Here is a 57,671-nt window from a genome sequence, read left to right as displayed (position 1 = left end):
AGCGTGCAGTGGACAGCGGCTATTGGGCGATGTACCGGTATAACCCAGGGATAAAAGAAGCAGGCAGCAATCCGTTCACCCTGGACTCCAAAGAACCGACCATGGACTTTAAAGAATTCCTCATGGGTGAAGTGCGTTATTCGGCCTTGAAACAGCAATACCCCGATTTGGCCGAGGAGCTGTTTGCCAAAACCGAACGGGATGCCAAAGAAAAATTGGCGAAATATAAAACGTTAGCCAAGCAATAAGGCGCAGTAATCCGCAAACCAAGCGGAAAATAGGAGGAATTACTCTATGAAAAGTGTTGTTAATACCGATCAGGCTCCAGCGGCGATAGGACCTTACTCACAGGCAATAAAAGCAGGCGGCTTCCTGTTTGTTTCCGGTCAGATACCTGTTGATCCTGCCACGGGAGCAGTAGTGTCCGGTGGCGTGGCAGCCCAGACCAAACAGGTTTTAGAGAATATCACAGCAATTTTAAAGAGCCAAAACCTGACTCTTGAGAATGTTGTTAAGACAAGCGTATTCCTTGCCGACATGAATGATTTTCAAACTGTAAATCAAGTATATGGGGAATACTTCTCGCAGGCTGCTCCAGCCAGGGGCTGTGTCCAGGTAGCCCGGCTGCCTAAAGACGTATCAGTTGAAATTGAAGCTATCGCTTATCTATAATTTTAGACTTTAAAGTCCGTCCCCTCGTATCCTTCCAAAATAAAAAGCCCGCAGGAATAGTTCGGCGTATATTAAGTACGCCAAGCTACCCTTGCAGGGCTTTTTATGTTTCCGGGTAGATACCCCTGCTAATCCAGGCGGAACCCTAGCTGCCGGTTTAACGCTTAAGCTGTTTAAATGAGTTTCCTAAATTCCATCTAAATAACTGAAATTCTGTTAACGCCGCCTCCAGCCGCCGGAAAGCTTCGGTTGTATCCATACCTACTTTGCTCAGCCGGGCAAATTCCTCAGAGGCCTCTCGAATTCTATCGTATATCTCATCTTCCCGCTCATGGTACTCTGCTGATGTTTTCCGTATTAGCATGGAAAATCCGCCGGCGCAATAACTAAGTTTTTTTGCGTCTTTGCCTTATATAAGGCCCGGCCGGCTGTTATAAGCAGGTCTTGTACCGCATGGGCTAATTCTAACGAAATAACTCCTGCACGAATGGCAATGCCATCGATAGAACTAAATCGTACCTCAACCTTGTGGCGAATTCGTTCCATAATCTCATAAGCCTCCTTAAAGACCTGAAAAGATGATGGCAAATTCATACCACCCCACCGCGTAACGAAAATCAGCGATGCTTAAGAGCACTTGGTGAAAAGATCAACTATAGCAAGAGCTATATAAGCAAAATTGAGGCTTAGTCCCATGGATTTCGGATTAAGGCTGCTTAAGCTATATTATTGTGCTGCCTGATTGATAAGGGAGAGCTTTGTTATTGCTCCCCGTTATACCAGAAGGGGCGCAATAAACGCAGACAACAGGCATCGCCCACTTCGGGGCCGGGGGCGCGGCGTCCTTTTTGGACGCGAACTTCCTGCCCGCCGATTTTCACCTGATAATCAATGATTTCGCCCAGGAAGGCTTTGCGGCTGACGACGCCGCGCAGTCCGCCCTCGTCACCATCGCTCACAAAGTCGATCTCGGAGGGACGGCTCGCCAGGGAAAGTGCGCCTTTGCCATGCATGGTTTCAGGCGGGGTCAGACTCTCCGGCAGCGCTGCATTCTCGCCGCGCACAAACGCCCTGCCGTCCGCCCGGACAATATCCAGAAAATTGGAGAGACCAATAAAGCTGAAAACGAACTTATTGGCCGGCTGATTGTAGACATTAAGCGGCGTATCGATCTGCTGCACAACGCCTGACTTCATTACCAGGATGCGGTCCGAAAGGGCCATGGCTTCGGACTGGTCATGCGTCACATAGATGATGGAAAAGCCGTACTTTCTCTGTAAGTCTTTAATCTCAAAACGCATCTCCTCGCGCAAATGAGGGTCCAAGCTTGAGAGAGGTTCATCCAAGAGCATGACATCCGGGTTAATGGCCAGCGCCCGTGCCAGTGCAACCCGTTGTTTGCCGCCGCCCGAGAGGTCTGCCGGGCTGCCTTCAGCCACCTTTAACAAATTTGTGGAGCGCAGGGCATCTTTCGTGCGTTTCTCAATCTCAGCGGCGGGAAGTTTGCGGATGCTCAGAGGAAAAGCGACATTCTCATACACCGACAGATGCGGCCAAACGGCAAAAGCCTGGAAAACCATGCCGAAGTTACGCTTCTCCGGCGGCAGGTAATAATTGCGCTGGGGTGAGGAGATCAGACGATCCCCGACATAAATCTCTCCGTCGCTTAAATCCTCAAAACCCGCCACCATACGGAGTGTCGTGGTTTTGCCGCAGCCGGACGGCCCCAGCATGGAGAAACACTCTCCCTTGCCAATCTCTAGGTTCAGCGAATTAACGGCAGTAACGTCGCCGAATTTTTTTGTGACATTCAATAAGCGCACATGAGACATGATCCTACGCACCTGCCTTTCTTGTGAAACGGTTGATCAGCGTCTGCCCCACAATGATTATGATCAGGGCAATGCCGGCCAGGGCCGCCGAAGCTACAGTTTCCCCGTCCTCATTCAGGGTGTATATCGCAACCCCGATGGTACGGGTGGTTGGCGAGTACAGCATGATGGATACGGTCAGTTCCCGCAGCGAGGGGAGAAAGATCAGGAAGAAGGCCGCCAGCATTCCGGGGCGCACGAGAGGCAGCACGATATCCTTGAGTGATTGCCACATGGTAGCCCCGCAAGCCCGGGATGCCTCTACCAGCGAATCATGCACCTGCTCCAGGGCCGCCGAGTTGGCTTTGAGGGAAAAGGCCATGTAGCGCGCAATATAGGCGACTAAGATGATCCAGACCGTGTTATAGAGGTTTATGCCAAACTGGCCGCTCCAGGCAAGGATCACACCCAGGGCGATTACCGAGCCTGGAACCGAGAAGGGCAGCATCCCCAGAAACTCTAAAATACGTTTGCCCCGCACCTTCATCTTGACAATTACGTAGGAAATCATAACGCCGGCGAACATGGTAATAAGCGCCGCGCCCAAGCCCAGCGTAACGCTGTTCCAGATGGCATCCTTGGTCACCTTGTAGTCAAAGAGGATGAATTTATAGTTGTCAATTGAGAGATTCGCCCAGGTGAAAGGCAGGCCGTAAGTCTTCAACCCTCCTACCAGGAAAATGACCGCCGTAGGCAGGACAATGGTAACAGCAATATATACCAGGCAAAGGATCAGAAGCGGCATACGCAAAGCACGCAGCTTGAGTTCCATCGGCCGGAAACTCTTGCCGCCGATAATCTGATAATGCCCCTTACTCAGGATCTTACCCTGCAGCCAGATGATTAAAGCCGCTGTTATAACCAGCACAGTGGCCAGCACCGTACCTGTCCGTATCGCGTCGAAACTGCCGCCGCTCTGGTGTATGCGCTGGTAGATGAGTGTCGGGATATTGAATATCCCATTTTCAATACCAAGCACAGCGACCGTGCCGAAGTGCGCCATGGAGTAAAGCATGATAAGCAGCGAGCCGGAAAGGATACTTGGCATTACCAGCGGAATTGTAATTTTTCTTGTAATAGTGAACAGTCCCGCTCCTGATATGCGGGCCGATTCCTCCAGAGTCGGGTCCATGCGTTCCAACGCGCCGCACACCTGGATGAAGACAAAGGGAAACAGATACATGATCTCTACCAGGCAAATGCCGAGATAACTGTAGATATTAAATATCGGGCCATCAAAACCAAAATTATTCATAAAAAATTTATTAATGAACCCGGCATTGGGGGAAAGCAGCATCTTCCAGGCCAGAGCACCGATAAAGGACGGGAGCATGAAAGGTACTAAGAACATGGCCTTCATAAAACCCTTGTAGGGAAGGTCGGTACGTGTCACTAACCAGGCAAAGAAAGTACCGACGATAGTACTGCCAAGCGTAGTGCCTGCCGCGATAATGAGTGAGTTTTTCAGTGCCTGATAGGTCTCCGGCTGGGCAAGGATCTTGGCGACATCACTGATATTGAACTTGCCGTCCACCCAGAACGCGTTGAAGAAAATCAACAGAACCGGAACAGCCACCACAATAATTAAAATGGCAATAGAGAGAAATAAGATAACCTGCGCTACGCCAAAGCTGTTCTTTTGGTTGATTGCACTCATTGTTTCACTACCTCCTTCAGGCTGTCCGCGTTAAACCACAGGAGGTCCCGGAAACTTATCACGCAATCCTCTCCCTCTTTGAACATCAGACCCCTGGCGATGGCCTCGTGGGTCTCCAGGCTGGTACGCAGCTGCGCACCGTCTACCTCAATGAGATAATCCATCATAGCGCCAAGGAAGTTAGCGCGCTTTACCAGGCCGCTAAGGCCGGTTCCCTGCCGGGCAATCTGTACGTCGGAGGGGCGGAAGCCCGCGACCCAGTTGAGTGCGTCACCTTTGGGGGCCTCCCACGGAATGGGCTGTTCACCGTCGCCCACCAGGTAGGCTTCCCCGTTTCGCCGCACCGGGATGAAGTTGGCTATACCCATGAAGCTGAAGACAAACGAATCGGCCGGGCGCTCAAAAATCTCCCAGGGGTTGCCGGTCTGACGTATCCTGCCTTCTTCGTCCATGATGGCCAGGCGGTCCGAGATAGCCAGAGCTATCTCCTGATCATGCGTAACATAGAGGACTGTGATATTCAGCTTGCGCTGCAGCTCTTTGATCTCAAACCGCATTTCCTCGCGCAGATTGGCGTCAAGGTTGGTCAGCGGCTCATCCAACAGCATTACGGACGGATTGGCGACAAGAGCACGGGCCAGCGCCACGCGCTGCTGCTGACCGCCGGAAAGCTCCGACGGCAGACGGCGCTCAAGGCCGCTCATCCCGACCATTTCTATGGAAGCCATAACACGATCCTTTAGTTCGTTTTTCGGCACTTTGGCGATTTTCAAAGGATACCCGACATTGTCAAATACCGTCATGTGCGGCCATACCGCATAATCCTGAAAAACCACGCCAAGCCCTCTGCGGTCGGGGGATATTGTTATCCCCCCCGCCGGGTCGGACACTACCGTATTATCAATGAATATCTTCCCGGCGTCGGGAGTCTCAAAACCGGCGATAAGCCGCAGCAGCACAGTCTTACCACAACCCGATGGCCCCAGCAGGGTAAAGCACTCGCCCTGCTTAATGGAGAGTGTGAGGTCGTTGTGTACCTGATGTTTGCCGTAACTTTTCGCTATACCTTCTACCCGGATTATTTCCATACTCTACCTCCCCTATATAGAACAACTTAGTCATCGGATAAAGAAAACACGGCTTGCGCCGAGCCTTTGGCGAAAGTTATACTTTCTACCAGGATAAAAAAAACGGCGGAACGGAACTATCCGCCCCGCTGCAATAAGCAGGATGCTGTCAATTTACTTCTTTACCTGTAACGTGTCAGTAAACTTCTTGATGGTTGCTTCCTTGGTAGCCAAACTGGCGGCGTAGTCTATCTTGATGGAGCGTTTCAAAGCGTCTTCCGCTTCGGGGAGCTTGAATTTCTCCGGGCTCTTCACGTCTTTGCGCACAGAAATCGTACCTTCCTTGGCAATTAATGTCTGCGCTTCCTGGCTCAAAAGATAATCCACGAATTTCTTCGCCGCGTCAATGTTGGAACTGCCCTTGAATATAGCTACAGGGCTTGGAACAACCAAGAGTTCCGGCGGATAGTAAAGTGCAATATGGGCACCTTTATTCACTTTGTCGTTAGTTATGTAGTCAACGGCAAGGCTGGCAGACAGTTCGCCCGAGGCGGTGTCGTCAATTACCTGGCCGGAGCCCTTGCCTATTCTGGCCTGATTGTCGCGCAGTTTTTCAAAGAACTCCCAGCCGAATTGCTTTTCTAATAATGCAACACTCATATAGGACGTTCCGGAAAGAGCAGGATCCGCTATGGCGAAGGCTCCTTTGTATTCCGGTTTCAAAAGGTCGGCCCACTGGGCAGGCGGAGTCTTAATTTTGTCAGTATTAATAGCTATACCGAGTGTTCCTAACCGGGCTGCGGTAAAGGATCCGTCATAATCGGCAAAAGGATTTAAGATTTCGTTGATCAGCGGGGTCTTGTATTGCTCTAAGATGCCCTCTTTCTTCATGCTGTAGAAATCAGGAACCTCGCTTGTCCAGATTACATCTGCCAGAATATGGCCGCTTTGCCGCTCTGCCGCAATTTTGGCCATCAGCTTACCGGCGCCGGCGGACTGATAATCGACCTCAATACCGGGGTTTTTCTTCTTGAAACCCTCAACAATCTGACTGATGAGAGATTCCTTCATCGATGTATAAATGACGAGTTTTTTGCCTGCAGCAGGTGCTTCTGTTTTCTTATCGCTGCCGCCGCAGCCTGCGAGCAGCGTACTGCACAACATGACAATTACTAACAGAAGAATGCCTTTTTTATTCATTTCCCGGGAAATCCTCCTTGTTTTTTAAATTTTTTAGGTTCTTGTGCATGAAAAAGCAGCCTTTTATTGTGCTTTTCTAAATTATCACACAATAAAAGGCTGCCATGTATCATAAAAATCACGCAACCTGCTGTCGGAAAAATCACGCAAATTATTGTCGTAAAAATTACGGACAAACGCTATTCAGCCGACAATAGACCGTACTTCAGGGCATAACTCACCAATTCACTCTTTTTGGTTGTTTTCAGTTTATCCATCAGCCGTACTTTATACGTATCCACGGTTCTAATACTGAGCGATAGTTTGTCCGCGACCTCGGCCAGCGAATAGCCGTGGGCAACAAGACGCAAGACCTCCCGCTCCCGGGGACTGAGCAGAACGTAAGGAGCTTTTTTGTCAACGGTTTCCTGTTCCCGGTGCAATAAAACATGCAGCAACAGGTTGGAGTCCTGTTGGCTGAGATAAATACCTCCCGCCTGCACAGCCTCAATCGCTTTAAACAGATCAGTGTCTGCCGCGCTTTTAGGTACATACGCAGAGGCGCCTGCTTCCATTGCCCGCTTGATATAATTTTCATCCTCATGCATCGTTAATACAATCACCTTAGACTCGGGGTAACGGCTTTTGATCTCCTTAAGGCATTCCATTCCATCCATAGCAGGCATAGACAGGTCAAGCAACAAAATATCCGGTTGAAGCTGCTCATACAGTTTTAGCGTCTGCTCGCCATCCGCCGCCTCGCCAACCACCTGCATGCCCGGATTCCGCTGCAGCAGCAGTTTCAGTCCGGAACGAAGCAGTTTATGGTCATCCGCCAATAACACCTTAAGCTTTTGTTTCACGATAATTCTCCTTTCCCGGGTGGAATTGAGGAATGGCAATGAAGAGCTCAGTACCGCCCTGGGCGGACTGCCTAATCTCCAACCTGCCTTGAAGAAGCTCTACCCGTTCACCCATCCCATACAGGCCAAGCCGATGCTCTTTCTGGGCACGAATTAGATCAGAATCAGAAATTCCCCGGCCATTGTCGGCTATAGTGACCATAATCTGCTCAGGCTGAAAGGCTATATCAATTGACACCGTGGTGGCGCCGGAGTGCTGAACAACATTATTCAAGCTTTCCTGGACAATCCGGTACAGAGCGACAGCAATTTGGTCTTCAACTGAAGTTTGCCGGCCTGCTGTACTTAGGTCAATGTCTAACCCATGGCGGCTGGCGAATTTCTCGCTATAGCGTTCGATCGCAGCTACTAAACCGAGATCATCCAACGCCGGCGGTCTCAACTCAATCGCCAGGTCGCGAACCTCCCGTAAAATATTGGCGGCGACGTCACGCCCCAGCAGCAACGCATCTTTTTGTTCCTGATTCGGCGCATCCTCCGCCAAAACCCGCATTGTCAGCATCAGCGAGGTTAGTGCCTGACTTGTTTCATCATGCAACTCGCGGGAAATCCGCTTGCGCTCATCCTCCTGAGCTGTCATTAGCTTGGTAATCAACGTATCACGCAATTGCTCCTTAGCGCGCAGTTCATCGAGCAGCACTTCCTTATCGTCACTGGCCTTAATTAGACTGGCGGCCATTTCGTTAAACGCGGTGGCCAGCCTGCCAACCTCGCCTGTATCGCGAATATCGGCTCGAATCGTAAGATTCCCCCGGGTTATTGATTCGGCAACTTCCGCCAGCTTGCGAATCGGGTTGGTAATTAACACCGATATTCTGCTGGATAAGAATACAGCCAGTGCGCAGATAATGAGGACAGTAAGCAATACGTCTTTTATATACTCATTAATGGAGTTTCGCGTATACTCCTCGGTCATGCCGACCCGAACATAACCAACCGCCCCATTTTCAACGGGAACAGCAATATCATGTATAGCCCCTTCGTCAGAGTTAAATACAGATATTTTTTGCTGAGTCAAATCAGACATATCATCCAGCAACCCCTTAGGAATACCGCCGTGAAAAGTATGCGCCAGCAAACGCTTGTTACTGTCGATGATTAGAATATACCGCACATCTTCACTGCTTGCTGCTGTCTGCTCCGCCAACTCATATAGATTGTAGAGATCTTCCATCAAAACATAATTTCCACCGGCCAGGGCTACGTGATTTGCAATCTCCACGCCACGCTTTTGCAGCTGCCTGGAAACAATATCATCAAGAGAATTCCAAACAATTAAGCCGGTGGCCAAACTAAGTAACGCAATGATCAATAGCGCCATTGCCAGTATCCGGTAATAAATTGAGAGCCGTGACATCATCATAGCTGTTCTCTCTTTTCTCGCAGCATCCGCCGAATGGGTTCATACTGCTCCGGCTGAGGCGGCACGAACCGGTCAATTGACAAGCCTTGCATTGCCGGCGTCATATCCGGGTTTTCATGCATGGTGAGCAGCGCTTTTCGCAGGATTTCCCGCTGTCCCGGATTTACACTTTTACCTGCTACTACCGGGCCAATCCCGGCAGGCGGCGAAACAGCAATAATTTTGACGGCCTCCGCCAGCTCCGGCTGCCTTTGTTTAGCCCGGTAGTACACTATACTGGTAACAGGCGCAGCATCTACAACTCGGTTGGCAACTGCACGAAAGGATTTATCATGACTATACGTGTAAATATAGCGTCCAAAGAATGTTTCCGGGGTCTCGTTTTTTTGTCGAAGCATTTGTTCTAAAAATGTGTAGCCGGAGTAGCTTAACGGGTCGGTAAAGGCGACAGTCTTACCTTTTAGATCAGCTATATCGTTTATCTCGCTATCCTTCGCTACAACGAGGTACCCCTGATAATAGGGGATACCCAGCCGCTGTTGCGATGCCAGCATCTCAATCTCGGCAAAGCCACTGTAGTTCGCATATTCCCCGGATGAGAAAAACGCGATGTCCGCGCCGCCATTTAAAAGCAGCAGTGCAATCTCAGCATAACTTTTTCGTTGAATCAAAATCACCGGCCTGTTTACATGCTGGCCAAGAAAGTTAGCAATGGAGCGGTAATGCATTACTGTCTCCTGCGGCAACAACACCGAGGAAGTCGCCACCCGCAGAGCATGCGAATCTGCGTCGACGGCAGAAATATCCGGCGGCGCTTCCACTTGCTTAAAATCGATGTATTTGCCGTTATTCAGGAAAGAGCCACATCCGGTGCAGATAGCCAGCACAATCGCACCTAAACAAACAAACCGCAAAACGTTTCGCTCCATAATCCGCCCGCCCAACAGATAAGTGTGTATTCCCTTCAATTAATATTATGTCATTCTCTCTTGGAAACGGTAAATCCTCCCGAATTTACAGAATTGCCCGCAAACAGATATTATCCGACTCATCCCCCGCTCATTTCCTGGCGCAAAAACAGGGATAGTGTCAAAACACTATCCCTGTTGCGCATTTCGTTTTACTTGCCTTTTTCCATTCGCGCCACGACTCTGTGCCATAGGTGTTTCTCTAAGAAACTGCCTTCTACGCTTTCTTCCATATCCTGAAACATTTTATACGGAACAGTAAATGACAGCATGTCAGCTTCGATCATGGGCCGCACTGTAATATCAGTCAAACCCACGACCGCTCTGGGGTTTTCCTTCTGGGCCTCGGCGTAGGGAACAAGGAAAATGGACTGACACCCTGCACCAAAAGGTATCATAACATTTTCATTGCCGGGCCTGTAATAGTTTGCCAGTACGGTAAGGGCCGATAGCTGATCATTATTAACATAGAAGACAATTAACTCCGGTAGTTCCCTGGCAGTATCAAGCTGTGACAAAGGTTTAAAAATTACGTACTGATAGGGAATATCAGTGATTGGCAAACACTCAACAAACTCTGCTCCCAGCTCAGGATTTTTTAGATATCCTTCGCCTTCAAGCTGGCCGCTTTTACCAACTGACAAAAAATATTCAATCCCGCCCGGATAATTCGGATAATGGCCAAAGCCTAAGCCTACTTTACCGCCAGGACAGCCGGTGGTTTTACGTTCAAAAACTGAGGTTTTTCCTTTTGCCGCCGCAATAAATAACGGAATTGCACAGCTCCACTGTCCTTCTTTACCCTGAAGCGCCCCTGCCGGTTTTTCGTTGCTAAGCAAAACAGCCACCGGTTCATAACGCAGGCTCAATTCTTTAACTAAACGGCTTTCCATCTTGTTTACCTCCCTTATTTTTAATTCTATACTGTTATGAAACTGCTTACTTGTTGGCTATCTGTATCAGTGTTTTCAAACGTAGATAGAGTTATTATTTAGTTGTCACGACAACTACAACTTCAAAAAAAATCAGTTACTTGATGTTATCATAAATTTGATTTAGCATTTTCTTCATTTCCGCCACTTTATGCTGTTCTAGGCCTGCTGTTGCTTTATCTAATAGCTGCTGAGCCTTAGGAATCAGTTGTTCACGCAATGCGCACCCGTCGTCAGTCAAAAATATTTGAAAAGCTCGCTTATCCACCGGATGAGGTTTGCGAATAACTAACCCCTTTATTATTAGCTTTTCCAAAATGCGATTGGTGTTTGGTTTGTCTTTAAAAGTCAAATCCGATAACTCTTTGGGAGTAACACCTTCTTTTTCCCACAAACAGTTTAATATAGCCCATTGCTCCGGCGTTACATCATGGTCTTTTAATTGGTGAAACAGCTCATTCTTTAGTTTTGTATTTACTTTGTTTAGGATAAATCCTAATGAATCATCTAATTTAAAATTCATGTAAACCACCATCTAGTTGTCCTGACAACTACATTATAATCTTATCACAATAATCAGTCAATATGTTTTCAATAAAATATCCGATAAACAGTGTAATTTATTCTTTCATATACGCCAGCGCTTTATCGCGCACTTGGGGCAGCTCAATATACAAATTTTTACCCGGACAAAGCGTTGTGTTTAAATCGCGATGTCCAACCACGTTGTTATAATCCGGGGTAATATTATATATGTGGCTCAGAGCCGCCACCAGTCTGGCTGTTTTTTCAAGCTGAACAGCAGTGGGTATTGCGTCTTCAAAGTTGCCATCCAGCACAATGCCGACAGAAGATCCATTGTGGTTGTATGTATGGGCGCCTACGGTATCTCTTGGCCGCCCCCGTTCAATCATACCGTTTTTGTGAATTACATAGTGATAGCCAATACCTGACCACCCGTTTCGCAAATGCAAGCGATGGATTTCCGCCGCCGCTTCCTCAGCAGCGCCCATTCCAACATGATGAATAACGATTAAATCAGTAAAAGCCCGTGTTGCCAGGGGGCCAAACGCCAGGTTGCTTTCCTGAATTTCCAGATCGCTCTCTTTAATGGCCGTCGGACTGCTAAAGCTGCCCGCGTCAATCCGCAGGCGATACATGCCGGCACGCAGTACAGACGGAACAAGTGCATACCGCATTTCCGGCATTACATTCTGGTTCTTAACAACAAGCCGCACTGAACAATCCTGCTGATTGACAGCTTTCACCTCAGCCCGCTTAATGTACGGATTGTCATAATTCATTTGTCCGGTTAAATCACCAGGCCGGCACTTTTTTATCAAAAACAGAAATTCATCTGGGACCGAACTTGGAATAATCTCAGCAACACCCGAAACCATCAATTCCAGCCAGAAATAACTTTGATCAGAACCGGTTGGGTTTTCTAAACCACTGCGAATGTAAACAAGCTTCGTCGCTTGTTCCTTAGGTTGCTCCTGGGCCAGTGCCTTACATACATCGAAAAAGTTTTGTCCGAGCCAAATAGTTGAACATGCACCAAAGGTGTTTCGTAAAAAATCTCTCCGCTTCATGCAATAACCACCAAATCTATTTAACTTTATACATTTTATTTCGATCCGGCTGCCAAAATACCTGTCCTGTTGCATTAGGTAAATTGAGGCAATACAAGAAATCTCGGGACAATATTTTTAGCACTTACTCTGTGAGTCCCCTTAGACTCACGGGGACGGTTCTCTTGATGCATTACAAGCAAGGGGACGTATATTTTGCTTCGCAAAATACAATAAAATAAAGAAGCAAAAAGAAATATCCCCTTGTTTCTTACTGGGGATATTGTCTCATATCTTATTGATTTGACCGTGCACTTCTATCGTAAGCGCTTACTATAAAACACCTCTATATAGAAAATCCTTTAATCTACTTTGACACCCAATAAAAATCCTTCTTTTATTGGATCATCCGGATCTAAGACAAACTGGTGAATTCCAGTGACATAGGCCGAACCAGTTACTTCCGGCACAATCGCAGGCAATGTTCCTACGGCAGCCTCTTCTATGACTCTTGCCTTGAAAATTGTCCCGATTATGCTTTCGTGAATGAAGTCTTCACCAATTTTCAGCTGTCCTTTGGCATACAGTGTTGCTACTTTAGCCGATGTACCGGTGCCACAGGGAGACCGGTCGATAGATCCAGGCGGGATTACAACGGCATTCTTAACGTGAGCCTCCGGATGAGTCGGAGGACCATAAAATTCCACATGCGTAACCTTGTCGATAAAAGGCTTTTCCGGATGGATTACTTTAATTTGAGCATTTACAGCGTCTTTAATCAAGTTCCCGATCCGAATTATCTCCATTTCGTTTTCCGGTAAAATCGTAAGACCCACAGCAGCTGCAGCAACGATTGCATAGAAGTTTCCTCCGTATGCAATATCCAGTTTAATGGCGCCAAAGCCTGGCAAGTCAATTACTTCATCGGCAGCATACAAAAAAGAAGGTATATTTTTGAATGTTACACTCTTGGCAACAGTATCTTCTACAGCCACTTGAACTTTCACAAGCCCGGCCGGCGTATCAATAGAAAATTCTGTTGTAGGTTCGTGCACAGGAACCATTCCGTTCTCTACCATTGCTGTGGCAAAACCAATCGTATCATGCCCACACATGGGAAGATATCCGCCAACTTCAATATAAATTACACCTAAAGTTGCATCCGGATTACACGGCGGCGTAAGGACAGCTCCTGACATTACGTTATTACCCCGCGGTTCAAACATCAGCATTTTTCTGATCCAGTCCATGTTATCCCGCATATATAGCATTTTTTCACTCATGGTTTTCCCTGGTATGACTGGTATTCCGCCGATAATATTTCTTGTTGGCTCACCAGCAGTGTGCGTGTCGATTGTGGAAAATAGCCTGCTAAAACGCATATTTCTTGTATCCCCTTTAGTTTTAATACGGCGATAATGCTTTTTTATACCGCAGACTCCATTGCCGCTTTTCTTAAACTACTGCTTATGCGATAAAACGTGATAGAAAAGCCTGCGCTCTCTGTGTATTGGGATTGGTGAAAAAGACATCAGGGCTTGCATCTTCCACAACATTGCCGTCAGCCATAAACAGGATCCGGTCAGCTACCTCCTTGGCAAAACCCATCTCATGGGTAACGACAATCATCGTCATACCCTCGTTAGCCAACTTACGCATTACGGCTAGAACATCACCAACCAGCTCAGGATCCAGCGCCGATGTCGGCTCATCAAAAAGAAGCATTTTAGGTTCCATGGCCAGCGCCCTGGCTATCGCAACGCGCTGCTGCTGTCCGCCGGACAAGGTATGCGGCATCACGTCAGCTTTGTCGGATAAGCCAACTTTATCAAGCATTGCCAGAGCTTTCTCGCGCGCCATTTTTTTAGACATTTTTTTTACAAGCACCAGCGCCAGCATAACATTCTCGACTACGGATTTTAGCGGAAACAAATTAAAATGCTGAAATACCATGCCGACATCTTCCCGCAATTGCCTAACATCAAATTTTTCGTCGAGCGTATTTTTTCCGTTGTAGAGAATTTTCCCGGCTGTCGGTTCTTCCAATAGATTCAAGCATCGCAAAAAGGTACTTTTCCCCGCTCCGGAAGGACCAAGAATACAGGTTACTTCTTTTGTATTAAAGTCAATATTCACATCATCCAAGACCATAATATTATTGAATTGTTTCTTTAAATTACATACCTGCATCATCTTCTATCTACTCCCATCTTCTTCTCTAAGGCACTCAATAGAATGGTAAGTATTGAAATTAAAACCAGATAAAATAAAGCTAAAAGCGTATAACTTTCAACGAGGTTAAACGATGTGGCCGCATATTGACCGGCTTGATAAGTCATTTCAGCAACACCGATTACCGTCAAAATGGCTGTGTCTTTAATGGTGATAATAAATTGATTTCCAAGGGCGGGCAGCATGCTTTTAAAGGCCGGCGGAAAAATTAAGTGAAACAAAATCTGAAATTTGTTCATACCGAGTGAGTACCCTGCTTCCCACTGGCCTTTGGGCACCTCGTTCAGTGCCCCCCGGACAATTTCCGAAATATAAGCGCTGGCATTAATGGAAATGCAGAGAATCCCTGCTATCTCCCGGTTAAAACTAATATCCAGCATACGCGGTATAACAAAATAAATGTAAAGCGCTTGCACGATAATTGGCGTGCTGCGAATGATCCAAACATAGAAAGCGGCTATTGAGCTTAATACTTTAGACTTTGTCGTCCTGATATAACCCGCACAAACACCAATGATAAAACCGGCTAAAATACCAAGTACGGCTATGAGAATGGTCATTTGCAGCCCATCAACAATTTTGGGGAATACTATAGGAATACTACTCCAGTTAAACATTTAAGCCCTCCGTCTGCTTCATACCCTGTGTTGCCTCTGAGTCTATAGGAATCAAGGAGTTTTTGCACCGCCGGACACATCAAGATTAATCCATTTTTTCTGCAGAGCATCAATTGTGCCATCGTCTTGCAATTCCTTGAGTGCTTTATCGATCTCGGCAACATATTTACTGTCCTTAGGGAATGCAAAACCGCAAGGCACTTTTTCTACTTCAGTGCCAACTACTTTAATTTGGCTGTCCGGATGTGTCTTTAAATAGTAAGCCACGTTAGGAGTATCATAAATTGTAGCATTTGCCGTTCCCTTTTCTACCTCCATATACGCTGCCGATTGCTGTGGAAAAGCGATAATTTCAGAATCAGGATAAGTCTTGCTTGTGTAAGCGTGCGCAGCTGCTCCTTTTTCCACCGCGATTTTTTTGCCATGTAATTCATCCTGACTGGTTATAGTGGAATCTTTTCTGACAACTGCCCGCAGCCCGGCATAGTAATACGGAGCAGTAAAACTCATTTTCTTCTTTCTTTCTTCTGTAATACAAACTTGTCCGGCAGCGATATTGACTTGTCCGCCCTGTACAGAAATAAATAGAGGATCAAATTCCATAACTTTTAATTCATACGTAAATCCCACTTTTTTACTAATCGCATCAATTAAATCTAGATCAAAGCCAATATTCTTGCCGTTAGCATCCTGATAAAAAAAAGGAGCATATGTCCCTATACCTACTAGTACTTTTTTCCCTTTTAACGAAGTATCCTGGGTTGATGCGGTATTGCTTGCGCTACTACCGCATCCTGTTGCAAGAATGGAAAGAGTAACTATAGAAACCAACATAAGAAACCATTTTTTAATCGTTTTATTCATCGAACTCATCCTCCTCTTATTTGGGAAATAAATGAAAAGCGGCAATGAGGCCCTTATAATTAGAGGCCCCATTGCCGCCTTTCTTTAAATACTGCTTTATTAGAATTCATGACCGTTTTTTTAGGCATACAATTGTTCAGGCATCGCCATTAAGGGAAATAATTGGCCCACACCCGGCGTCATTCCAGATCTTAATATGTCGTTTAAGCTCGCCAACCTATTTTTACCAAACCTTCACCCGAATAAAAAACCCGTAATACTCTCATAAACCACCTCCTCAATGAACTGCAGCTTGTCCTGTATATAATACATAAAAACTAGCAAGAGAAATTTACCAATTTTTATTGTCACCAAATTACTAAATTCGATTATAGAAGGTAAAAGTAATAGAATCAAAGCCATATAGCGCTATTGTTTACCCCAACAAAACAAAAGATTAAAATGTTCACGAAAATGAATATTTTTTTCATTTACTTCATTAATTTTGATATATTTTTCATTTTTATAGCAAAATCATGTATATAATTTCATTTTATAAACAATATAGCATCGGTGGATTATATTGTCAATAAGTTTTTTTACCACTTGCTGTTCCTATATATCTCTTAAATCCTTCCTTGTGAAATTTATCACTGTCGCTACATAATAGTCTCACCATGCGGACTCACAGGGACGGTTCTTTTGATGCAGTTACTACTTTTCTTTATGCCTGGTAATTACACTCTGGTTTATCCCCGTAAGTCTAGCTATTTGACGTGTTGTAATACTAGTATTGCATCTCTTTCCGGTTTTTTTACTGCTTGTAATTCCTGTGGGATATTCACTCTCACTCATAAAAAGATTGGACATGGTTATCCATAAGGCAATATCCGTAAACCCTATAGGCGCAAACATTTCTATAATACTGCACACATTCTAAAAATCTTGATTATCCTCATCGTCTTCAAAAATCACCTGTCTATTTATGCCTATATGGTATATTCCACTTTTACTTTTTTGAAGCGCTTTCTGGCCATGTTTGTCACCTCAGATATTTTAAACATCCACACATATCTGACTCAAGAGAACCGTCCCCTTGAGTCTACAAAGAAAGCTGCCTCGTTGAAGGCAGCTTTCTTGCGAAATTTTGATGTTAGGGACTCACAGGGACGGTTCTTCTGATGCATTCAGCTATTTGACAGTTGATTTTTTCATTGCTGGTAATTCCTACGGGTACTCACGTTTGCATATTTTTTAATGAGCATCCTTATTTCTTCATCTTTTTGCGTTATTTGTTCTTTATTCTCAAGGCTCTCGTAAAACATATCCGGTTAGCTTGCACTGTGATCTCTGGGCAGCACCGGCAGCGCAATATAAAAGATACTGCCGTGTCCCAGTTTGCTTTCCACCCAGATACGCCCCCCATGCATATCTACAATTTCTTTAGCTATAGACAGCCCCAGACCGCTGCTGCTGCCAACATTGCGAATAATCGCGCCCTGTCCGGCATAAAAACGGTCAAATATTTTTTCTAATTCTTCTACAGAAATACCGCTCCCGGTATCCTGAACCGAAAAAAACACTTCATCACCGGGTATGCTGATTTCTGCGGCAACGGTTATACTTCCGCCGGCAGGTGTGTACTTCACCGCATTATAAATTAAGTTGGCAAAGACCTGCTCCAACCGGAATCGATCTATCCTTATGATCTCATCCTGCACCTCTGCAGGTGCCTGCATAAGTAACGTTACATTCATATTAGCCGCATCCAGTTGGTACGATTTCATCAAAGATTTCAGGAAATTTCCTATTAAAATTTCCTGCCAGTCTACCGTCAGCATTCGCGCTTCCAGCTTGCAGAGCGTAAAGAAATCTTCAATCAGGTGATTCAGCAATAAAGTTTTACTATGTATAACCTGCAATGCCTTTTCTTTTTCTTCCGGCTTCTGCGCAACCCCGTCTAAAATAGCTTCTACATAACCACGGATCATCATGATCGGTGTGCGCAGATCATGGGCAATATTGCTAACCAGATTCTGGCGGGCCTTTTCCACACAAGCCAAATTTTTATTTTGCTGTTGCAAAAGAAGTGTAGTTTCCCGAAGCTCACTGGTCCGTTCCAGTACTTGCCGTTCCAGATTCTCGTTAATGGTATTAATCTGTGCATTAAGCTGATTCAATTCATCATTGTTACGAAGAATCTGCAGGGTAGCTTCTTCTTTTTGCTGATATACCCGCCGAACCCGCTGAATAAGAATAAAAGCCTGACAGCTCAGGTCAATCAACTGTCCGGAAACGCCGATTGCAATAGGGAGAGCAAATAAGCCAAGAGATCGCAGGGCATCTGCCGCCATAGAGACTGCCCAGGCTCCAATTCCCGCGGCATAGATACGGGCTTCTTCATTTGTACGCAGTTGCCCCCAGAATACATAAAACAGCAGCACAATATTCAAAACCAACATGCATAACGCCATTTTTACTAGAAACACACTGTTGCTGGTATCATACCTGAGCAACAGCATACCGCCTATAGCCAACAGAAAAAGTAGATAACGGATGGTTCGGACTGCCTTCACATGCCGTTCCTGCACAATAGACTCCAAAAACCAAATTAAAAAGCCCTGTCCAAATAGAGCGCCTGCCATAGTTGTGAATAACAAAACCTGCGAGGACGGTATCAGCATCTGAATATTAAAAATGCCGCTCATACCCACCAGGCTGTTACAAGCTGCTCCCCCGGCAAACGCATAATAACTCTTCAGACCTTTATTGCGCAAGGCCATGATAAAAGCAACGCCGCAGCCAAAAAAGCCCAGGAAAACTGCCCCTGTACGAAAAAAGTCCAGCCTCGTCCGACTGGAAACAATCTCGGCAAGAGCGCCAATCCGAGGCATGGCTCCCAGACCGATAATTGGGCCATTGGAATGGATTCGTAGATAAATATCCTTTCCGGCCGACCCGGCAGGCAATTCAATTAAATGCATAGGAAACCAGGGATTGTACTCAGTACCGATGGGAACGGGAATTTCACCGTTTTGATAAACTCGCTGCCCGTCAATCCAGCATTCGATATGATGATTGACTGTCGCCAAAAATAAAATAGGCTTGACATACTCCGTGGCCGGCAAATTACCGTGCAGCCACAGTACACTTTTACCATCCCAGCCGGGCGGTTGTCCGGGAAATTTTGCGTCCTGCCATGCTCCCGGCTCAATCGCTGTCAGCGTCCATTCCGGCCGGCCGTCAGCAGTTGTCGGTGAATCTCCCCAACGGTACTGCCAGCCCTCCCGGATATACAGTTCCGACTTATTACCATTGATCCAGACGATTCCTATAATTGTAACAATTACGATTATCAGTATGATAGCAATAAAAAGACTATACAAGCCCTTCACATTATTTCTCTGCAAAATGGTCCCGCTTTCCCGCTAAAGGTGTCCCTGGCACCCGTTGCGCCCAAACACTGTTAAATTGATATCCGGTCCCCCAAGCTGTCAAAATATAGGCAGGCTGAGCTGAGTTCTTCTCAATTTTCTTACGTAAGTTGCTGACGTGAACGATAACTGTCCGTACATCCTCGTTTACATTTACGGACCAGACATTACGAAATATATCTTCGGCACTGAAAACAACGCCAGGATTTTGCGCGAGCAGCAGCAAAATATCAAATTCCGTCCCGGATAACTTAATCAGCCGCTGGTCAATCCAGGCACTGCGGCTGCTCACGTCGATACGCAAACTGCCGAACTGAAGCACGTCCTGGCCCAATTTCCTTGCTTCCCGCCGGCGTAAGTGAGCTTCTATACGAGCTACCAGTTCACGCAGGCCAAATGGTTTGACAATATAGTCGTCGCCGCCAATGCCCAGTGCAATAACTTTATCACTTTCTTCCCCTTTACAGCTCATGAAGAAAATGGGGATATCGACGTGCCGGCGCAACTGGGTACAAACTTCTACACCACTGAGATCCGGCAACACGTTGTCCAGCAATATTAAATCCGGCTGGTGCAGGATTGCCGCCTGAATCGCGCCGATCCCACTGTGCACGCACAAAGTACGATATCCTTCCTTTGTCAGATACATACTCACTAATTCACATAATTCAAGTTCATCATCCACGATTAAGATAACAACTTCCTTGGCCGTACTGACTCCTCCCTCAAATTCAAAGGAATTGCAAATGCAACTCTTACAGATAGTTTAATAAATACAACCATTGCTGCCTGTGTGGAAAAGCGGAAGCATTCCGCTTTTTTGGTAACAGACCTTCAGGCAAGATCTCCTAGTCTAGTGTAAATGGGAGCGACCAGTTGTCGTAGACTCCGTATATTGCATAATCGAATTAAGTTTTTCAGATTTTCACACACTTGATTTTACAACAAAAAGCGGTTTCCGGCTACTGCCTGTTGAACCGCTTTTTTGTTGTTTAGACAGACCTCCAAGACACTCGAGTCCTACACTTTTTCGACAAATTACAAAATACAAAGAAATATTAATAAATGATAAATTTTTTCTTTATATTTCTTTGTATTTCTTTACTTGAAGTGGACAATTAGTCCTATTATGATAAAAAATACAATAATTCATAAACAAATTGTTCGGCGGAATGCTCAAAGTATCAGTTTCGTAGTACAATGCGGCGGAATAACCGCAATCTTTACAGAGAAGCCGTATAGCCCAAATGGGCTGCTACAAGTAAAAGATTAAGGAATTCTGTCAAATGCAGCAGTCATCATGTCGAATCCCGAAGAGGAGGGGTTATCCAAAACAGAATTACGCATGATTTACAGTTAGTTATGAAAAGGAGGAGTGAACTTGTTTCCAATATCCAAGCAATTCACGAAGCTAATAGCAATATGCCTGGCCGTATTACTGCTGGCGGGCAATCCGGCTGTTGTTGCCCCGGCAAGTGCTGCAACAGATTCAGCAAGTAATACACAAACCAATGAATTACCCGTATTGACCATAGAAAAGCCTGCTGTTAATGAAACGCCATTAACTCAAGCTGTTTTTAATGCGGACTCCAGCAGGCTAAGCAACGACCAAAAGACAGCACAGTTCCTTAATCAACTCATTCCTTACTATCTGCAAAACGGTAAGCACCAAGGGCCAGATTGGCTGAGAACAACCGATATTAACTTTTCTTTTACAGAAAACTATAAGCCGGTATTTTCTCTGGAAACCATTCAGCCTTTTTCTCAAACCACAAGAAACAGTGAACTCTTGTTTTGGCAAGGCCGTTATTCCTATCAGAGCGATGCCGATACAACTGCCAACCTAGGGATCGGCTGGCGAAAGCTATCGGAAGACAAAACGAGTATTATTGGTTTTAATGCGTTCTATGATTATGGATTTAAACATGATCTTGCCCGTGTTGGCGTAGGTGCAGAATACTTTAACAAATTAGCCGAATATCGGGCGAATTTTTACTTCCCCACCTCGGGCGATCGCCAAATAGACGAAACTGTTTCAAGCGATGGCATCTTATATACCTATATAAGAGCGGTACAAGGCTTTGACTATGAGGTCGGCTCGACATTGGCAAACGCTCCGTGGCTTGGCTTCTATGCATCTGGGTTTTACTACGATAACAAACATAACGACGATGAAAAAGGGTATAAACTGCGCAGTACACTGCAGCTTTCTCCCCGAATTTCTCTGGAAATGGGCTATACCAGATCCAATCTTTCGAGTGGAGACTTATACGGTAAGATCCAATATCAACTGGCAGACAAACTAGGACCGTCCCTTTTCGGCGACAGTGCCAAAGATAAGAAATTCAGTGATATCAGCTACAAGCTTTTACAAAAAGTGCAACGGGAAAGTCAGATCAAATCCGAGACCTTTACTAAATTTGTATCCTATGTAGGCAGTATCAGTACGACTGTTACCAATGGCAGTGGACAACCTATTCAGGGAGCTAGCCTGCAGGCCTACAAAAACGGGAATCCGGTCGGTAGCGCCGTCATCACGAATGCAGCCGGAACCGGAGTTATCAATGGACTGGATGTCGGAGCCTATACAATTAAGGCCACCTATTTCAGCTACTCCAATAGCAGTACAGTAACGGTACAAAAAGATCAGGAGGCCAGTACGGCGATCAGCCTGCCGATAGTCGGCGGCACTATTGTAGTGAATGTTTTTGACGCGCAAGGCGGCTCTGTAAGCGGTGCAACTGTTACCGCCAACGTAGTCAGTGGGGAACACTCACGGGCTGAGAGAAATCTCTTTGACCGCATCCTAGGTGTAAAAACAGCATTTGCTGCTGAGGCAGCATTCACACTTAGCCTGACTACAGGCGCTGATGGAACTGCCCATTTTGCTAATTTGCCGCCGGGCAATTACCGGTTCACCGTGCAATCAAACGGACAAAGCATGAACAGTATCGCTGCTAACGTTCCGGCAAACGGCGGTACAAGCAATGTCAATGTTGTGCTGCCCTCGTCCAATATCACTACCGGCAGTGCAGCAATTACAGTTACCGACGGAAGTTCCCCGCTAAGTGGCGCAACTGCCAGCGTCACTGTTAACGGCACAACACAAACGGTTACCACCAATAGTACTGGCTTAGCAACCTTCAGTGATCTGCCCGCAGGCAGCTACAGCTTCTCAGTCAGTAAGGAAAGCTATATTAGCAATACTGTCACTGTAGCCGTTAACAATGGTGTAACAGCCGCCAGGACAATAGCACTGGCACTACAGACCGGTAATGCAACGATTATCATCCATGATGGAACAAATCCAATTAGCGGTGCAACCGTCAGCGTAACAGCAAACGGTGCAGTACGGACGGCGACAACCGATGCCTCCGGTCAGGCGACATTCACCAATGTACCGATTGGTACGTATACCTTCACTGCGGCAAAGAGCGGTTATGACAGTAGTACCACAAGTGTAATGGTGACGAACGGAACTACCGTCTCCGGGACAATTGCACTGGTAAGACAACTCGGCACTATAACCATCACCATCACTGATAGAACCAATACGGTCAGCGGCGCAACTGTCACGTTGAATGAAACGACCTCCGGAACAACGGATGAAATGGGTCAGGTTATATTTTATTCCCAACCGGTTGGTATGACTGGCTATACTGTAACTAAGTCCGGTTATGACACTAAAAGCGGCAGTATAACGATCGTGAATGGAACCGCCGCATCGGAAACAATTGCCATAATTAGACAAACCGGTACTGCAACCATCACCATCACGAATGGAATTGATCCGATTAGTGGCGCTACCGTCACCATACCGGCTTTCGCGTGGACGGTGACAACGAACGAACTCGGCCAAGCAACATTCACTGATGTACCGACCGGTACGTATAACTTTACGGCAACAAAAACCGATTACAGGAGCAACAATACTACTGTACCGGTAAGTCATGGAACGACCACGAACGGAACCATCATCATAGTAAGGCAAACCGGCTCTGCAGTGATCACAGTCAGCGAAGGGAGCACTCCCATTCAGGGCGCCACCGTCAGCGTAACGGTAGATGGCACTGAGCGCACAATAGCAACGGATTCATCGGGACGGGCGCAATTTAGCAATCTCCCAACCGGCAGCTATACCTTCACAGTAACCAAGACCGATTATAACACTAATACCTGCAGCGCTATGGTAGTAAATTCGGGTAATACACCTGCCGTCGTTTCGCTGACCCGGCAAACCGGCAATGCAGCGATTACAGTTAATGACGGAACCAATCCAATTAGTGGCGCAATCGTCAGCATAACGGTAGACGGTACAACGCGGGCAGCGACAACTAACGAACTCGGCCAGGCAACCTTCACTAGTATACCTACCGGTACGTATACCTTCACGGCGACAAAGAACGATTATGACAGCGCTACCACAAATGTAACAGTGACGAACGGATCAACGGCCACCGGAAGCATTTCCATGTCGGAACAATTGGTCGGAACCGTAGTTGTTAAGGTTTTAGGTCCCATCCAAATGCCTAAAGTCGGTGCGAGCGTATCCGTGGTTGTCAACGGCACTGCACGAACACAGATAACTGGCTCAGATGGTACTGTGACATTTTATAACGTACCGGCGGGCACCCACCAGTTTTTATCGGGAATGTGGGGTACAAGTGTAACTGTGATATCTGGTCAAACTGTAAATGCAGTAATCAATGCGCCACTCTAACGCTGAAAGAATTCTAATGAATTTTATATCAGGTAAAACTCCCATGCTCTTGAATATCCTGTAGAAGTGCTGAAACCCTTGGTCACTGCGGAGCTGCCTAACTCTGCAGTGACCCTTTCTGTTCGTTTATCTGCTTTAATACAATGCCTATGAAGTTTTAGTAAAAACACGGGGACAGGGACACTGTTTTATGGGAAGACACAGGGACTGGTAGTATTGTTCTGCTTGTTTTTAATGAAACATTAACCACTGCCCCTGTGTCTTTAATGTTGTTTATAGCATCAAGGGGACGGTTCTTTTGATGCATTTCCTATTTGTCTTTTATGCCCTGGTAATCACACTCTGGCTTATCCCCGTAAGTCTAGCTATTTGACGTGTTGTAATACCTTGTATTTTTTTAATTTCTCTTAGCATTGCGTCTCTTTTCGATTTTTCCATTGCTTGTAATTCCCGCGGGGTACTCACGTTTGCATATTTTTTAATGAGCATCCTTACTTCTTCATCTTTTGGCGTTATTTGTTCTCTATACTTAAGACAATCATCATTTGCTGATGTCTCTCTCATAAAATGTGCAAAACCTTTGCGGGCCTGATCGCTATCTATTGAAAACATCCCCAGTATAAAATTAGAGTCCACTATTTGACTGGTATTAATATATTCATCATAACTACTAAACTTAAAATCAGATAAGCTTTGTATTAAGCCAGCTTTTAACGGATTCTGGTGGATGTACCGTAAAACAACCAGTAGGTATGCGTCATCTTCTATAACCTCACTTTTAAAACGGTCTTGGAACAAGTGCCCGCATCGATCATATTTTCGATTATACCAAGCTACGTAGCGTACACCGATTCTTTTCATAATTGACGCAATCTCTTCTTCAGTTTCCTTTATCAGTAAATGAACATGGTTATCCATAAGGCAATATCCGTAAACCTTACAGGCGCAAATATTGCTGTAATACTGCACACACTCTAAAAATCTTGATTTATCCTCATCGTCTTCAAAAATCACCTGTCTATTGATGCCTCGTAATATTATATGATATATTCCACTTTTACTTTTTTGTCGCGCTTGTCTGGCCATGTTTGTCACCTCAGATATATTTTAACATTTTCACATATCTGACTCAACGGAACCGTCCCCTTGAGTCTGCCAGAAAAAAGTAGAACCCCTTATCGCATGTGCTTTAAGGGGTTGCTTTTCTTCTATTATCTATGTAAGAATCATCAACGGCTCCCCGTGCGGTCAGTATACTGCACAAAAAGCTGCGTTGTTGAAGTCTTGAAGTCATTATTTTTTCGAGCCAAATATCACATTCATTTATCCTCTTCAGGTACCGCAAGGCCTGGATACATAATTATTTTATTCTGCTCTTCACTACTTACATCACGGGGAATCGAAGCCATCGCCTTTTCCAGCCATTCCTCCGCAGCTTGCGGATCCTCTGTGTCTGTATTTTTTACATGGTCAATCCGGCTTGTCACTTTGCTCATTTGTTTCATCCTAGCACCAACTTTCCCAATTATTTTACTGCTTCTGAGCATACTTTTAGTTTAGCTTATTACTGATTGCAATGTCATAAAAATTATATCCTTTAGTATTACAAAATAATTACAAATAAGGTCAAAAGAAGTGTCCCCCTTTTATTTCCAGCCCCGCCTGGCAGCAAAAAACCACCTGGTGTACGCAATTAAGCGAACATCAGGTGGTTTCTTCTGATTGCTATTTTAAAGTCTGCAAGGAAAGAATATGGTAAGTCACGCCCATCCCCACCAGAGATAAGAACAGGCAGATATATACTCCAGGCAGTAAACTCATGGAAAGACCCAGTGATCCCCACAGAAAGGCTATCGCCACAACCTTCGTCTTGCGGGTAATGGCCCGGTAAGTATGGTAATTATAAATATAGCCGCCAAATGTTTTATGGTTAATCAGCCAATCATACAGCCGGCTGGAACTGCGCGCAAAGCAATACGCCGTGAGTAAAAGAAAAGGCACTGTCGGCAGCAAGGGAAGAAAGATGCCCAGAATGCCAAGGAATAGGGAAAGACAGCCCACTGTCATTAAAATATATTTTTTAAGGATTTTGCCGGGATACATCAAGCTAGCACCTCATAGTAGTAAATATATATAGTACAATCATGCCCGGGGTTACGCCCTCTGTACCTGCGGATGCCCTGGCGGCCTCTGTGCCGTAGGAATGCCATCCGCTGCCGCAGCCAAGGACGGATGGCCGTTCGGAGTGTGCCGCATGCCCGGATGCTGCGCCGCCGCTCCGTCCTGAGCGGCAATCCGCTGCAGGGCAAGGCCGGTTCTCCCTGTCAACAGGGCCTCAACGCACTCCACCGTCGTCTGGGCCAGGTTGACCTGCCAGAACTGGCCAGCCACGGTCAGTCGGTACATAGCGCCGTTGTACTCTACCAGCCCGCGTTCTGCCCACAGGTCGTACAGCCACTCCAGCTCGGCCAGCCGCGCATCGGCCCCGGTCAGGGACGGCAGCGCCAGAAAACCCCGTTCCAGTTGATCCACCACCAGATTAACCACCGGCTGCAGCGGCGACTGCTCCATCAGCACCATAAAGGGCTTTTGCCCCGCTCCAATCATCTGTTCGTACGGCGGCAGCAGCCGGTGGAGCATGGCGGCATAGCCGCCGATATTGCCGCCGGCGCCGCAGCCGAAGGGAAACATTTCTCCCCCCTGCTTCGCCAGCGTGTTATACAGGCTCCGCTCCCGGCTGCTCCGGGACCAGTGGCAAATGCTGAGACGGTTAAAGGAGCGCTTGGCCAGAAATTCGTGGGCGAAAGCGAACATCTGCGCCTGCCGGGCCGTGCTGGCCGCCGCCGGCAGCTTGCCGGCCCGGATCTGCCTGTTCAGCTCGCTTTCCTCGAATACGTTGAGCTGGTACAAATCCATGCCGTCCACCGCCGCGGCGGTCAACAGCTCCAGATCCTCCTCCCAGGCTTTCATATCCTGTTCCGGCAAACCATAAATCAGATCGACGACCACCGCACACTGCTGGTAAGCCTTCAGCGCGGCCAGGCGTTTCAGTACGGTCTCGCGGTCGTCCAGCCGTCCCAGCGGGCGCCGGATATGGGTGTGGAAGGACTGGACCCCCAGCGACATCCGGTTCACACCGTTCGCCAGCCACACCTCCATTTTCTCCGGCACCAGGTCGTGAATGCGGCCCTCCAGGGTCAGCTCATAGTCATTGGACAGCGGCAGACACCGGCCAATCGCCTGCAGCAGCCGTTTTGCGTTCTGCGGCGACAGCGAGGTCGGCGTGCCGCCGCCGATAAACACCGCCTGCACCGGCCCCCCCTGCAGCCGCGGCGCATCAGCCGCGTCCTCCAGTTCCTGTACCAGACAGTCAATATAACGGTCCTCGGCCGCCTGGCTGGCAGCATTCTGAAAGAAGTCGCAATACAGGCACTTGGTCTGGCAGAAGGGAATATGGATATAAACGGAACGCGGCTCCCGGTTTGCCGGTGCATCGGCCATCAGGCGCCGCCAAAGCGCCTGTGTCTGATCCGCCGGGACGGGACGTCCGGTCAGGCCGGCGTGCACCACCCGTTTGCGAGGAAAAGCACAGGTCAGGGGTTCGACATGCTCACAGCCGAACTGAAGCGCCCGTTCTTCCGGCGGAAGGGCCTGAACTATAGCCTCCAGCTTCATCGTCCGGTACGCTCCAGACGTTTCAGCGTTTCGGCGGTAAACGCCCCGGCTGCCGCCAGATCGGCTTCATCCGGATGGGACGAGGCGCGCTGGTGCAAGGCGGCGCGTTCCGGCGTCACTGCATGGGGGTGTCCGGCTGCAAACATTTTTTTCATCTCTTCAATCAGCTGCGGGTCTACCTTGCCCTGACAGATAAAGGTGTTGACCGGCGGCTCGTCCGCAGGGCGCAGCGCCGCCGCGCTCTTTAGGCTATCCGCCGCGTGCGGTGATGAAGGATCGGCTCCCAGCGTGGCAAACAGGGCGATTTTCGGATGTTCCAGCCGTTCCAGCAGCTGTTTAGCCGCCGCGTCCGCCGTCCCTCTGTCCACCCAAAAGCCCACAAATACGCAGTCATAAGCGCTGAGGTCCGCCGGCGCATCCGCTACCGGCACACAGGGTGTGCCTGCCGGCAGAGCGTTGCAAACCGCCGCCGCAACCTTTTCGGTGTTGCCTGTCTTTGAAGAATATAAAACGATACATTTCATGTCAATCATCCCTTCTATTATTTAATTCAATACAAAATGGACTGTAGTGGTAAAGCTTACCGCCGCCCGTGCCGCGTTCGGATACGGGCAGGCGGCGCGGATGGCCTGCAGGGCGGCCTGCTCCAGCAGGCTGGAGCCCGAGCTTACGGCGCCGGCGCTCACCAGATTGCCGTTCGCATCCAGCGTGACCGCGACGGTGACCGCTCCCTGGATATTGCGTTTTACCGCCATATACGGATACTGTTTATTTGCGTCCACCGCGTTGGCGAAACCGACAAAATCGAACGGGCTGCTGCCTGTCCCCACAACGCCGCTGCTGCCGGAACCCTGCCCGTCGCCAGCGCCTTCCCCGTGTCCGGCTCCGGCGCCGGTACCGCCGCCGGAGCCGGCTTGGCCTTCTCCGGCACGACTGCCGACAGCACCGGCCACCGCCGTAGTACTGCTGCTCACCGGTGCCGACACCGGAGCAGCGGCTGGCAATGCCAGGCTGTCTGCCGATACCGGCGCCGGGTCCGCCGTCAGAGCTTGCGGCTCCGCCGGCCGGGTATCCGGCAGGGAATCGCCGCCTGCCCGGCCACTGCCCTGGGCGGAATCTATCAGCATATCCAAATCAATCACGTATTCTGCTTCCGGATGGTGCTGTACATACCCGGTAAAGAACAGTCCAAAGCATAATGCCACGCTCAAATGAACCAACACGGAAAACAAAAAGGCCCTGCGCCAGCTGTAACATTTCGCCATGAAATCACCTTGCCTTCTTTTCCGCCGCAATCCCCAGCTTCTTCACACCAGTCGATTTAAGCATATCCATAACGGCTACCACCTGACCGTGCGTGGTAGACTGATCCGCCTGCAGCACCACCGCCAATTGCGGATTGGCCGTCACCTTCTCCTTTAATTGCGCGGCAGCCGCCTCCAACGGCATGGCCTTAGAGTCCATGGCGATGCGTCCCGCCGCGTCGACGGTAATAACCACCGGCACCTGCGAAGGCACTTCTACCCGCGCCGCCTGCGGCAGCTGCACCGACATCGCCCGCTGAGTGGTCGTCTGCAGACTGTTCATCATAAAAAACACCAAAAGAAAAAAGATAATGTCGATCATGGGAATAATCATAAACTGGGGAGAATTTATACTGCGAACATTACGGAATCGCATACTCTCACTCATTCCTTTCGCTTACACCCGGGAACAAACCGGCAAAAAGCCAGTCAGCCGGGAGATTTTTTGGGGGAGCACCGCGATTGGCTGTCAGCCCGCTTCCCCTCTTTTATGTTCCAGGACAAAGAAGCACAGGTCCTCTGTGGCTGTTATCACATTGTCAAACTGATGGGAAAAAAACGTATGGATAATAAACGCCAGTATCGCGACGCACAAGCCGGCCGCCGTCGCCACCAGCGCCTCGCCGACCCCGCCGCTGATTGCCGCCGCACCGCCGCTGGCAGCGTCCATAAGACTGAACGAGCCGATCATGCCTATAACAGTACCGAGCAACCCTAAAAGCGGCGCCATCGTGACAATTGCGCTCAGGTAGTCCAGATGCTTTTTCAGTCCCGTCATTTCCACCGCCATCCGTTCCTCAAACGCATCCTTGACCGCCATGGTCCCCAGTTGGGGGGATCTGGCGTGGAGCAGGCCGGCTTTGGCCGTCCGGCTCACCACCGTGTCAAACTTATTGCAAACCGCAATCGCTTCGTCCCAGTCCTGGGCATCCAGCGCAGCATGGATCTGCGTTTGCAGCCCGTCGCCGTTTTGCCCGTTATGGCGATAGTAGAAAATCCGCTCCACGGCAATCATCACAGACAGCAGCGAACAAAGGAGCAGAGGGTACATGACAAACCCGCCCTTATAAAACAAATGAATCAAATAGTTGAATCCTTCCAACATTTACGCCTCCATTATTGTTATCCATTTTTTTGCCTGACTCTGCCACAATTGCTAAACCGCACGTCGGTCAGCCATAAAGAAACGCCGACAGGATGCTCAGCGCCTTTTTAATCCTGGCGCCGGGGTTGACTGCGAACAGCAAATAGGGCAGCTGGTATACGCGGTTTTGCCTCACGGCATTCAACTCCCGCCACGTCGGATGCTGCCATGTCTGATTTCCCTGACTTGCTTTTTCACTGAATTCATGGTCAATGATTAAAATCACATCAGGCTGAATCTCCGTAATCACTTCAATATCCAGCGGCGCATAGGCCGTTTTCTCAGTTTTAGGCATTAGTAGATCAAACAGGTTCACGCCTCCCAGCCGTTTCACCAAATCGCCGATAAAACTTCCGGACAGCGCTGCATATACACCGCCGTCAATCGCCCAGACAATCAGCACCCTCGGCGAAGGCTGTCCGCCGATCTGCGTCAGCAGTCTGAGACGGTGCTGTTCAATCGCGGCGATTTTCTCCGCTGCCAGGTTCTGACTGCCGTTCAGCTCACCGTAAAAGCGCAACGCCTCCAAAATGTCCGCATAACGGTCAAACGTCTGTAATATTGCCGGAATACCTTTGCGTTCCAACACGGACGCCAAACTCTGATGCACCGGGAAGGCCATACCGATCACCAAATCCGGTTTTAACGCCATAATGCTTTTCAAGTCAGGATTGGTCGGCAAGCCAACTTCCGGGATACGGGCAAGCTCACCTTCCAAATCGGCAGGCAGTACGCTGCTTACCCGGCCGACCGGCTTACCGCCGGCGGCAAGATACAGCCCGACATTGGATGAATTTAAGATAACGACACGCTTGGGATGCCGGGGAATTGTTACAAGTCTCCCGGCGCTGTCGGTCACCATACGGTGCGGGACATAGCCGGACCTTTCCGGTAAATGGCGGGGCGTCTCGCGTTTTTGGACGCAACTATTACCGTTATGCTGCACAACCTGAATTGCACCGCATCTGGAACATTTTATCTCGACTTTCTCCACCACCCCGCGAAATAACATGCCATTACAAAAAGCACAACGGACAGGACGAAATTCTTTATGCGGTTCATACCATACATCCTGTACAAACCTGTCGTAGCCAATCATACAGTTCATACTCCTTTGCTTTTCTTTTTTTAAAAAAGAGGCTCCATGCGCGTAACGTATTCACGTATGGAGCTCCCGGCTCTTTTTCAGTTCCGCCCAGGTTAACCCTCCAAAAAAAACAGCACGTCAGTCAGTATTAATCGCCAGGTACTCCTTATGTATATAATATATTACGAATGAGAATCATTATCAATACATATTTTCTTTGCTGCCTATCTTTTTTGGGGCAGTATGCTCCGTGTAACGACCGTCTTGCCTAGAACCTGTACGTCAATTGCATTCTCGTATAATCGCCCAGTTTGAAATTTTCTGATCCATACAGCGTATCCCGTTTTCCTGTCCCTTTCGCGTCAAAGGTATAGAATGCTTCCAGCAGGAAGTCTTTGGCCGGTACATAGCCGGCTCCTATCGTAAAGCTGCGGATACCGTCCAGATACCGGTCCGGTACGCCTTCGGTTCCGTTGCCGCCAAAGAACGAACCATGCTCAAAGCGCTTGTAATCGACAAAGGCATTCCAGCTGCCCGGCTGCTCCGTATCACTGCGACCGATATCCACACGGGCTACCCAGAACCGCGGCGTTCCGCCCACTTCCCGCCCGGCTATCGCAAAGTCTGACGTTCCCGCCGTATGGTTATAGATCGTTTTGCCGTTCATGAACCGGCCAAAACCGGTCAGGTTCTGTCCCACGTCATAGGAGAAGGCGATTTGATCGTTGACCTTCCATTTAGCCCCCAGGCCGACGACATTGGCCAACTGATCAAAGGTATGGACGTCATTGGTATCGCCGTTAGCCACCGCGATGCTGTGCTTCTTGTCGTTGACCGACCGCAAATACCAGGCCTGGACTCCCAGATTATCCCCGATTTGCTGTTTTACCTGGGCAAATGCGGCTTTATTGATGGCCGGGATCCGATCCTGTACCAGTACCGTACCTTCTATTGACAGAAGTTCTCCCAGTGCCTCCAGTAAGTTTAAAGGCAATGAACTGTTGTCCTCCGGCTGCCAGGTAGTTCCCGCCAGCAAATCAACAATAGCCTTAACCGCAGCTCCCACGTCGGCGTCAACAAGGTATCCCCTGTTGCTGACCGCAGTGCCAGTAGACAGCCGTTTCCACGAGCTTACCATCTTCAGGGAAGTCTCTTTATCCCATAGGGACGTAATGGCCTTGGCCTCTGCTTCCGCCTTTGTAAGGGTTATAAAATCACTTGCACTGAATTGATCCATGGATATCACATAGTTTTCCGTCCCCATGGGCTGTAATACCTGATCGCCCGTGTACTCACCATAGCCCAGGAAGGTACTCTCGAAAGTATACTTTCCGTTGGCCAGCAGAAACGTGCTCTGAAAGCTGCTCGTGCCTATAGTGACGTTCTCCGTACCATTTGCTTCCAAAGAGGATTCGATTTTATTCCATACACTTTCTGCGGCCTGTTCCAAGGCTACCTGATTAAACCAGTCTGCATAGGAAATTTTATCCGTATAATTCGTCAAACGCGGGCTTACCATGGCCATGTATTCGCCCACCAGTTCACCTGTTGTCGCATCCCTGACCGTAACTTTTTTCCAGGCAAACGTGTTGATGGAAAACTTTTGGGAGCTGGATGTAATGGTAGCGTACGCTGCCGGATCATCCTGCTTGACGACCTCCAGGTATTGATTGACGATCTGCTGTTGCTCCGCCAGGCTGGCGGCCTGGGCCAGCTTCTGGTACAGACTCAGATAGCCGGCCACACTGACCAAACCGTCGCTGTAAACACCGTCACTCGTGTCGATGGTACTGGTAGCATGACTTCCCAGCCACTCATTCTTGGTGGGCGCCCGGAAGAAGACCTGCCGCGTCGCATGGGTATAAGCCGAATCCGTAATGCCGGTACTATGGCTGAAATCACCATACCCGAACCGCACCTGTGTCTTCTTATTTGTCCACACAGCCCGGCCCCCGTCATATTCCTGGCCGAACCAGTAGCCCGTAACCCCCATTGGTTCGGTCAGCCGGCCGGCCGTAAAGTCCCATTTTTTCACATTCTGGGTAACTTCCGCCTTTTCCAGCCGCTGCCGGTTCAGACCTTCCGAGCCGGACAGATCATACGCCGTATCCACCCCGTTCATGCCGGCCGCACTGCCCAGAATGGTAACATTCGTACTGTCGCCGATTCTTGCATCAACACCCAGCCGCAGCCGTTGTTCAAAGCCGTGTCCCGCTTTTTCCAGGATATTCTTTTCGGCGTCGCCCACACTGGAGGTCGCCGTTACTCTCGCTTCCGCTTTATCCTGTCCCGTATAGGCGTTCCAGCGTGTCCGGTAGTCGCCAATCAGCTCCACGCCTGCTTTCTTATTTACGTCAAACGGCCTGTCGATAAACCAGGTCTCAGCCGCACCCGTTGCTTCCGGCTTTACCGCTTCCTCCCCGGTGCCCGCTGCGTTTATGTCCGGTTGTTTGTCCTCTGCTTTCCGGCTGTCCTTATCGGCGCCAAACTTCATATTCAGGCCGAGTTTATAGACCCGCTCCTGGAAGGCCCGGTCATCATCTCGATGATTAAACAGGTTGTCGATGCCAAAGTAGGCCATTGAATCTTTGGACAAATCTTTCTGGACCAGGAAGTTCCAGAGACCGAAGGTTTTCTTTTCATAGGTCTGTTTGCCGCCTTCGGTGAAATTGTATTTTACCTCACCGTTTTCGTCATAGGTTAGGTAATTGCCGTTATTGGCCACACTGTTGCTGTCGAGCATATTGATATAATAATTGCCCCACAGGGAAGACCGCCAGCCGCCCTTTTTATTTTCATAGGTGACGCCGATATCCACCTTATGCTGCGGCTTATCCAGCAGTTGGCGCGGCATATCCGGATCGCTTTTATTCAGGGCATGCAGATAGGTATAGCCCAGCTTGCCTGTCCAGTGCTCGTCAAACTTATGCGACACTTCTGCTTCCGCCCCGGTGATTTCCGCCTTGCCGATATTCCGGAAGCTGTAGATCATATCCGGCGGAACAACCCATTTCCAACCCGTTTCATCAGGATAAAAATCCATCAGATAACCGGTGAAATACGTGGTCATATAATTATTGATGCGATTGTGGAATACATTGAGCCTTGCCGACGTATTCCTGTATTCTCCTTCAAGCCCGATGTCGAAGTTCAACGACTTTTCCGGCTTCAGATCAGGATTGCCGATCCAGTAATACCCCAGCTTTCCTACAAACATATCAACCGGCGCACCGGCATACATTTCCCAGTTATAATAGAGTTCACCCATACCCGGTTCCGTATAACCTGTGCCAATATTGGCCTTGAACCGCCGATGGGCATTCCCGTTGATGTTATGCGTCATCCCCAGATTGAAGGTCGTATTCGTTCCGAACAGATTGCTGTGATCGACGCGCAGGATGGGCGCCAGGATGGTATTGGGATTGAGCTGCCACGTATCCTGAAGAAAAAAGTGCTGCTTTTTGATTTCCGCCCGGCCTACCACCTGCCGATTCTGCCGGTTGTAGTATTCTTCTTTAAACGTCTTCCCGTTATAGGTAGCATCATTATAATAAGAGGCGTAATAATGGTTAACCGCGGATGCATTACTCAGCGTAAGCGATGGGTTTTCTGCTTTCAGCAGCGCGGCGAACGCGTCCCGTCTGGCCACTACGTCCGCCGGGGCCCCGGTGCAATAAGCTGTGTATTGTATGAAATCCTGGTACGTAAAAACGGGAACTATGGTTTTGCCGCTAGCATCGCGTGTGCCGTACCATTCATACTCCTGATCGTAGTAAGGCACGCCGGCGTCATTAAAGGCCATGGCATAGTCATGCACGGTGGAGGAGGGCTCCCCGGTGCCGCCTTCAGTATAGAGGTTCTTGTCGTAGTTCCAGGGATCGATATAGCGCGTATAGGTATCCGGCGCGTTTTTCAGCCGGCTCCCTTCCCCCGTTTCCTTCGTATAGCCAAAGCCATAGGTCAGCAAATGCCGGTCGTTGACCTGCGTGTTCGCCGACAGCTTGACATCCAGCTGCGCATGCTCGATATCGTCAATGTAGTTTAACGTATTCTTGCCTTCATAGTTCGAGGCGCCATAGGTGGAGGACAGCGTGATGTCGTCTTCATTCAGCTTCGCGTAGTTGACATCCATCTTCCAGTCCGTAGTGCCTCCGTTGTTCCCGCTGTACGACAGCCGGTACGAGTTCCGGTCCATGGTCCGTTTGAAATGCTGCTGCGGCTCCAGGTCTGAGTTCGAATGCTTGACATACCGTTCCAGATCCTCATTCAGCCGGTCGATATTGAATTCGAGCTTGTTCCGGCCATCGATGTCATAGCTTCCCAGCAAGCCAATGTTCTTGATATCTCCATAGTAGCGCAGAGAGTTTCGCACCTGCTCTCCGTTTAGCAACCCGCCAAAAGACTCAGTCCCATACACCGGCATGATGTCCCGCTTGCTGCCATAAAAGCCCCAGCGGAATTTTCCTATCTCGCCGCTATCGGCTCTTAAAAATATATTCTGATACGGAAATATATCCCCGTCGCCAAGGCTTCTCCGGCCTTCTGCATTGACCTGCAGCGAGGGCGCTTTACCGGCTTTTTTCGTGATAATATTTACCACCCCGCCGATCGCATCGGCGCCATACTTCGCGGATGCCGCTCCCCGGATGATTTCTATGCGTTCTACATTCTCGGTCCCCAGCCGCATGACTTCATCAGCCGCGCCCTGGTATTTTGCGAAGTCTCCCATGACGGGCTGTCCATCCAGCAAGATCAGCGTATGCCGTGGTTCGGCTCCCCGGATGGAAATGCCTACCCGTCCCATCGCATCGACTGTCCGCGTTACGCCGGTTTCATTGAAAATGACGTCCTCCACGCTTTTGGCCTGTTTCTTTTCAATATCTTCCTTGGTAATGACGGTCGTACTTTGCGAAGAATACTTGGCTTCTTCCTTGGCCGCGTCCGCTTCTACAACGATATCCCTGGTTTTGGCCGCTTCCTCGGCGGCCAAAACCCCCATGGCGGGGTATGTGTTAAAGACCTGAGTCATCAACAGAGCCATGGCGCAACGGCGCGTTCTTCTTTTTTTACTCATTGCAACAACTCCTCCCCGGATTATAAGCCTCTCTTTCACCTGGTACGGCGTATTCCGCCGTCACTGCATACAGTTCATACTCCTCTGTTCTTCTTTTTAAAAAAAAGAGACTCCATGCGTAACGTAGTTACGCATGGAGCTCCCGGCTCTTTTCAGTTCCGCCCTCAACAGGTTAATCCCTCAAAAAGAGCAGCACATCAGTCAATATTGATTTATAGGTAATCCTTATGCGTATAATATATTACAAATGAGAACCATTGTCAATATATATTTTTGAATTCTCACGCCCGGTGTCACGGGGACTGGCGGCAAGCGCTCCAAAATAACGAGCGCTATTTTATTTTCTCTTGACTTTTTTAGCAAATCTCCATATATTATACATATGAGTATATACTCATATGTATAATATTATAAAGTACGAAGCTGCTTATCAAATACCAGACTATCTCTGTGCGCAAGCCAAAGAGCATCAGGATGTGATTACCCAAATTAACCAGGAATAGGAAGTGAAAAAAATGGCCCTTAAAAAACTATCTGGAAATAAGTCACCCCGGAACAACACTTGTCAAAGCGGCTGTTGTTCACCAGCTTCCGAACAGGCGGCTGCAACTTGCGGCTGCTGCCCGCCGCCAAGTCCTGCGGCCGTTGCCGAACCCGGCTGCAGTTGCTGCGCTGCTGAGCCAACCCCGCCGTTAGATGAACCGGCTTGTGACTGCTGCAGCGGCGCAGCGACAAGCACCGCCCCGGCCGCCGAACCTTGCGACTGCTGTGCTCCTGCCGGCGCAAAGCGGAAAAGCCCGCAAACGCTGGCAACAGCCACCATGACCAGCACCTTTTCGGTGTCTGGCCTGGATTGCGCCGACTGTGCCGCCAAGCTGGCAAAAGGTATTGGCAAATTAGCCGGGGTAATCGATGCCACTGTGAATTTTGCCACCGCCAAGCTGAAAGTCACCTATGATCAAAGCTGTCTCCAGCCGGTACAAATCGTAAAAGCGGTCAGCGGTTTTGGCTATCAGGCTGCCCTTATTCCCGCAGCAGGCGGTCCGTCCGGAACGCAGCAATCGGTCTTCCAGGTTTCCGGTCTGGACTGCGGCGACTGCGCCGCCAAGCTGGAAAAACGCGTTGCCGCTCTGGCGGGCGTAGTATCCGCACAGGTAAATTTCGCCGCCGGCAAAATGACGGTGGAGCATACCGCCCCGGTTGCCGACATCCTGCAGGCGGTTAAGCAGGCCGGTTATCAGGCCGAACGCCTGACCGCAGGACCGCACCGGCCGGAGGCCAAAGCGGCGTGGTGGACCAACCGGCGGACCCAGGCAACGATTGTGTCCGGCGTTATTCTGGGGCTGGCCACAATACTGGAGTGGCTGAGCTACGGCGACACCGTTCTCATTCCCCTCTATGCCGCCGCTGCCGTGATCGGTGGCTATAGCGCGGCCAAAAGCGGTTTGTATGGCCTGCGTTCCCTGACCTTTGACATGAACTTCCTCATGACCGTAGCCGTAATCGGTGCGGCAGCCATCGGCGAATGGAGTGAAGGCGCAACTGTTGCCTTTTTGTTCTCCTTCGGCAACACCCTGCAAACCTATACGATGGATAAAACCCGCCAATCCATCCGGGCGCTTATGGAACTGGCCCCGCCCGAGGCATTGGTACGGCGCAGCGGCGTGGAGGAACGGCTGCCGGTAGAAGAAATTGTGATTGGCGATATCATGATCGTCAAACCGGGAGAACGGATTGCCATGGACGGCATCGTGAAAAGCGGCCAGTCTGCCGTTAACCAGGCTACCATTACCGGCGAATCACTGCCGGTGGAAAAAACAGCCGGAGACGCAGTGTATGCCGGAACGGTCAACGAACACGGCGCTTTGGAAATCGAGGTCACCCGGATTGCCGCCGACTCCACATTAGCCAAGATTATGCATTTGGTGGAAGAAGCCCAGGCCCAGAAAGCACCTTCCCAACAGTTTGTCGATGTCTTCGCTAAATACTATACCCCGGCCGTTCTACTCGCCGCCGCCGGCATTATGGTCCTGCCCTGGCTGCTGTTTCAGGAGCCGTTTGCGCCCTGGTTTTATAAGGGACTGGTGCTGCTGGTTATTTCCTGCCCCTGCGCCCTGGTTATCTCTACACCGGTGTCCATTGTATCGGCCATCGGCAACTCCTCCCGCAACGGCGTGCTCATCAAAGGCGGCGCTTATCTGGAACAAATGGGCGGCATTCAGGCCATTGCCTTTGATAAGACCGGCACCCTCACCCATGGCCGCCCGGTGGTTACCGATATCCTCACGCTGGGCGAAACCACGGAAAATGAGCTTCTGTCCCTGGCTGCGGCGGTGGAAAAATGGTCCGAACATCCGCTGGCTGTGGCTATTGTTGATAAAGCCAAGCAGCTCCCCCTGCAACCGGCCAGCAATTTCACGGCCCTGGTGGGTCGCGGCGCGCAGGCCGATGTCAACGGACAAACGGTCTATGTCGGCAACCGCCGGTTGTTTGAAGAACTGGGCCTGAGCCTGGAGCAAACGCACTCTGCCATGGTTCACTTGGAGGAGCAGGGAAAAACAGTCATGCTGATTGGCTCTGCTCAGACCATTTGGGGCTTGATCGCCGTGGCAGACACCCTGCGGGGCAACAGCGAGAATGCCATCCGGGAACTGCGTCAGGCCGGTATGAAGCACATTGCCATGCTGACCGGGGACAACAGCCGGGTAGCCGCTTCCATCGCCAAAACCCTTAACCTGGATGCCTACTACAGTGATTTATTGCCCCAGGGCAAAGTAGCCACCGTGCAAAAACTGACCAAAGAGTACGGCACCGTCGTAATGGTCGGGGACGGCGTCAACGACGCACCGGCGCTGGCAGCCGCCAATATCGGGGTGGCCATGGGCGTGGCCGGCTCGGATACGGCGCTGGAAACGGCCGATATCGCTTTGATGGCCGATGATCTGGGCAAGCTGGCCTATGTAATCAACCTCAGCCGCAAGACGGTTGCGGTCATCAAGCAAAACATCGGCTTTGCCGTATTGATTAAAGTGCTGTTTATTGTATTTACCTTCTTCGGTTTCGTTGATCTGTGGCTGGCGGTGCTGGCCGACATGGGCTCCTCAATTCTGGTAACACTGAACGGTATGCGGCTTATGCAAAGAATACGCTAATCGCCGGTAACATGGCATGGATATAAAAAAAGGACTGACGTATTGCACGTCAGTCCTTATATTTATCCGCAAATTCCGATAAAGCAACCTGCGACCACGGAGTAATCATCATTTCCTCCGGTCAGCCCTTCTCATTGTGCCGGATATGATCCATTCCCTGCTGCAGTAAAACGGCAATATTATCGTCATTAAGCGAATACCAGACCAGCGTCCCTTCTTTACGATACTTAACCAAACGGGCGCCACGCAATAGTCTCAGTTGCTGCGAAACAGCCGATTGCGCCATCTGCAACACCGCTGCGATATCACATACGCACAACTCCCGCCTGGATAACGCCTGCAGGATTTTAAACCGGGTCATATCACCGAGCAGCCTAAACATTTCCGTTATTTGCCGCGCTTCCCCTTCCGGCAGCATATCGTTCTTAGCCAGGCAGATAGTCTGGGGATGTTCGCATAACTGTTCACACATATCGGAATCACAGGTACTCTTTTTCATCACACACACCGCCTGAATATGTAGTCATGTAAAATATATCGGTTCTTATTCCTCCTGTCAAGTTTGCCTTTCAACCGCCTGAATACAAGGAAACAATTCTTTTGTTTCTTTACGCCTTAAATAAATTGAGCTGCAACTTAAGGCAGTATTGAGGCAATTAAACCACCTACTAAACAAAGAGGAATTTTATATATTATATAGAAACTTTCTATTTAATATATAGAAAAGGAGAGCCTCTCATGGCACACTTAACAGCCAATTCGAAAGAAACTACCTCGGTATCAACAAAAAAATATATCCTATTTCCCATGGCCTTTTTGCTTGTGGCCGTTGTTGGTCTTTTCATCATTAAATGGAACCCTTATTATGATCGGGCTTTTGTGGCCGCTGCTACTCATTCAATCGGCTCATCGATTATAACCGGTAAAAGTGCTGCTGCACCAATACCATCCTGGGCAGCAGCACTGGGTTATGCCACCGATTATTTCAAAGCCGTCTGGAAGGCAGTAATTCTAGGGCTTCTTCTAGGTTCACTCGTACAGGTTCTAATCCCTAGAAACTGGGTCATGCGGGTCTTTGGCGGCAAGAATTTTTCCAGCACCGCCGCGGCCAGTGCTGCGTCACTGCCGGGCATGATGTGCTCCTGCTGCGCGGCTCCAGTGACCGCCGGTCTTCGTACTTGCGCCGCATCAGTTGGCTCCGCCCTGGCATTTTTTTTAGGCAATCCTGTGCTTAATCCCGCTACTATTATTTTTATGGGTTTTGTACTTTCCTGGAAGTTTGCCATGTTCCGAATTATTGCCGGACTTATCCTTGTATTTGGCATTTCTCTTTTAGCTAACCGTATCGCTAATGAAGAAACAGTACCTTCCTCGCTTCTAGCCAACAACTACGACGAGGAGAATGCAAGCTTGTTTGGCAGATGGCTGAAGGCTTTGTGGCGCTTGATCCTCGATACTATACCTGCTTACTTAATCGTCGTATTTGCCCTTGGCGCCGCCCGCGCCTGGCTTTTCCCCGCTGTCGGCCCGGATTGGGGTAATAGTATCCTGGCTGTTATCGGCCTGGCTATCGCCGGCACACTTTTTGTCATTCCTACTGCCGCCGAGATTCCGGTAGTACAGACATTGATGTCTTTCGGGCTTGGCGTCGGCCCGTCAGCAGCCTTGCTGATAACATTACCGGCCGTCAGTCTCCCCTCGATTTTAATACTAAAGAATGCTTTCCCGGCAAAGATATTGCTTTTCGTCCTTGCGGCAGTAGCAGTCGCAGGAATAATCAGCGGACTAATCGCCCCGCTGGTCTTGTAGCATTGACAGGTACAATTTAAACAAAACATAGGGACTAACTGCACGAAAATCCTGCAATTCTTTGAAATTGCAGGATTTTCGACTATTAGCCGTATTAGAAACAGGTTATGAATACTCCAAAAAGTTTTTTGATGCACTCAGCCTTTTTTCGACGCATATATTGGCTATCGCCCGCGTACGCATTGTTTTGCCAGCTCCACAAATTCCTCTTCATTTTCAGTGATACTATTATCCGTCATTTGCTCCAGCTCTTGCTGCTGCTTAGCACACAAAAACTCTACAAAATTGATAACCTGCCGCTTTTTTTCATCAGGAAGCGCCTGAAAGTCTTGTAATAGCTTTTCCGCTAAAGTCATAATCTCCTCCTCCTGGTTATGCCGCCCCATATATCATTACCCATCCTCTGGCAGGTTGCATATAAAACAGGGGGACAGGGACACTGTTTATAAATACTCCGGTAAAACAAGCTGCCTCGCGGGAGGCAGCCCTCTTGTAAATTATTTATTTTACAAATTTTATATTGGTTGTCATACGGTCATGAATTTTCATTCTTAGATTCTTTTGTTCCTAACAATAAATGCCAATATACTACTTTATTTCCCAAAAAAATTAAAATTCCTGCCATATTGTCAAGTTTTTGGAAGGAATTTTATATTCTGCATTATTGGTTACTGTTCCAGCCTGAAAACAGGCTCCAAAGTCTCTGAAAAAATCGATATACTGTACCTTATTGATGGTATAATATGGATGGGGAATTAAACTAGATAGTGCATGGTATTACAAAGAAAAGATGAGGTAGTATTTATGCGGGTTGTTGACCGGATATTGGCAATCTCCGATATTCATGGCGATAATCAAAGATTACAGTCGCTACTAAAGCAGGCTGAATATGACCAGGCAAGTGATTTACTGGTCATATGCGGTGATATGGTTGATCGCGGGACGGAAAACCTGGCTGTGCTAAAAACCTGTCAAACATTTCAGTCGCAAGGCGCGGTGCTGTTAAAGGGGAATCATGAACAATTCCTGGAGCAGAGTTTAATCGAAATGACTGGCACGTCCACATGGCAGAGTAACCCGTCGGAGCACTTATATAACTGGGTGAAATATAACGGCGGCGCAACGATGTATGAGGAAATAAAAAATTTAGCACCCGCCAGACTGTCAGAACTCCTTACGTTCATCCAAAGCCTGTCGCTCTATTTCTCCGCCGGCAATTTTCTATTTTCCCACGCGGGAGCTAATAATAAAAAGCCTATCGAAGAAAACACCGAAGACGATTTGGTGTGGATGGAGAATCAATTCCCTTTTTGTCCGGCGTACCAAGGGAAGGTGCTTGTTTTTGGGCATGTCCCTACCTGGCATCTGTATCGTTATGACAAGAAATTCAAAAAAGCGAATGCCCGGATATGGTTTGACCAGGAGTACCAGGACAAAATAGGCATTGACTGCGGCGGTTGTTTTGGTGGCCGGCTGGCTGCTTTAGAATTACCAGGCTACCGGGAATTTTATGTTTAAAGGTGCGGCCGGCGGCTTTTTAAAAAGACCCGCTCCGCCCCGGTCCCGGACAAATGGATACCCCGGCAGAACCACCTATAGAGGCGCACAGAGAAAGGAGTGTTATTATGGAGGTAAAGTATAGAGAAGCAACCACGGAAGACTTTAGCGACATATTTATGCTTTTCGGCCAACTCTGGCCTGACCGTACTTTACACAGAGATGATATGTTCGCCGTCTTTTCCCGTGGGTTAAACGGCTCAGCCGACAAATATATCTGTGCGGTCACCGGCGGCAAGGTGATTGGCTTCTGTTCAATCGCCTATGTAAATAACTTCTGGCAGGAAGGCCGCATTGCCTATATCTATGCAATGATTGTTGACGACTCCTTGCGCGGTCAAGGCATTGGCACCCGCTTGCTGGCGGAAGCCGGCACGCTTGCCCGCATGGCCGGCTGCAAAAAGATTGAGCTGGATTCAGGCTTTCAGCGGGAAGGTGCGCACAAATTTTATGAGAAAAACGGTTACATGAAGAGAGCCTTTTTATTCTCTAAAGACATTGCGCACTAAAAATATAGCTGGGGCACAAAGTCTCTATTCGTTTGTCTGTCTTCTTTTATAAAACGTTTTGCGACAGTCTAAGAATCCACAGATCACAACTCTCAGCGAATCATGCTAAGGTTTAAAAACACCACTCTGCCGCTTTATAGCAACAGAGTGGTGTTCTGTTTAACCTTCTCAATTCAGAGGGTCACTATGGAACAGCCTCAAATCCCAGGCGCAGAGCCTCCATATTTTTTTCCACTGTTGCCTTCGGCACCCGGTGAGCCACTGCCTTTTGCACCGATTCGATAGTTACGGCTCCGGATATTTTTACCAGAACTCCCAGTGCAATAATATTGGCAAACAGGTCTCTTCCCAGTTTCTCCACCGCCAGCCGGGTTATGGGCACTTTCACCAGTCGCTTAGTGTCCGGCGGTTCCGGCACAAGGTCTTCGTCCACAACCATGACAGTATCTTCTTTGTTTTCCGCCGCGTATTTGTTAGCCGCCTGCTGTGTCAACGCCAGTAGAATGTCCGGCTGACCTACTTTCGGGTGAAAGATGGGCCGTTCGGATACGATGACTTCGGCTTTGGTCGCGCCGCCCCGCGCTTCCGGTCCGTACGACTGCGCCTGTACCGCCTCTTTTCCCTCCATGATGGCGGCCTCGGCAAAAATAATCGCTGCCGTGATGACGCCCTGCCCGCCGGAGCCGGATAAACGAATTTCCATCATCTTTTCCCCTCCATTGCCTGTTGGATTAGTTTGCCGTATTCTTGGGCATATTCTGCCGCCGGTTCGTGATATAGCACGCCGATCGGGTATTTATCCTGCTTCTGCTCGGCAGGGAGTTTTTCGTACGCCTTGAGCGGCACCGCCCGTTCGCTCATGAGCTTGAGCATGTTGGCGGCATCGCCCAGTTTGTTGCGCCGTCCGTAAGAAATGGGACACTGGGTCACGGCTTCAACCAGGGAAAAACCTTTGTTTTGGATGCCCTGACTGATAACCTCCACCAGGGGGTTGACATGATATGCCGTGCCACGGGCCACGTAGGTGGCGCCGGCAGCTTTTGCCAGCTCACAGGGATCAAAGGGACGGTCCACCGTGCCATAAGGGGCGGTAGTGGCAGTTTTGTTTAAAGGGGTCAGCGGCGAAGCTTGCCCGCCGGTCATGCCATAGATATTGTTGTTGAATAAGACGACAGTCAAATCGATATTTCTTCGTGCGCCGTGAATGAAGTGGTTACCGCCAATGGCTGTGCAGTCGCCGTCACCGGTGATGACAATGACGTTCAGTTCCGGATTGGCCAGTTTGATGCCGGTGGCGAATGGTATGGCGCGGCCGTGAGCCGTATGCAATGTGTCAAAGTTCATATAGCCCGATGCCCGCGAGGAGCAGCCGATCCCGGAAACGATGACGGTTTTATCCTGCTCCAGGCCCGCCTTTTCAATGGCGTTTACTATGGCTTTCATGACAATGCCGTTGCCGCAGCCGGGACACCAGATATGGGGCAGCCGGTTCATGCGGAAATATTGTTCATAGCTTCTCACTTGGACACCTCCTTACCCTGAGCCATGTTCATAATGGCTTCGCAGATTTCCTGGGGAGTAAATACTTCTGTATTGTATTTGGGCAAAGATACTACCGGCGTCTGGCCGCCGGCCGCCCGTTCGATTTCTAACACCAGTTGGCCATAGTTCATTTCCGGCACAAGAATGCCTTTGACCTTGGCTGCAACCTGTTTTACCACTTTGTCGGCAAACGGCCAAATGGTCATGAGCCGGATCATGCCCGCCTTGATACCTCTCTCACGGGCCGCTTCAACACCGGCGTAGGCAGTGCGGGCCGTGCCGCCATAGGCAATGACTACAAATTCCGCGTCATCCAGGAAGAACTCATCGTAATGGATGATTTCCTCCTCGGCGATGTCGATTTTCTGGTGCAACCGGCGGAGGCTTTCCTGAGTAATTTTGGGGCTGCCGCTCGGGAAGCCGGTTTCGTCATGCACCAGGCCGGTGACGTGAATACGGTGCCCTTCGCCAAAATTGGCGGGATTGGGGACAAGGTCGTTATCCGGGGTGTAGGGCCTGACTCCCTGTTCCCGGGTACCATGCGGCTTGCGGCGCGGGTAGATTTCGATTTCCTCCGGGGACGGCAGAACCACCTTTTCCCTCATATGCCCCACCACTTCATCCAGGAGAATAATAACCGGGGTGCGGAAGCGTTCGGCGTAGTTAACGGCTTTAACGGCCACATCAAACGATTCGCGCACTGTCCAGGGCGACAAGGCAATAACCGGATGGTCGCCATGAGTGCCCCAGCGGGCCTGCATGACATCCCCCTGGGCGGGCGAAGTCGGCTGGCCGGTGGACGGACCCATGCGCTGCACATTGGCGATGACCACCGGGATTTCGGCAATGGCGGCGTACCCAATCAATTCCTGTTTCAAGGAAAACCCCGGCCCGGAAGTGGCGGTCAACACCTTTTTACCGGCTAAGGAGGCGCCGAGGACGACGGCGATGCCGGCGATCTCGTCTTCCATCTGGACGAAGCTTCCTCCTACACCTGGCAGGCTTTTGGCCAGGTGTTCGGCAATTTCGGTCGAGGGAGTAATGGGATAGCCGCCAAAAAACCGTACGCCGGCTGCCAACGCGCCTTCTGCGCACGCTTCATTTCCTTGCATCAACCTTGCGTTGCTCATTTGCTTTCCTCCTTGGTCACAAAAATTGCATAATCCGGACAGCGCAGCTCACACTGGCCGCAGCCGATACAGGCGTCTTGCTCTTTTACATAAATTTTGCCAAGGGTATCCAGTTCCAGCACTTTTTTAGGACACAGGGCTGCACATATATTACATCCCTTGCAACGTTTGGCAACTACTTCTACTGTAGCCACAGTTCACCCTCCTAATGGTTTTATTTATAATACTTTCTTGCTCCCCTGTAACAGGAGGAAAAAAGTGATTAACAAAATGATTTATAGCATCCTGCCGTTTTTTAAAAACCTGGAATGCCAGGAGAGGGCCTCGTCCAGCATATGGGGCGTATGGGCATAGCCGGTGCTTTTTTCTGCCCGCTCCAGATAATCCCTGAGCAGCGGCTGATACGCCGGATGGGCGCATTTGTCGATAATAACTTTGGCCCGCTCTTTCGGACTAAGGCCGCGGACATCCGCCACTCCCCGCTCGGTGACGAATATGTCGACGTCGTGTTCCGTGTGATCAACATGTGAACACATGGGTACGATCGAGGATATTTTATCTCCTTTAGCCACAGACGTGGTAAAGAAGAACGTCAGGTAAGCATTGCGGGCAAAATCTCCTGATCCGCCGATGCCGTTCATAATTTTGCTGCCGGCAATATGAGTTGAATTGACATGCCCAAAGATGTCAAATTCGATGGCGGTATTCATAGCAATGACGCCCAGTCGGCGGATGACTTCCGGACTATTGGAAATATCCTGCGGCCGGAATAGAATCTTTTGACGGTAGGCTGCCAAATTGTCATAAAAACGTTTGATCCCTGCCGGCGACGGTGTAAGGGAAGTACCGGAAGCAAAAGTAAGCTTACCGGCATCGATCAAATCAAACATACCGTCCTGAATGACTTCGGTATATACCGTTAAATCTTCAAAATCCGAATCAACCAATCCGGCAACAACAGCGTTGGCTACCGAGCCAACCCCCGATTGCAGCGGCAATAAATTTTTCGGCAGCCTCCCGGCGCGTATCTCAAATTTTAAAAACTCAATCAAATGTGCGGTCATGGCCCGGTAATTCTCATCTATGGCAGCCAGTTCCCGCACTGCGTCGGGAATATTGCACGGAACAATATAGGTAATCTTATCTAAACCGCAAGGGATATAGGCAGTTCCAATGCGGTCGTTGGCTTTTACGATGGGAATTGGCAGGCGGTTGGGTGCCGGCTGGTTCAGAAAAATATCATGCATTCCTTCCAGTTCGACCGGCTGGGTGGTGTTGATTTCCACAATCACAATATCTGCATCCTGTACATAGGAAGCGGAATTACCGACTGAAGTGGTCGGCACAATGTGCCCGTCTTCAGTAATCGCGCAGGCTTCGACGATGGCCACGTCCACTTTTCCGCCTAAAAAGCCGGCAGCGGCCATTTGCGCCATATGGCTGAGGTGAATATCCGCATACTCTACCTTACCGCTGTTGATGGCTTTGCGTAAACCGTCGCTAGTCTGATAAGGCATGCGCCGGGCAATACCGTTGACCTCAGCCAATGCGGCATCCAGCTCTTTGCCGACCGAAGCGCCTGTCCACAGATTGATCCGGAATTTTTCCCGGCGGATTCTTTCAGCCAGTGCCAGCGGCACGGCTTTCGGATAACCTGCTAACGTAAAGCCGCTGGCTCCGATGTTCATTCCCGGCCTGATTACAGCCGCCGCTTCCTCTGCTGCTACGATTTTGCTGTGTAAACTTTTGTTGCGAACCCGGCCACGGATTTCATCCATGCTCCTCTTCCCCCTGTTTCATAATATGTTTCTTTAAGGATGTTCCCTCTCCGAGTAGAAGGGCATCAGAACATCGGAGGAATCTGTTGCCCTTCTTCGAGCCAATCACTCCGTTAAACTTCTTGGCGCTGGTTTATTTGACACCGACCGCCCCGGAATGCCGTTTGGACAAATCCATTAAGTTCTGCCCCACGCTCCGCAGGCCCTCAATTTGTTTCGCTATTTCCTGTGTCGTATTGGCCTGATCCTGGATAATGGCATTGCTTTGCTCAACGTTGTGAAGCACGTGGTTGACCGCATCCCGAAATTGATTCAGCATCCCGTCGATATGAAGTACGGATTTGTCACTTTCCTCCGCCAATTTGCGTACCTCCGCGGCGACAACCGAAAAGCCACGCCCGTATTCGCCAGCTCTCGCAGCCTCAATGGCCGCATTTAGACCAAGTAAATTAGTCTGTTTGGCCACCCGCCGGATAATATCCAGCACTTCCGTCGTCTTTTTGACTTTTTCGGCTGCTTGCTTTGTGATGCCAGTAGTCTCATGACTGGTTGCCGCCAACTGCTGCGATGCCCCGGTCAATTCCTCAATAGCCGCGACAGCCTGTTCAAGTGACTGGTATAACTCACCGACATGATGCTCAATCTCCTGCGCCTTTTCTTCATCTCGGGAAGATTGTATTTTCTGCGCTTCAATAATTCGTATGGCTTCCTGCAGGGATTTTTTAATGGATGCCGGGCAGGAATCAAGAAACTCAGCGGCCAACCCGCATTCCTTGGCGATTTCCGCGCTTACGCGGTCACCCACAACACTGGTTACCCCCATTTGCCGCAACTGCTCGATTGCCGGCGCAACCTGAGTTTTCTCCCGCCAGGGCCGCATAAGAATTGTAATATCCAGAATAGTAAAATCCTGGGACAGGTCTTCGATTAAATTACCGCTGGCAACTACGCCGATCTTTTTTGTACCCGTTACCGCTATTTTCCGAATGGGTTCCAGTATGTCGCCGATGGTTGTCGTAACACCAATAACCATCTTCCGCGATATTTTTCGCAAGACATCGGTCGTTCCGCCACGGCTGATCAGCACTTCGGCCTCGGGATATTTTGCGACAATAGTTTGTATCGTGTCCATGTTACCAACTTCTATCGGAATATCCAGTCCCATATCTCCGGCAATTTGTGTTGCCATTTCCGCCATATGGGAAGATAAAGCAATAAAAACAATTGGTTGTTTCATGCTATCTCACCTACCGATCTACAATGGGTTTCTTGAATATTTGATTACATTTAAGTCAAACCGATTACTTTCCACCAGGTAAAGGCGGTGATAATCCAAAGTCCCCAGATAATAGCGCCCAGAATCAAGGAGGCTTTTAACTGTTCACTCACGGTATAGAAGCCTGTCCCGAGGAAAATAATATTCCCCATCGTATTGAACGGCAGAAACAATGCATAGGCAATCATAATTGCCAGCGGCAGGCAGAAGCGGGCAACATCAAACCCCATCGCCTGCGCGATTCCCACATAGATCGGCAGCATTACCCCGGCCATGGCAGTTGTTGTCGACCAAATCATATGACTAAAGATGGTAAAGCCGATCAAAATGATTAGCATAGTCATTTCCGGTATGGAATGCAGTCCGAGCGATGCCAGCAGACCTTTGATAACTATTTCGATTGCTTTCGACTGCATCAGTGCAGCACCCAATGTCAGCACACCGCCAAAGTACATAAACAATTCCCATGGAAGCTGATTTTGTGTTTCCCGCCAGTCAAGAACACCGATTCTTGGGAAATAAATCAAAGCGGAAGCAATAAATGCAATCATGGTGGAGTTTAACCCGTGATACCGGTCGGTTGTCCACAACCCGAGCGCAATCAGAAAATATAGAATGGCTCTTTTCTCGGCCCCGGACATAGGCCCCATGGCCTCCAGTTCCTTGCTGACATAGCCAATGCCCCCCGGAACCTCTTTCATCTCAGGCGGAAACAATTTAATCAGCAGCCAGGCGGCAATAAAGAGGATAAGTAAATTTGTCGGCGCTGCTGCCAAAGCCCAATAGCTCCAGCTTGTATACATTGAGGCGCCCACTGCCGCAACTACGGCGCTTAAGGCGGCAGGATTGGCAATGGTACCTGTCAAAAAGGCAGAGGCGGTAATGTTGCCGCCAAAGGCCGCAGACAAGGCAAGCGCCTTGCCAAAATTGCTTTTTCCCGGCTCAGCCTTATACGCTTCGGCAAGACCCTGAACAATTGGCAGCATTGCCGCCGTACGGGCCGTGTTGGCCGGAGTCATCGGCGCCATAATAAAGTTGGTAAGTGAAGCTGCCATAATGGCACCAAACGGCGTTCGCCCCATCAGTTTTATCAGGTATAATGACAGCCGTTTGGCAACCCCGGTTTTAGTCATGGCAATAGATATAACAAAACCGGTAAGCAACAGCCACAAAGATGCGGACGAGAATTGACTCAGAGCAAAATCAGTGCTGCGGACCAAAACACCGTTTTTAACTTGTCCAGTCAGATTACCTACCCAAAAATAGAGCAACGATGAAGTAATAATGGAGCTGACAGCAAAATTGACTCCGATTGTAACCCAGGTAATAACGGCACCGCCGAAAATGGCCAATAATTTATGCTGGGTTTCCGTTATTGCCGCAGAAACAGGAAAAAGCCAAATTGCCAGACCAACCAGAAAACCGAGCAGCAAACCGTACTTCTTGCCCCACGTCTCAAAGGCGTTTGCCATAGTTTTTCAACACTCCTTTTTTTATTACTGCTATGCTTTTGTTCAATTATCCCGGAGTAATTCCACCCTTGCATGTGCGCTATAAAAGCAGAACGAATAAAGCGCAAAATGAGCCGGCTCAACTCCGTCACCCTCCCCTCATGCTGGTTTATCAAATGATTGCTACGAAACCGAACAGCTTTAAGCAGTCTGATCCTAATTGCGCGGTGTTTATCGTTAACAATGATTTTTGTAAGGCAATCAGACAACTTTTCGGTATTTGCGATGACTGTTGCTTGTCCTTCTTAATCTTTATAACACGAAATACAAAAAAATCAGAATAGCGTAACAGAGAATATTTTGCCATATTTATCAAAATTACCTCATTTTTCGTCCTATTTCTCTTGTTTTTTCAGTTTTTTGTTGAAAATAATGCAAAAATTGCGTATTGACAAAATATATGATCAAATGGAATACTGATAATGACAGCATTTGTAGTGTAATTAAAAGTTGTATGATTACTTTACAAATTTGCATTTGCGTACTTACCCGTAAAAATCACTTTATAAACAAAAAGGGAGGTTTGCGTATGAGATTGGCAACAATCAAACACAACGGCGCCGAAATAGCCGCCGTTGTAACCCCTGCCGGCCTGCTGCCGGTAGAAACAATTAATGAAAAACTAAACAAAGCCTGGGCAACCGAACTGCAGGCAATTATCCAGTCAGGTCATTTGGAGGAAATGAACAACTGGTACCGGGCGGAAGGAAAAGAGGAACTGAACACATTAGCGCAGTTCGCAGTTTCCAAAGAAAAGGTTCAATATGGACCATTATTCCGTAATCCCGCCAAAATTTGGGGTATCGGCCTCAATTACGTTGATCACGCCGGCGATTTGGCCGAAAAGACGCCAACCGTCGCACCGGCAAGCTTTGCGAAATTCGCCACAACCATCATTGGCCCCGGCGATCCCATCAAGGTTCCTGTTCAATCGGAAAAAACAACCGCTGAGGCCGAATTGGCAATTATCTTCGGCAAGAAGTGCAAAGATGTGGAAGAAGCCGACTGGCTTAGTGCAGTGGCTGGTTTTACAACCATTATCGATATGACGGCGGAGGACATTCTGCGGATTAATCCGCGGTACCTTACCCGGTCAAAAAATTTCGATACTTTTTTGAGCTTAGGCCCCGTGTTGGTAACACCCGATGAAATCGATCATGTAACCAAGCTAAAGGTGGCCACGGTAAGCAACGGGGAAGTCTATGCCCAAAACATAGTGTCCAATATGACCTTCCCGCCGGCATATCTGGTTTCGTTTCATTCCAAAGTGGCAACCATGCTGCCCGGTGACATCCTGCTTACCGGCACGCCGCGTGCCGTACATATTCAGGACGGCGATATCGTGGAATGCCGGATTGACGGCTTTGAAACACTGGTTAATCCCGTCATCGACCTGAAAGTAAAGAAATAAAAAAGTTAACGCAACAAGGAGGACATAAAAATGGATTTAGGATTAAAAGACAAAGCAGTATTGGTCATGGCATCAAGCGCCGGGTTAGGCAAAGCGGCTGCACTGGAATTTTGCCGTGAAGGAGCCAATGTCATGCTGTTTAGCCCTTTCGAGAAAGAACTGCTGGCAGCCCAGGCGGATATCAAAGCCGCCACCGGCAAAGAACCTGCCTATACCGCCGGCGATATCACCAAGGCGGAAGACATTGCCCTGGTAGTAAAAAACACTGTTGAAAAATTCGGCTCCATCTATGCACTTGTCAACAATGCCGGTGGCCCCCCTGCCGGCACTTTCGACGACTTTGCCGACGAAGCCTGGCAAAAAGCTTATGAGCTGAATTTACTCTCCTACATCCGCAGCATTCGCGAAGTGCTGCCGCATATGCGCAAATTAGGCAAAGGCCGCATTGTTAACTATACCTCGTCTTCGGTTAAGCAGGTACTGGAAAATCTGATTCTTTCCAATACCTTCCGTATGGGAGTCATGGGACTTACTAAAACCTTGTCCCAGGAACTCGGCAAAGATAATATCCTGATTAACGTTATGGGACCGGGACGCATCGGTACGGCCCGCATCCAGCAACTGGACCAAGTCCGGGCCAACAAGGCAAATATCTCAGTCGATCAGGTTTATGAAAACACAATCAAAAACATTCCGCTGGGCCGCTATGGCACACCGGACGAATATGGCCGCCTGACTGTATTCCTGTGTTCAGAAGCCAATACCTATATTACCGGCCAGACGGTACTGGTTGACGGCGGCATGACCAAAACTTTTTAAATCAGAAATTATGCAGCCGGCGGCGCCGCTCCCTTGTGTCTGCGCCGCCGGCCATCCTGTATAAATTGGTATCAGAAATATCAATTTGTACAGGGTGAATTATCTAAATAATATGTGAAAAGGGTGAAAACAGATGAGTGAATTGGAAATGGCCTCTCTGGCGGGCAGCAAAACCGCTTTAGTACTTGATCAGAAAGATAACGTGGCTGTGGCGCTCGCGGACCTGGCGGCCGGCGATACCTGTCTGGTAGCGGAAGACGGCGGTAACAAATACGAAATGACGGTAATTGAAAACATACCGTTTGGGCATAAATTCACTTTGACCGACCTGGCGCAAAATGCCGGAGTTTTTAAATATGGTGAGGAAATCGGTAAAATGAAAAAAAGCATAAAAAAAGGCGGCTGGATTCACAGTCATAACATGTATTGCGACAGGGGGATGAAGTAATGATAGATACATTTCTGGGTTATCGCCGGGAAAACGGCACAGTCGGCGTACGCAATCACATCGCTATTATTCCTTCCGTATTTTGCTCCGCCAAAGTGGCGCAGCGCATTGCGCAAAATGTTCCCGGCGCCATTGCCTTCAGCCACCCTGTCGGCTGCAGCCAGGTCGGCGAAGACTTGGAAATAACCGCTAAAACCTTAATCGGTATCGGGCGCAACCCCAACTTTGCCGGCGTGGTGGTAGTGGGTCTTGGCTGTGAGCGGTTTATGCCGGCCGAGCTGGCCCATGGCATTGCCCCTACCGGCAAAATGCTGGAAACAGTAGTAATTCAGGATGTTGGCGACTCAATTAAAGCTATTGAAATCGGCACCCGCTATGCCCGGAAAATGCAGCAGAAAGCTTCCCTGGAGCGCCGGGAGGAAGTCAGTGTCAGCGAGCTGATGATTGGCTTGAATTGCGGCGGTTCTGATACGACTTCCGGCCTGGTAGCCAATCCGGCACTTGGTATTGCCTCGGACAAGCTCGTGGCACAGGGCGGTTCCTCCATTCTGACAGAATTGACGGAATTGCTTGGCACGGAGCATATTCTGGCGCGTCGCGCCGTCAATGAGCAGGTTGCACAAGATATTTTACGGGTCATCGGCGCTATGGAAGAGCGGCTGAAGCGGCAAACCGCCAATTCCAGCAATACCAAGCGCAAGCACCTTATCTCGACAGGAAATTACGATGGCGGCCTGTCCAGCGTAGTTGAAAAATCGCTGGGTGGCATGAAAAAATCCGGAAATGCGCAATTCGTTGAAGTATTCAAATCCGGTGACGCGCCAACACAAAAAGGATTGCTGCTCATGGACGGACCAGGACATGACGGCGAGGTAACTACCGGCGAAGTAGCCGCCGGCGCCCAAATCATCTGTTTTCCGACCGGTCGCGGCACCCCTTCGGGCTTCCCAGGCGTTCCGGTGATCAAAATAACCGGCAATCCACGTACCTTTGAACGCATGCAGGAAAATATCGATGTCAACGCCGGCACAGTAATTCTGGGACAAAAATCCCTGCAGCAGGTTGGTGAAGAAATTTACCGTGAAATTCTGGCAGTAGCTTCCGGTAAGATGAGCAAAGCGGAAGTACTTGGCCATGACGAGCAATTCTGTATTACCAGAATGCCATAAACTAATTGCATCCACTTCTGATGGACAACGGTATATTTTTTCCCTTCAGCGATATGAAAGGAGTCATGTTCATATCGCTTTCTATTATTCTAAGGAGCAAACCTGCTAACAAGCATTCGCAGTTATCAAGACAGACCTCAAAAGCTAATTCCGATTATTGTATTGAGCAGCATTTCTATTTCATAACTATATTTGTCAATTTCCGGAATAATTCATAACTTATCTTGCAGGAATTATGTAGTTTGTGTGGAACCTTCATTAGACAGATTCATGTATCTATAATGGAGAGAATATCATGCTGGAAAAAATAGAACGAATAAAATTATCGGAAGAAATACTGTACCGTTTACGGGAAATGATTAAAAACGGTCAGTATTCCTACGGTGAAAAATTACCTGTGGAAAAACGTTTAGCCGAAATTTTCGGAGTAAGCCGTACAACGGTGCGGGAAGCGCTGGCAGTTCTGGAAGCCGATGGCTGGGTTTCCACCAAACGGGGCGGAGGAACATACGTGAAGCGCGTCAAAAATGCCGCTCCCGTTGAACCGCTCACCTCCCTGCTAGATAGCAAAAACGCCGCCATTTTGGAATCCATGGAAGTACGCAAAATTTTGGAATGTGAAGCCGCCGCACTGGCCGCATCCCGGGCTACACCGGACGATATCGTGGCAATTAAAGCCGCCTACCGTGATATGGCGGAAGCCGTACAACAAGGCCGGGAAACGGCTGAGGCCGATTATAACCTGCACTATGCAATTGCTCATGCCGCCAGAAACAATACGCTATGCTCAGTCGTCAGTCACTTACATGAATTATATCGGGAAGTAGTGCAAACCAACCGGAAACACAAAGCGAAGCCATCCAGCTTTGAATTGATCCTGGCAGAGCATGAGGCAATTATCAAAGCCATCGAGAAGCGACAGGGGCGCGCCGCCCGCAAAGCAATGGAACTGCACCTCGAACAGGCTCACCGTCTCATCGAAGAGGTTCTGATTGAAAACTATGATGCCAAAACAGAAAACTGACTGAATGATAATGCTCAGGAGCCTCATCTTTACTGACGGACAACTGATGGATTTATAACAAAAATATACTTGTAAGCAAAGGCACTCTATAAGATACCGATGATAAAATCATAATAGTGTATGATTCCAGCAACCACCTGGTGTTTTTATCGTATATCAGGTGGTTTTTTATTGCCAGGTATTCTTGTTATTGATACTTACTTTTTCGGAAAATTATCACCCATGATAATCCTAACACTCAAACTGATGCGGCTTCAAGGGTAGTAGTATCCTTCGAAATCGGCGCAGATGCAAAAAAGCAATGAAGATTCCCCTCATTGCTTTTTTTTGCATTGTCGCGAAATTATTCTTTTAACTCTATTCCACCATCAGCACTTGGAACACCAGGCGGCTACCTTACTGGAGCTTACGCATCGAGTAGAATAGGTTATAACGATGGCATTGGCCTGGCCGGTTAGAGTAGATTGCCTTTATCATCAAAGGGCAGGTCATACGGTTCACTGACTATCTCCAAGAATTGGTTTTCCCTTGCTAGGGGAATCAGGTTTTCTGATATTTCGATTTCTCCCAGGGACAAGGTGTTTTTGACCCGAATCAGGGTGACATTTTCTTTGTCCAGGCGATTGCAGGTTTTAATGCAGGCTTGGAATACCTGCTTGTCGTTTTTCAGTACCATTGGCATTTTGACACTGGTAGGCACAGTAGAAGTCAGGGCATTGGGATATGTATCTTCAAAAGAAAATTTATCAAACAGTCGTTTGGTGGTAAAGTCCAAAATTCCAACACCGTTCGCATTGCCATGGGAGTGGTTGGTGACATCCAGCACGGCTATACGGGTGATATCCGGCCCTCCAGTGCAGAAAGGGGTATGATATCTGCCGACAATATTAGTATCGTAACCGCTGCCGCTAATATCTTTGCCAATTTCGTCCAGGATGAGAACATCAAATTTATCAAAATAAATTTTAGGGCAAAGCCGTTTGGCCTCTGCCTGCAATGAGGGTTCTGTCTCAACAATCTCAGAATTTTTCAATACTTCTATACGGCAGGTTTCATGGTATGCATTTTCGACAAGACCGACGGCAAATAATATATTGGTTTTAGCTAGAGAAACCTTCGCCATGGCCGGAATGTTTTCCGCCATTTTACCGAAGCCAAGGTCGTGGCAGATATCGGCACCTTTTTGTTTGCCAAGTCCGATGGTAATAAACTTCATCAGACCGCTTTCATAGGGGCCGCGAAAGGCTACATGCGGTTTGATGCGGTTGATAAAGACCGTTCCATCAGCCTCGTAAGCATACTTGTCAAAAAATACCGGAAAGCCGTTTGCTGAAACACCGACCTGAACGGTTTCCATCGTAGCCTTTATAGGAGCACCGACATACTCTTCCGTATATCCCAGGCCGATCAGCATGTTGCGCTGGCCTTCGGCAGTTGCGCTGCCGTGACTTCCCATCGCCGGAACAATAAAGGGCTCAGCTCCGGCTTTTTTTATTTCATGAACTAGTATTTTTACCATTTCCGGCAGATTGGAGATACCTCGGCTGCCTACGGCTACAGCAATTTTTTGGCCGGGCTTAATCTGGCTCATTACACTTTTGGCGGCGAGTCGTGACTTAAATTCACCAAGAACATCATGGATCACTGGACGCTCAAATGTTTGCTTCACTTTTACTACTTTGGGTACGACAATCGGGTCAAGCAGTCTGTTAATGGTACTCATTTGCATCTTCCTCCATTTCTACACGTAGCATATTACCAGATAGCATGATTATCAGGTAATCATACAACTTTTGCTATAAAAAAAATGACACTTTCCAATATCCTGTGTTTTTAGTATTTCATTTTCGGTATATTTTGTCAATAACGGATTTGTATATTGGCGGAATTTTTTAAATATGATATCTGCTTGTCTCATCCGTATTATTTGGCAGACATAGTTTTAAATAATGATCTAGGATTTCTAAACTTGCAATCGTAATAGCCTTTGGATATTTATGGGTAATTTTATAATAAATTCGTTCAGGCGGAGAATTAGCAAGAGTAGCAATATTAAAATTACCTTTGCGCTGAGCCATCTTAGCCACGGATAGAGGAACAATTGCCCACTGCTTATCGGAGTAAAAAAAAGAAAAAATCAATTGGGCACAATCAAGCCGGATGCAACTACTATTTAGAGGATCCCACCATTGATCATGCCATA

At 48.6% G+C, this 57,671-nt stretch carries 51 protein-coding genes (2 of these 51 only partly in view); 12 read left to right on the top strand and 39 right to left on the bottom strand.

Annotated elements, in window-relative coordinates; all coding sequences use genetic code 11:
• Together nifJ and SATMO3_RS02970 are read left to right on the top strand one after the other, a co-directional pair.
• Positions 1-248, top strand: partial view of a pyruvate:ferredoxin (flavodoxin) oxidoreductase gene (gene nifJ, locus SATMO3_RS02975; RefSeq protein WP_371377276.1) — the 3' end only. Its footprint begins 3,259 nt before the window's first position; only the last 248 of its 3,507 coding nucleotides appear in the window; its start codon lies beyond the left edge, outside the window; the stop codon is at positions 246-248.
• Positions 249-294: 46 nt separating this feature from the next.
• Complete coding sequence (locus SATMO3_RS02970; protein ID WP_371364397.1) at positions 295-672, top strand: RidA family protein; 378 nt, start codon at positions 295-297, stop codon at positions 670-672.
• Between the two features lie 157 nt (positions 673-829).
• On the opposite strand, the gene SATMO3_RS02965 is transcribed toward SATMO3_RS02970, so the two are convergent.
• From SATMO3_RS02965 to SATMO3_RS02880, 18 genes are all read right to left on the bottom strand, one after another.
• Complete coding sequence (locus SATMO3_RS02965; RefSeq protein WP_371377273.1) at positions 830-1,036, bottom strand: hypothetical protein; 207 nt, start codon at positions 1,034-1,036, stop codon at positions 830-832.
• On the bottom strand, positions 1,030-1,266 hold the full coding sequence (locus SATMO3_RS02960) for a hypothetical protein (RefSeq protein WP_371377270.1): 237 nt from the start codon (positions 1,264-1,266) through the stop codon (positions 1,030-1,032). Before SATMO3_RS02960 ends, SATMO3_RS02965 begins: the two co-directional genes overlap by 7 nt.
• A 167-nt stretch (positions 1,267-1,433) precedes the next feature.
• Positions 1,434-2,504, bottom strand: coding sequence for an ABC transporter ATP-binding protein (locus tag SATMO3_RS02955; RefSeq protein WP_371377267.1), 1,071 nt, complete (start codon positions 2,502-2,504; stop codon positions 1,434-1,436).
• 4 nt (positions 2,505-2,508) lie between these two features.
• Positions 2,509-4,200, bottom strand: coding sequence for an ABC transporter permease (locus SATMO3_RS02950; RefSeq protein ID WP_371377264.1), 1,692 nt, complete (start codon positions 4,198-4,200; stop codon positions 2,509-2,511).
• Entirely contained in the window at positions 4,197-5,288 is a 1,092-nt protein-coding gene (locus tag SATMO3_RS02945; protein WP_371377261.1) for an ABC transporter ATP-binding protein, read from the bottom strand. The genes SATMO3_RS02950 and SATMO3_RS02945 overlap by 4 nt, the downstream gene beginning before the upstream one ends.
• A 153-nt stretch (positions 5,289-5,441) precedes the next feature.
• Entirely contained in the window at positions 5,442-6,467 is a 1,026-nt protein-coding gene (locus SATMO3_RS02940; RefSeq protein ID WP_371377258.1) for an ABC transporter substrate-binding protein, read from the bottom strand.
• Positions 6,468-6,646: 179 nt separating this feature from the next.
• Positions 6,647-7,309, bottom strand: a complete 663-nt coding sequence (locus tag SATMO3_RS02935; protein WP_371377256.1) for a response regulator — start codon at positions 7,307-7,309, stop codon at positions 6,647-6,649.
• On the bottom strand, positions 7,293-8,732 hold the full coding sequence (locus tag SATMO3_RS02930; RefSeq protein ID WP_371377254.1) for an ATP-binding protein: 1,440 nt from the start codon (positions 8,730-8,732) through the stop codon (positions 7,293-7,295). Before SATMO3_RS02930 ends, SATMO3_RS02935 begins: the two co-directional genes overlap by 17 nt.
• Entirely contained in the window at positions 8,729-9,661 is a 933-nt protein-coding gene (phnD, locus tag SATMO3_RS02925; RefSeq protein WP_371377251.1) for a phosphate/phosphite/phosphonate ABC transporter substrate-binding protein, read from the bottom strand. Before phnD ends, SATMO3_RS02930 begins: the two co-directional genes overlap by 4 nt.
• A gap of 191 nt (positions 9,662-9,852) precedes the next feature.
• Entirely contained in the window at positions 9,853-10,593 is a 741-nt protein-coding gene (locus SATMO3_RS02920; protein WP_371377248.1) for a DUF169 domain-containing protein, read from the bottom strand.
• 136 nt (positions 10,594-10,729) lie between these two features.
• Positions 10,730-11,155, bottom strand: a complete 426-nt coding sequence (locus SATMO3_RS02915; protein WP_371377245.1) for a MarR family winged helix-turn-helix transcriptional regulator — start codon at positions 11,153-11,155, stop codon at positions 10,730-10,732.
• A gap of 97 nt (positions 11,156-11,252) precedes the next feature.
• Positions 11,253-12,224, bottom strand: coding sequence for a peptidoglycan recognition family protein (locus SATMO3_RS02910; protein ID WP_371377242.1), 972 nt, complete (start codon positions 12,222-12,224; stop codon positions 11,253-11,255).
• A 341-nt stretch (positions 12,225-12,565) separates the two neighbouring features.
• Complete coding sequence (locus SATMO3_RS02905; protein ID WP_371377240.1) at positions 12,566-13,585, bottom strand: proline racemase family protein; 1,020 nt, start codon at positions 13,583-13,585, stop codon at positions 12,566-12,568.
• A gap of 85 nt (positions 13,586-13,670) precedes the next feature.
• Entirely contained in the window at positions 13,671-14,396 is a 726-nt protein-coding gene (locus tag SATMO3_RS02900; protein ID WP_371377238.1) for an amino acid ABC transporter ATP-binding protein, read from the bottom strand.
• Positions 14,393-15,052: an amino acid ABC transporter permease gene (locus SATMO3_RS02895; protein WP_371377235.1), complete on the bottom strand. Its 660-nt coding sequence runs from the start codon at positions 15,050-15,052 to the stop codon at positions 14,393-14,395. Before SATMO3_RS02895 ends, SATMO3_RS02900 begins: the two co-directional genes overlap by 4 nt.
• A 51-nt stretch (positions 15,053-15,103) precedes the next feature.
• Positions 15,104-15,916, bottom strand: coding sequence for a transporter substrate-binding domain-containing protein (locus tag SATMO3_RS02890; protein ID WP_371377233.1), 813 nt, complete (start codon positions 15,914-15,916; stop codon positions 15,104-15,106).
• Between the two features lie 1,310 nt (positions 15,917-17,226).
• Positions 17,227-19,305 (bottom strand): sensor histidine kinase, encoded by a 2,079-nt coding sequence (locus SATMO3_RS02885; protein WP_371377230.1) that lies wholly within the window; start codon positions 19,303-19,305, stop codon positions 17,227-17,229.
• The gene (locus SATMO3_RS02880) at positions 19,292-20,014 is read right to left on the bottom strand and encodes a response regulator transcription factor (protein ID WP_371377227.1); all 723 of its coding nucleotides are present in this window, start codon (positions 20,012-20,014) and stop codon (positions 19,292-19,294) included. Before SATMO3_RS02880 ends, SATMO3_RS02885 begins: the two co-directional genes overlap by 14 nt.
• 696 nt (positions 20,015-20,710) lie before the next feature.
• On the opposite strand from SATMO3_RS02880, the gene SATMO3_RS02875 reads away from it, so the two are divergent.
• On the top strand, positions 20,711-24,049 hold the full coding sequence (locus tag SATMO3_RS02875) for a carboxypeptidase regulatory-like domain-containing protein (RefSeq protein WP_371377224.1): 3,339 nt from the start codon (positions 20,711-20,713) through the stop codon (positions 24,047-24,049).
• Positions 24,050-24,370: 321 nt separating this feature from the next.
• On the opposite strand, the gene SATMO3_RS02870 is transcribed toward SATMO3_RS02875, so the two are convergent.
• From SATMO3_RS02870 to SATMO3_RS02825, 10 genes are all read right to left on the bottom strand, one after another.
• Positions 24,371-25,135, bottom strand: coding sequence for a transposase (locus SATMO3_RS02870; RefSeq protein ID WP_371377222.1), 765 nt, complete (start codon positions 25,133-25,135; stop codon positions 24,371-24,373).
• Between the two features lie 233 nt (positions 25,136-25,368).
• The gene (locus SATMO3_RS02865) at positions 25,369-25,545 is read right to left on the bottom strand and encodes a hypothetical protein (RefSeq protein WP_371377219.1); all 177 of its coding nucleotides are present in this window, start codon (positions 25,543-25,545) and stop codon (positions 25,369-25,371) included.
• 229 nt (positions 25,546-25,774) lie between these two features.
• On the bottom strand, positions 25,775-26,152 hold the full coding sequence (locus SATMO3_RS02860; RefSeq protein WP_371381662.1) for a YbaN family protein: 378 nt from the start codon (positions 26,150-26,152) through the stop codon (positions 25,775-25,777).
• A 51-nt stretch (positions 26,153-26,203) separates the two neighbouring features.
• The gene (gene hutW, locus SATMO3_RS02855) at positions 26,204-27,724 is read right to left on the bottom strand and encodes a heme anaerobic degradation radical SAM methyltransferase ChuW/HutW (protein ID WP_371377216.1); all 1,521 of its coding nucleotides are present in this window, start codon (positions 27,722-27,724) and stop codon (positions 26,204-26,206) included.
• Positions 27,721-28,248 (bottom strand): flavodoxin family protein, encoded by a 528-nt coding sequence (locus SATMO3_RS02850; RefSeq protein ID WP_371377214.1) that lies wholly within the window; start codon positions 28,246-28,248, stop codon positions 27,721-27,723. Before SATMO3_RS02850 ends, hutW begins: the two co-directional genes overlap by 4 nt.
• Positions 28,249-28,269: 21 nt before the next feature.
• A complete protein-coding gene (locus tag SATMO3_RS02845) occupies positions 28,270-28,989 on the bottom strand; it encodes a TonB family protein (RefSeq protein ID WP_371377211.1) in 720 nt (239 codons plus the stop codon).
• A gap of 4 nt (positions 28,990-28,993) precedes the next feature.
• Entirely contained in the window at positions 28,994-29,404 is a 411-nt protein-coding gene (locus SATMO3_RS02840) for an ExbD/TolR family protein (RefSeq protein ID WP_371381661.1), read from the bottom strand.
• A 93-nt stretch (positions 29,405-29,497) separates the two neighbouring features.
• Positions 29,498-30,133 (bottom strand): MotA/TolQ/ExbB proton channel family protein, encoded by a 636-nt coding sequence (locus SATMO3_RS02835; protein WP_371377209.1) that lies wholly within the window; start codon positions 30,131-30,133, stop codon positions 29,498-29,500.
• Positions 30,134-30,200: 67 nt separating this feature from the next.
• Positions 30,201-31,271 carry a helical backbone metal receptor gene (locus SATMO3_RS02830; protein ID WP_371377207.1) on the bottom strand — a complete coding sequence of 357 codons (1,071 nt, stop codon included), beginning with the start codon at positions 31,269-31,271 and terminating at the stop codon, positions 30,201-30,203.
• Between the two features lie 256 nt (positions 31,272-31,527).
• Entirely contained in the window at positions 31,528-36,333 is a 4,806-nt protein-coding gene (locus SATMO3_RS02825; RefSeq protein ID WP_371377205.1) for a TonB-dependent receptor domain-containing protein, read from the bottom strand.
• Between the two features lie 515 nt (positions 36,334-36,848).
• Between SATMO3_RS02825 and SATMO3_RS02820 the strand changes: the two genes are divergently transcribed.
• A complete protein-coding gene (locus tag SATMO3_RS02820; protein ID WP_371377203.1) occupies positions 36,849-39,485 on the top strand; it encodes a heavy metal translocating P-type ATPase in 2,637 nt (878 codons plus the stop codon).
• Between the two features lie 121 nt (positions 39,486-39,606).
• Here the strand turns inward: SATMO3_RS02820 and SATMO3_RS02815 are convergent, their stop codons facing one another.
• Complete coding sequence (locus SATMO3_RS02815; RefSeq protein ID WP_371377200.1) at positions 39,607-39,984, bottom strand: ArsR/SmtB family transcription factor; 378 nt, start codon at positions 39,982-39,984, stop codon at positions 39,607-39,609.
• A gap of 239 nt (positions 39,985-40,223) precedes the next feature.
• Between SATMO3_RS02815 and SATMO3_RS02810 the strand changes: the two genes are divergently transcribed.
• Positions 40,224-41,294 carry a permease gene (locus tag SATMO3_RS02810; RefSeq protein WP_371377197.1) on the top strand — a complete coding sequence of 357 codons (1,071 nt, stop codon included), beginning with the start codon at positions 40,224-40,226 and terminating at the stop codon, positions 41,292-41,294.
• A 164-nt stretch (positions 41,295-41,458) separates the two neighbouring features.
• On the opposite strand, the gene SATMO3_RS02805 is transcribed toward SATMO3_RS02810, so the two are convergent.
• Positions 41,459-41,650 (bottom strand): DUF2281 domain-containing protein, encoded by a 192-nt coding sequence (locus SATMO3_RS02805; RefSeq protein ID WP_371377194.1) that lies wholly within the window; start codon positions 41,648-41,650, stop codon positions 41,459-41,461.
• Positions 41,651-42,098: 448 nt separating this feature from the next.
• Between SATMO3_RS02805 and SATMO3_RS02800 the strand changes: the two genes are divergently transcribed.
• Both SATMO3_RS02800 and SATMO3_RS02795 read left to right on the top strand, forming a co-directional pair.
• Complete coding sequence (locus tag SATMO3_RS02800; protein WP_371377191.1) at positions 42,099-42,812, top strand: metallophosphoesterase; 714 nt, start codon at positions 42,099-42,101, stop codon at positions 42,810-42,812.
• A 107-nt stretch (positions 42,813-42,919) separates the two neighbouring features.
• Positions 42,920-43,360 (top strand): GNAT family N-acetyltransferase, encoded by a 441-nt coding sequence (locus SATMO3_RS02795; protein WP_371377187.1) that lies wholly within the window; start codon positions 42,920-42,922, stop codon positions 43,358-43,360.
• Between the two features lie 184 nt (positions 43,361-43,544).
• Here the strand turns inward: SATMO3_RS02795 and SATMO3_RS02790 are convergent, their stop codons facing one another.
• From SATMO3_RS02790 to SATMO3_RS02760, 7 genes are all read right to left on the bottom strand, one after another.
• On the bottom strand, positions 43,545-44,066 hold the full coding sequence (locus tag SATMO3_RS02790) for a 2-oxoacid:acceptor oxidoreductase family protein (protein ID WP_371377184.1): 522 nt from the start codon (positions 44,064-44,066) through the stop codon (positions 43,545-43,547).
• On the bottom strand, positions 44,063-44,854 hold the full coding sequence (locus SATMO3_RS02785) for a 2-oxoacid:ferredoxin oxidoreductase subunit beta (RefSeq protein ID WP_371381660.1): 792 nt from the start codon (positions 44,852-44,854) through the stop codon (positions 44,063-44,065). Before SATMO3_RS02785 ends, SATMO3_RS02790 begins: the two co-directional genes overlap by 4 nt.
• A gap of 23 nt (positions 44,855-44,877) precedes the next feature.
• Entirely contained in the window at positions 44,878-46,032 is a 1,155-nt protein-coding gene (locus tag SATMO3_RS02780; RefSeq protein WP_371377181.1) for a 2-oxoacid:acceptor oxidoreductase subunit alpha, read from the bottom strand.
• On the bottom strand, positions 46,029-46,226 hold the full coding sequence (locus tag SATMO3_RS02775) for a 4Fe-4S binding protein (RefSeq protein WP_371377178.1): 198 nt from the start codon (positions 46,224-46,226) through the stop codon (positions 46,029-46,031). Before SATMO3_RS02775 ends, SATMO3_RS02780 begins: the two co-directional genes overlap by 4 nt.
• Before the next feature lie 81 nt (positions 46,227-46,307).
• Positions 46,308-47,810: an acetyl-CoA hydrolase/transferase family protein gene (locus SATMO3_RS02770; protein ID WP_371377175.1), complete on the bottom strand. Its 1,503-nt coding sequence runs from the start codon at positions 47,808-47,810 to the stop codon at positions 46,308-46,310.
• A gap of 133 nt (positions 47,811-47,943) precedes the next feature.
• Complete coding sequence (locus SATMO3_RS02765; RefSeq protein ID WP_371377172.1) at positions 47,944-49,047, bottom strand: PrpR N-terminal domain-containing protein; 1,104 nt, start codon at positions 49,045-49,047, stop codon at positions 47,944-47,946.
• Positions 49,048-49,097: 50 nt separating this feature from the next.
• Positions 49,098-50,558 (bottom strand): DASS family sodium-coupled anion symporter, encoded by a 1,461-nt coding sequence (locus tag SATMO3_RS02760; RefSeq protein WP_371377169.1) that lies wholly within the window; start codon positions 50,556-50,558, stop codon positions 49,098-49,100.
• Between the two features lie 568 nt (positions 50,559-51,126).
• Between SATMO3_RS02760 and SATMO3_RS02755 the strand changes: the two genes are divergently transcribed.
• The 5 genes from SATMO3_RS02755 (at position 51,127) to SATMO3_RS02735 (ending at position 55,468) form a co-directional block, all read left to right on the top strand.
• A complete protein-coding gene (locus SATMO3_RS02755) occupies positions 51,127-52,008 on the top strand; it encodes a fumarylacetoacetate hydrolase family protein (protein ID WP_371377166.1) in 882 nt (293 codons plus the stop codon).
• Positions 52,009-52,038: 30 nt separating this feature from the next.
• Complete coding sequence (locus tag SATMO3_RS02750) at positions 52,039-52,827, top strand: SDR family oxidoreductase (protein ID WP_371377164.1); 789 nt, start codon at positions 52,039-52,041, stop codon at positions 52,825-52,827.
• 133 nt (positions 52,828-52,960) lie between these two features.
• Positions 52,961-53,275: a UxaA family hydrolase gene (locus tag SATMO3_RS02745; protein WP_371377161.1), complete on the top strand. Its 315-nt coding sequence runs from the start codon at positions 52,961-52,963 to the stop codon at positions 53,273-53,275.
• A complete protein-coding gene (locus SATMO3_RS02740; RefSeq protein WP_371377159.1) occupies positions 53,275-54,444 on the top strand; it encodes a UxaA family hydrolase in 1,170 nt (389 codons plus the stop codon). The genes SATMO3_RS02745 and SATMO3_RS02740 overlap by 1 nt, the downstream gene beginning before the upstream one ends.
• A gap of 295 nt (positions 54,445-54,739) precedes the next feature.
• Entirely contained in the window at positions 54,740-55,468 is a 729-nt protein-coding gene (locus SATMO3_RS02735) for a FadR/GntR family transcriptional regulator (RefSeq protein ID WP_371377156.1), read from the top strand.
• 454 nt (positions 55,469-55,922) lie between these two features.
• Here SATMO3_RS02735 and SATMO3_RS02730 read toward each other — a convergent pair whose 3' ends face one another.
• Positions 55,923-57,191, bottom strand: a complete 1,269-nt coding sequence (locus SATMO3_RS02730) for a lactate racemase domain-containing protein (RefSeq protein ID WP_371377153.1) — start codon at positions 57,189-57,191, stop codon at positions 55,923-55,925.
• Positions 57,192-57,360: 169 nt separating this feature from the next.
• Positions 57,361-57,671 carry the 3' end of a LysR family transcriptional regulator gene (locus tag SATMO3_RS02725; RefSeq protein WP_371377150.1) on the bottom strand. It continues 601 nt past the right edge of the window, so the window shows 311 of its 912 coding nt (coding positions 602-912); its start codon lies off the right edge, out of view; the stop codon is at positions 57,361-57,363.

The sequence above is a fragment of the Sporomusa aerivorans genome (assembly GCF_041428895.1).
Lineage (GTDB): Bacteria > Bacillota > Negativicutes > Sporomusales > Sporomusaceae > Sporomusa > Sporomusa aerivorans.
Note: the sequence above shows the minus strand (reverse complement) of the source record. Positions and strands in the feature narration are given on the sequence as shown.

Bases quoted from the DNA above. Each gene is read 5' to 3' on its own strand.
- SATMO3_RS02735 (WP_371377156.1), top strand. From the start codon at position 54,740: ATGCTGGAAAAAATAGAACGAATAAAATTATCGGAAGAAATACTGTAC.
- SATMO3_RS02915 (WP_371377245.1), bottom strand. From the start codon at position 11,155: ATGAATTTTAAATTAGATGATTCATTAGGATTTATCCTAAACAAAGTA.
- SATMO3_RS02905 (WP_371377240.1), bottom strand. From the start codon at position 13,585: ATGCGTTTTAGCAGGCTATTTTCCACAATCGACACGCACACTGCTGGT.
- SATMO3_RS02845 (WP_371377211.1), bottom strand. From the start codon at position 28,989: ATGGCGAAATGTTACAGCTGGCGCAGGGCCTTTTTGTTTTCCGTGTTG.
- SATMO3_RS02835 (WP_371377209.1), bottom strand. From the start codon at position 30,133: ATGTTGGAAGGATTCAACTATTTGATTCATTTGTTTTATAAGGGCGGG.
- SATMO3_RS02920 (WP_371377248.1), bottom strand. From the start codon at position 10,593: ATGGAAAGCCGTTTAGTTAAAGAATTGAGCCTGCGTTATGAACCGGTG.
- phnD (WP_371377251.1), bottom strand. From the start codon at position 9,661: ATGGAGCGAAACGTTTTGCGGTTTGTTTGTTTAGGTGCGATTGTGCTG.
- SATMO3_RS02910 (WP_371377242.1), bottom strand. From the start codon at position 12,224: ATGAAGCGGAGAGATTTTTTACGAAACACCTTTGGTGCATGTTCAACT.
- SATMO3_RS02950 (WP_371377264.1), bottom strand. From the start codon at position 4,200: ATGAGTGCAATCAACCAAAAGAACAGCTTTGGCGTAGCGCAGGTTATC.
- SATMO3_RS02860 (WP_371381662.1), bottom strand. From the start codon at position 26,152: ATGTATCCCGGCAAAATCCTTAAAAAATATATTTTAATGACAGTGGGC.
- SATMO3_RS02900 (WP_371377238.1), bottom strand. From the start codon at position 14,396: ATGATGCAGGTATGTAATTTAAAGAAACAATTCAATAATATTATGGTC.
- SATMO3_RS02780 (WP_371377181.1), bottom strand. From the start codon at position 46,032: ATGAGCAACGCAAGGTTGATGCAAGGAAATGAAGCGTGCGCAGAAGGC.
- SATMO3_RS02895 (WP_371377235.1), bottom strand. From the start codon at position 15,052: ATGTTTAACTGGAGTAGTATTCCTATAGTATTCCCCAAAATTGTTGAT.
- hutW (WP_371377216.1), bottom strand. From the start codon at position 27,724: ATGAAGCTGGAGGCTATAGTTCAGGCCCTTCCGCCGGAAGAACGGGCG.
- SATMO3_RS02830 (WP_371377207.1), bottom strand. From the start codon at position 31,271: ATGATTGGCTACGACAGGTTTGTACAGGATGTATGGTATGAACCGCAT.
- SATMO3_RS02865 (WP_371377219.1), bottom strand. From the start codon at position 25,545: ATGAGCAAAGTGACAAGCCGGATTGACCATGTAAAAAATACAGACACA.
- SATMO3_RS02760 (WP_371377169.1), bottom strand. From the start codon at position 50,558: ATGGCAAACGCCTTTGAGACGTGGGGCAAGAAGTACGGTTTGCTGCTC.
- SATMO3_RS02805 (WP_371377194.1), bottom strand. From the start codon at position 41,650: ATGACTTTAGCGGAAAAGCTATTACAAGACTTTCAGGCGCTTCCTGAT.
- SATMO3_RS02755 (WP_371377166.1), top strand. From the start codon at position 51,127: ATGAGATTGGCAACAATCAAACACAACGGCGCCGAAATAGCCGCCGTT.
- SATMO3_RS02930 (WP_371377254.1), bottom strand. From the start codon at position 8,732: ATGATGATGTCACGGCTCTCAATTTATTACCGGATACTGGCAATGGCG.
- SATMO3_RS02940 (WP_371377258.1), bottom strand. From the start codon at position 6,467: ATGAATAAAAAAGGCATTCTTCTGTTAGTAATTGTCATGTTGTGCAGT.
- SATMO3_RS02840 (WP_371381661.1), bottom strand. From the start codon at position 29,404: ATGCGATTCCGTAATGTTCGCAGTATAAATTCTCCCCAGTTTATGATT.
- SATMO3_RS02745 (WP_371377161.1), top strand. From the start codon at position 52,961: ATGAGTGAATTGGAAATGGCCTCTCTGGCGGGCAGCAAAACCGCTTTA.
- SATMO3_RS02970 (WP_371364397.1), top strand. From the start codon at position 295: ATGAAAAGTGTTGTTAATACCGATCAGGCTCCAGCGGCGATAGGACCT.
- SATMO3_RS02965 (WP_371377273.1), bottom strand. From the start codon at position 1,036: ATGCTAATACGGAAAACATCAGCAGAGTACCATGAGCGGGAAGATGAG.
- SATMO3_RS02730 (WP_371377153.1), bottom strand. From the start codon at position 57,191: ATGAGTACCATTAACAGACTGCTTGACCCGATTGTCGTACCCAAAGTA.
- SATMO3_RS02815 (WP_371377200.1), bottom strand. From the start codon at position 39,984: ATGAAAAAGAGTACCTGTGATTCCGATATGTGTGAACAGTTATGCGAA.
- SATMO3_RS02770 (WP_371377175.1), bottom strand. From the start codon at position 47,810: ATGGATGAAATCCGTGGCCGGGTTCGCAACAAAAGTTTACACAGCAAA.
- SATMO3_RS02785 (WP_371381660.1), bottom strand. From the start codon at position 44,854: ATGAACCGGCTGCCCCATATCTGGTGTCCCGGCTGCGGCAACGGCATT.
- SATMO3_RS02890 (WP_371377233.1), bottom strand. From the start codon at position 15,916: ATGAATAAAACGATTAAAAAATGGTTTCTTATGTTGGTTTCTATAGTT.
- SATMO3_RS02790 (WP_371377184.1), bottom strand. From the start codon at position 44,066: ATGATGGAAATTCGTTTATCCGGCTCCGGCGGGCAGGGCGTCATCACG.
- SATMO3_RS02870 (WP_371377222.1), bottom strand. From the start codon at position 25,135: ATGGCCAGACAAGCGCGACAAAAAAGTAAAAGTGGAATATATCATATA.
- SATMO3_RS02810 (WP_371377197.1), top strand. From the start codon at position 40,224: ATGGCACACTTAACAGCCAATTCGAAAGAAACTACCTCGGTATCAACA.
- SATMO3_RS02795 (WP_371377187.1), top strand. From the start codon at position 42,920: ATGGAGGTAAAGTATAGAGAAGCAACCACGGAAGACTTTAGCGACATA.
- SATMO3_RS02740 (WP_371377159.1), top strand. From the start codon at position 53,275: ATGATAGATACATTTCTGGGTTATCGCCGGGAAAACGGCACAGTCGGC.
- SATMO3_RS02945 (WP_371377261.1), bottom strand. From the start codon at position 5,288: ATGGAAATAATCCGGGTAGAAGGTATAGCGAAAAGTTACGGCAAACAT.
- SATMO3_RS02850 (WP_371377214.1), bottom strand. From the start codon at position 28,248: ATGAAATGTATCGTTTTATATTCTTCAAAGACAGGCAACACCGAAAAG.
- SATMO3_RS02820 (WP_371377203.1), top strand. From the start codon at position 36,849: ATGGCCCTTAAAAAACTATCTGGAAATAAGTCACCCCGGAACAACACT.
- SATMO3_RS02800 (WP_371377191.1), top strand. From the start codon at position 42,099: ATGCGGGTTGTTGACCGGATATTGGCAATCTCCGATATTCATGGCGAT.
- SATMO3_RS02765 (WP_371377172.1), bottom strand. From the start codon at position 49,047: ATGAAACAACCAATTGTTTTTATTGCTTTATCTTCCCATATGGCGGAA.
- SATMO3_RS02955 (WP_371377267.1), bottom strand. From the start codon at position 2,504: ATGTCTCATGTGCGCTTATTGAATGTCACAAAAAAATTCGGCGACGTT.
- SATMO3_RS02750 (WP_371377164.1), top strand. From the start codon at position 52,039: ATGGATTTAGGATTAAAAGACAAAGCAGTATTGGTCATGGCATCAAGC.
- SATMO3_RS02960 (WP_371377270.1), bottom strand. From the start codon at position 1,266: ATGAATTTGCCATCATCTTTTCAGGTCTTTAAGGAGGCTTATGAGATT.
- SATMO3_RS02825 (WP_371377205.1), bottom strand. From the start codon at position 36,333: ATGAGTAAAAAAAGAAGAACGCGCCGTTGCGCCATGGCTCTGTTGATG.